This window comes from Mesorhizobium sp. M0664, from assembly GCF_040320565.1.
Taxonomy (GTDB): Bacteria; Pseudomonadota; Alphaproteobacteria; order Rhizobiales; family Rhizobiaceae; genus Mesorhizobium.
This window is the reverse complement of the sequence record NZ_JAMYPW010000004.1, coordinates 53555-111225: the sequence shown is the minus strand read 5'-3', so window position 1 is coordinate 111225 and position 57671 is coordinate 53555. Positions and strand designations below refer to the sequence as shown.

The 57671-nt window shown below is 63.5% G+C and carries 50 protein-coding genes, 1 pseudogene and 1 riboswitch (2 of these 52 running past the window's edge); of the genes and pseudogenes, 16 read left to right on the top strand and 35 right to left on the bottom strand.

Annotation, left to right across the window (positions count from 1 at the left end):
• Together NKI39_RS08225 and NKI39_RS08220 are read left to right on the top strand one after the other, a co-directional pair.
• On the top strand, positions 1 to 331 hold the end of the coding sequence (locus tag NKI39_RS08225; RefSeq protein ID WP_352831363.1) for an MFS transporter. 851 nt of this gene lie to the left of the window's left edge; 331 of the gene's 1182 nt are visible here — the last part of the coding sequence; its start codon lies off the left edge, out of view; it ends in the stop codon at positions 329 to 331.
• Between the two features lie 54 nt (positions 332 to 385).
• Positions 386 to 1297, top strand: a complete 912-nt coding sequence (locus tag NKI39_RS08220) for an SDR family oxidoreductase (RefSeq protein WP_352817712.1) — start codon at positions 386 to 388, stop codon at positions 1295 to 1297.
• A 66-nt stretch (positions 1298 to 1363) separates the two neighbouring features.
• Here NKI39_RS08220 and NKI39_RS08215 read toward each other — a convergent pair whose 3' ends face one another.
• The 7 genes from NKI39_RS08215 to NKI39_RS08185 all read right to left on the bottom strand — a co-directional run bounded on the left by NKI39_RS08215 (position 1364) and on the right by NKI39_RS08185 (position 9522).
• The gene (locus NKI39_RS08215) at positions 1364 to 1522 is read right to left on the bottom strand and encodes a DUF3309 family protein (RefSeq protein WP_023678456.1); all 159 of its coding nucleotides are present in this window, start codon (positions 1520 to 1522) and stop codon (positions 1364 to 1366) included.
• 98 nt (positions 1523 to 1620) lie between these two features.
• The gene (locus tag NKI39_RS08210) at positions 1621 to 4797 is read right to left on the bottom strand and encodes an efflux RND transporter permease subunit (RefSeq protein WP_352831361.1); all 3177 of its coding nucleotides are present in this window, start codon (positions 4795 to 4797) and stop codon (positions 1621 to 1623) included.
• Positions 4798 to 4799: 2 nt separating this feature from the next.
• Positions 4800 to 6011 carry an efflux RND transporter periplasmic adaptor subunit gene (locus NKI39_RS08205; protein ID WP_352817707.1) on the bottom strand — a complete coding sequence of 404 codons (1212 nt, stop codon included), beginning with the start codon at positions 6009 to 6011 and terminating at the stop codon, positions 4800 to 4802.
• 122 nt (positions 6012 to 6133) lie between these two features.
• Complete coding sequence (locus tag NKI39_RS08200; protein ID WP_352452504.1) at positions 6134 to 6277, bottom strand: hypothetical protein; 144 nt, start codon at positions 6275 to 6277, stop codon at positions 6134 to 6136.
• Positions 6278 to 6314: 37 nt separating this feature from the next.
• Positions 6315 to 7424: a patatin-like phospholipase family protein gene (locus tag NKI39_RS08195; RefSeq protein ID WP_352817817.1), complete on the bottom strand. Its 1110-nt coding sequence runs from the start codon at positions 7422 to 7424 to the stop codon at positions 6315 to 6317.
• A gap of 29 nt (positions 7425 to 7453) precedes the next feature.
• The gene (locus NKI39_RS08190) at positions 7454 to 8233 is read right to left on the bottom strand and encodes a 3-hydroxybutyrate dehydrogenase (RefSeq protein ID WP_352831359.1); all 780 of its coding nucleotides are present in this window, start codon (positions 8231 to 8233) and stop codon (positions 7454 to 7456) included.
• A 200-nt stretch (positions 8234 to 8433) separates the two neighbouring features.
• Entirely contained in the window at positions 8434 to 9522 is a 1089-nt protein-coding gene (locus NKI39_RS08185; protein WP_352831357.1) for a citrate synthase/methylcitrate synthase, read from the bottom strand.
• Positions 9523 to 9614: 92 nt separating this feature from the next.
• On the opposite strand from NKI39_RS08185, the pseudogene NKI39_RS08180 reads away from it, so the two are divergent.
• Positions 9615 to 10762: pseudogene (locus NKI39_RS08180) on the top strand (citrate synthase).
• A gap of 73 nt (positions 10763 to 10835) precedes the next feature.
• Here NKI39_RS08180 and phaR read toward each other — a convergent pair.
• Positions 10836 to 11444: a polyhydroxyalkanoate synthesis repressor PhaR gene (gene phaR, locus NKI39_RS08175; protein WP_023678449.1), complete on the bottom strand. Its 609-nt coding sequence runs from the start codon at positions 11442 to 11444 to the stop codon at positions 10836 to 10838.
• Positions 11445 to 11722: 278 nt separating this feature from the next.
• On the opposite strand from phaR, the gene NKI39_RS08170 reads away from it, so the two are divergent.
• The 6 genes from NKI39_RS08170 (at position 11723) to NKI39_RS08145 (ending at position 19712) form a co-directional block, all read left to right on the top strand.
• Entirely contained in the window at positions 11723 to 12907 is a 1185-nt protein-coding gene (locus NKI39_RS08170) for an acetyl-CoA C-acetyltransferase (RefSeq protein ID WP_352452508.1), read from the top strand.
• Positions 12908 to 13011: 104 nt separating this feature from the next.
• Positions 13012 to 13737: an acetoacetyl-CoA reductase gene (phbB, locus tag NKI39_RS08165; protein ID WP_352767641.1), complete on the top strand. Its 726-nt coding sequence runs from the start codon at positions 13012 to 13014 to the stop codon at positions 13735 to 13737.
• A gap of 731 nt (positions 13738 to 14468) precedes the next feature.
• Positions 14469 to 17876 carry a helicase-related protein gene (locus NKI39_RS08160; protein WP_352831355.1) on the top strand — a complete coding sequence of 1136 codons (3408 nt, stop codon included), beginning with the start codon at positions 14469 to 14471 and terminating at the stop codon, positions 17874 to 17876.
• Positions 17877 to 17888: 12 nt separating this feature from the next.
• Positions 17889 to 18275 carry an RNA-binding S4 domain-containing protein gene (locus NKI39_RS08155; protein WP_352831353.1) on the top strand — a complete coding sequence of 129 codons (387 nt, stop codon included), beginning with the start codon at positions 17889 to 17891 and terminating at the stop codon, positions 18273 to 18275.
• Between the two features lie 148 nt (positions 18276 to 18423).
• On the top strand, positions 18424 to 18762 hold the full coding sequence (fdxA, locus tag NKI39_RS08150) for a ferredoxin FdxA (RefSeq protein WP_352452512.1): 339 nt from the start codon (positions 18424 to 18426) through the stop codon (positions 18760 to 18762).
• Between the two features lie 368 nt (positions 18763 to 19130).
• Complete coding sequence (locus tag NKI39_RS08145) at positions 19131 to 19712, top strand: CarD family transcriptional regulator (protein WP_006327799.1); 582 nt, start codon at positions 19131 to 19133, stop codon at positions 19710 to 19712.
• A gap of 77 nt (positions 19713 to 19789) precedes the next feature.
• On the opposite strand, the gene NKI39_RS08140 is transcribed toward NKI39_RS08145, so the two are convergent.
• The 3 genes from NKI39_RS08140 to NKI39_RS08130 all read right to left on the bottom strand — a co-directional run bounded on the left by NKI39_RS08140 (position 19790) and on the right by NKI39_RS08130 (position 22133).
• Entirely contained in the window at positions 19790 to 20560 is a 771-nt protein-coding gene (locus NKI39_RS08140; RefSeq protein ID WP_352452513.1) for an amino acid ABC transporter ATP-binding protein, read from the bottom strand.
• Positions 20557 to 21237, bottom strand: a complete 681-nt coding sequence (locus tag NKI39_RS08135; protein ID WP_352471183.1) for an ABC transporter permease subunit — start codon at positions 21235 to 21237, stop codon at positions 20557 to 20559. The genes NKI39_RS08140 and NKI39_RS08135 overlap by 4 nt, the downstream gene beginning before the upstream one ends.
• Before the next feature lie 122 nt (positions 21238 to 21359).
• The gene (locus tag NKI39_RS08130; protein WP_352454874.1) at positions 21360 to 22133 is read right to left on the bottom strand and encodes an amino acid ABC transporter substrate-binding protein; all 774 of its coding nucleotides are present in this window, start codon (positions 22131 to 22133) and stop codon (positions 21360 to 21362) included.
• Positions 22134 to 22456: 323 nt separating this feature from the next.
• Between NKI39_RS08130 and NKI39_RS08125 the strand changes: the two genes are divergently transcribed.
• Positions 22457 to 23314, top strand: coding sequence for an RNA polymerase factor sigma-32 (locus NKI39_RS08125; RefSeq protein ID WP_254816490.1), 858 nt, complete (start codon positions 22457 to 22459; stop codon positions 23312 to 23314).
• Between the two features lie 13 nt (positions 23315 to 23327).
• On the opposite strand, the gene NKI39_RS08120 is transcribed toward NKI39_RS08125, so the two are convergent.
• From NKI39_RS08120 to thiB, 4 genes are all read right to left on the bottom strand, one after another.
• Positions 23328 to 24797, bottom strand: coding sequence for a M48 family metalloprotease (locus tag NKI39_RS08120; protein ID WP_352831352.1), 1470 nt, complete (start codon positions 24795 to 24797; stop codon positions 23328 to 23330).
• A gap of 254 nt (positions 24798 to 25051) precedes the next feature.
• Complete coding sequence (thiQ, locus tag NKI39_RS08115; protein WP_352831350.1) at positions 25052 to 25843, bottom strand: thiamine ABC transporter ATP-binding protein; 792 nt, start codon at positions 25841 to 25843, stop codon at positions 25052 to 25054.
• Complete coding sequence (gene thiP / locus NKI39_RS08110) at positions 25840 to 27459, bottom strand: thiamine/thiamine pyrophosphate ABC transporter permease (protein WP_352831348.1); 1620 nt, start codon at positions 27457 to 27459, stop codon at positions 25840 to 25842. The genes thiQ and thiP overlap by 4 nt, the downstream gene beginning before the upstream one ends.
• A 488-nt stretch (positions 27460 to 27947) precedes the next feature.
• The gene (gene thiB, locus NKI39_RS08105) at positions 27948 to 28961 is read right to left on the bottom strand and encodes a thiamine ABC transporter substrate binding subunit (protein WP_352817678.1); all 1014 of its coding nucleotides are present in this window, start codon (positions 28959 to 28961) and stop codon (positions 27948 to 27950) included.
• Between the two features lie 43 nt (positions 28962 to 29004).
• Positions 29005 to 29119, bottom strand: a riboswitch (TPP riboswitch).
• A 127-nt stretch (positions 29120 to 29246) separates the two neighbouring features.
• Between thiB and NKI39_RS08100 the strand changes: the two genes are divergently transcribed.
• The 4 genes from NKI39_RS08100 to NKI39_RS08085 all read left to right on the top strand — a co-directional run bounded on the left by NKI39_RS08100 (position 29247) and on the right by NKI39_RS08085 (position 32345).
• Complete coding sequence (locus NKI39_RS08100; RefSeq protein WP_352831346.1) at positions 29247 to 29891, top strand: thiamine diphosphokinase; 645 nt, start codon at positions 29247 to 29249, stop codon at positions 29889 to 29891.
• Positions 29892 to 29906: 15 nt separating this feature from the next.
• Positions 29907 to 31727 carry an ABC-F family ATP-binding cassette domain-containing protein gene (locus NKI39_RS08095; protein WP_352831344.1) on the top strand — a complete coding sequence of 607 codons (1821 nt, stop codon included), beginning with the start codon at positions 29907 to 29909 and terminating at the stop codon, positions 31725 to 31727.
• 76 nt (positions 31728 to 31803) lie between these two features.
• Entirely contained in the window at positions 31804 to 32046 is a 243-nt protein-coding gene (locus tag NKI39_RS08090) for a type II toxin-antitoxin system CcdA family antitoxin (protein ID WP_254816484.1), read from the top strand.
• Positions 32046 to 32345 carry a CcdB family protein gene (locus tag NKI39_RS08085; protein WP_352450813.1) on the top strand — a complete coding sequence of 100 codons (300 nt, stop codon included), beginning with the start codon at positions 32046 to 32048 and terminating at the stop codon, positions 32343 to 32345. Before NKI39_RS08090 ends, NKI39_RS08085 begins: the two co-directional genes overlap by 1 nt.
• A gap of 33 nt (positions 32346 to 32378) precedes the next feature.
• On the opposite strand, the gene NKI39_RS08080 is transcribed toward NKI39_RS08085, so the two are convergent.
• Both NKI39_RS08080 and NKI39_RS08075 read right to left on the bottom strand, forming a co-directional pair.
• A complete protein-coding gene (locus NKI39_RS08080; RefSeq protein ID WP_352831342.1) occupies positions 32379 to 34064 on the bottom strand; it encodes a hypothetical protein in 1686 nt (561 codons plus the stop codon).
• 73 nt (positions 34065 to 34137) lie between these two features.
• Complete coding sequence (locus NKI39_RS08075; protein ID WP_352831340.1) at positions 34138 to 35436, bottom strand: adenylosuccinate synthase; 1299 nt, start codon at positions 35434 to 35436, stop codon at positions 34138 to 34140.
• Positions 35437 to 35757: 321 nt separating this feature from the next.
• On the opposite strand from NKI39_RS08075, the gene NKI39_RS08070 reads away from it, so the two are divergent.
• Entirely contained in the window at positions 35758 to 36660 is a 903-nt protein-coding gene (locus NKI39_RS08070) for a DMT family transporter (protein WP_352454884.1), read from the top strand.
• 59 nt (positions 36661 to 36719) lie between these two features.
• On the opposite strand, the gene serA is transcribed toward NKI39_RS08070, so the two are convergent.
• From serA to glmM, 5 genes are all read right to left on the bottom strand, one after another.
• Positions 36720 to 38318, bottom strand: a complete 1599-nt coding sequence (gene serA / locus NKI39_RS08065) for a phosphoglycerate dehydrogenase (RefSeq protein ID WP_352814911.1) — start codon at positions 38316 to 38318, stop codon at positions 36720 to 36722.
• Positions 38319 to 38501: 183 nt separating this feature from the next.
• Positions 38502 to 39677, bottom strand: a complete 1176-nt coding sequence (locus NKI39_RS08060) for a phosphoserine transaminase (protein WP_352814910.1) — start codon at positions 39675 to 39677, stop codon at positions 38502 to 38504.
• Between the two features lie 182 nt (positions 39678 to 39859).
• Positions 39860 to 40609, bottom strand: a complete 750-nt coding sequence (locus NKI39_RS08055; protein WP_352613401.1) for an outer membrane protein — start codon at positions 40607 to 40609, stop codon at positions 39860 to 39862.
• A gap of 234 nt (positions 40610 to 40843) precedes the next feature.
• Complete coding sequence (locus tag NKI39_RS08050) at positions 40844 to 41683, bottom strand: outer membrane protein (protein WP_352814908.1); 840 nt, start codon at positions 41681 to 41683, stop codon at positions 40844 to 40846.
• A gap of 226 nt (positions 41684 to 41909) precedes the next feature.
• Positions 41910 to 43262 carry a phosphoglucosamine mutase gene (gene glmM / locus NKI39_RS08045; RefSeq protein ID WP_352471193.1) on the bottom strand — a complete coding sequence of 451 codons (1353 nt, stop codon included), beginning with the start codon at positions 43260 to 43262 and terminating at the stop codon, positions 41910 to 41912.
• 873 nt (positions 43263 to 44135) lie between these two features.
• On the opposite strand from glmM, the gene NKI39_RS08040 reads away from it, so the two are divergent.
• On the top strand, positions 44136 to 44798 hold the full coding sequence (locus tag NKI39_RS08040) for a hypothetical protein (protein ID WP_502893708.1): 663 nt from the start codon (positions 44136 to 44138) through the stop codon (positions 44796 to 44798).
• A 529-nt stretch (positions 44799 to 45327) separates the two neighbouring features.
• Here the strand turns inward: NKI39_RS08040 and ftsH are convergent.
• From ftsH to NKI39_RS07975, 13 genes are all read right to left on the bottom strand, one after another.
• On the bottom strand, positions 45328 to 47253 hold the full coding sequence (ftsH, locus tag NKI39_RS08035; protein WP_023677989.1) for an ATP-dependent zinc metalloprotease FtsH: 1926 nt from the start codon (positions 47251 to 47253) through the stop codon (positions 45328 to 45330).
• A 106-nt stretch (positions 47254 to 47359) separates the two neighbouring features.
• Positions 47360 to 48796 (bottom strand): tRNA lysidine(34) synthetase TilS, encoded by a 1437-nt coding sequence (gene tilS / locus NKI39_RS08030; RefSeq protein ID WP_352471195.1) that lies wholly within the window; start codon positions 48794 to 48796, stop codon positions 47360 to 47362.
• A gap of 54 nt (positions 48797 to 48850) precedes the next feature.
• Positions 48851 to 49960 (bottom strand): tol-pal system protein YbgF, encoded by a 1110-nt coding sequence (ybgF, locus tag NKI39_RS08025; protein ID WP_352831338.1) that lies wholly within the window; start codon positions 49958 to 49960, stop codon positions 48851 to 48853.
• Between the two features lie 175 nt (positions 49961 to 50135).
• A complete protein-coding gene (pal, locus tag NKI39_RS08020) occupies positions 50136 to 50642 on the bottom strand; it encodes a peptidoglycan-associated lipoprotein Pal (RefSeq protein WP_023677992.1) in 507 nt (168 codons plus the stop codon).
• A 238-nt stretch (positions 50643 to 50880) separates the two neighbouring features.
• Positions 50881 to 51237, bottom strand: a complete 357-nt coding sequence (locus NKI39_RS08015; protein ID WP_352831455.1) for a four helix bundle protein — start codon at positions 51235 to 51237, stop codon at positions 50881 to 50883.
• An 81-nt stretch (positions 51238 to 51318) separates the two neighbouring features.
• Entirely contained in the window at positions 51319 to 52590 is a 1272-nt protein-coding gene (gene tolB / locus NKI39_RS08010; protein WP_245274748.1) for a Tol-Pal system beta propeller repeat protein TolB, read from the bottom strand.
• Between the two features lie 78 nt (positions 52591 to 52668).
• Entirely contained in the window at positions 52669 to 53826 is a 1158-nt protein-coding gene (gene tolA / locus NKI39_RS08005) for a cell envelope integrity protein TolA (protein ID WP_352768348.1), read from the bottom strand.
• Between the two features lie 7 nt (positions 53827 to 53833).
• Positions 53834 to 54292, bottom strand: a complete 459-nt coding sequence (tolR, locus tag NKI39_RS08000) for a protein TolR (RefSeq protein ID WP_352831336.1) — start codon at positions 54290 to 54292, stop codon at positions 53834 to 53836.
• Positions 54293 to 54301: 9 nt separating this feature from the next.
• Complete coding sequence (tolQ, locus tag NKI39_RS07995) at positions 54302 to 55012, bottom strand: protein TolQ (protein ID WP_023677997.1); 711 nt, start codon at positions 55010 to 55012, stop codon at positions 54302 to 54304.
• A gap of 295 nt (positions 55013 to 55307) precedes the next feature.
• A complete protein-coding gene (ybgC, locus tag NKI39_RS07990; RefSeq protein ID WP_352471199.1) occupies positions 55308 to 55778 on the bottom strand; it encodes a tol-pal system-associated acyl-CoA thioesterase in 471 nt (156 codons plus the stop codon).
• A gap of 127 nt (positions 55779 to 55905) precedes the next feature.
• A complete protein-coding gene (gene ruvB / locus NKI39_RS07985) occupies positions 55906 to 56946 on the bottom strand; it encodes a Holliday junction branch migration DNA helicase RuvB (RefSeq protein WP_352454896.1) in 1041 nt (346 codons plus the stop codon).
• A 43-nt stretch (positions 56947 to 56989) separates the two neighbouring features.
• Positions 56990 to 57610, bottom strand: a complete 621-nt coding sequence (ruvA, locus tag NKI39_RS07980) for a Holliday junction branch migration protein RuvA (protein ID WP_352471200.1) — start codon at positions 57608 to 57610, stop codon at positions 56990 to 56992.
• A gap of 13 nt (positions 57611 to 57623) precedes the next feature.
• A protein-coding gene (locus NKI39_RS07975) for a type II toxin-antitoxin system VapC family toxin (RefSeq protein ID WP_352831333.1) crosses the window boundary here: on the bottom strand, positions 57624 to 57671 show its end. It continues 375 nt past the right edge of the window; the window shows 48 of its 423 coding nt (coding positions 376-423); the start codon falls outside the window, past its right edge; the stop codon is at positions 57624 to 57626.

The window sequence follows — 57671 nt, the reverse complement described above, 5'->3', positions numbered from 1 at the left end:
CGGCATGCTGGTGGCCGGGCTGGCTCCCTCGCCTTGGCTGGCCATTGCCGCCTTTGCCTTTTGCGGCCTCGGCATTGCCAACATGGTGCCGATCATCTTTTCGGCCGGCGGCAACCAGGAGGGCATGGCGTCCGGCACCGGCATGAGCGTCGTCACCACAATGGGTTACTCAGGCATTCTGGTGGCGCCGTCGGCGATCGGCTTCATCGCCGAGCACTCGAGCTTCGGCCCGATCTTCGTCGCTCTGTCCGGGCTGCTGGTCGTCGTGCTGGTGATGGCCGGCCTCGCTCACCGTGCCGAATTCGCTGCCGAGCCTGCACCGGCTGAATAGCGCTTGAACTCTTCGTAGAGGAAATCCGCCGCCAATGGCCGCCTCGGCCGCACGGTGGCCAAGGCCTTCATCGATGCCGGCTACGATGTCCGTGCCATCACCCGCAGCGGCAAGGTGCCGGCCGAGCTCAAAGGCGCCACGGCGATCGCCGGCGACGCGCTCGACCGTGCTGCGCTGATCCGCGCGACCGAAGGCGTCGATATCATTTTCAACGGCCTCAACCCGCTCTACACCGACTGGAGCAAATGCCTGCCGATGGCCGAGAATGTGATGGCTGCCTGCCGGGCGAACGGCGCGCTGCATCTCTTCCCGGGCACCGTCTACTATTACGGCTCGCAGATGCCGGCGGTGATCGCCGAAGACACGCCGTTTCGCCCGACGACGGAAAAGGGCCGTATCCGCGTCGCCATGGAAGATCTGTTTCGCCGCGAGGCTGATGCAGGTCTGGTGCGCACGATCCTGCTGCGCGCTGGTGATTTCTTCGGCGGCACCGGCAGCGGATCGTGGTTCGATCTGGTTGTTGCCGCCAAGATGACCAAGGGCGTCTATACCGCCCCAGGGCCGGTCGATCTCGTGCATGAATGGGCCTATCTGCCCGACCTGGCCAAGGCCTTCGTCGGGCTGGCTGACAATCTCGACAAACTCGGCTTCTACGAGGCGCTGAACTTTCCCGGCCATGCGGTGACCGACCTGCAGATCAAGGCGGCCGCGGAGAAGGCGCTCGGGCGCTCGCTGAAACTGACGTCGATGCCGTGGTGGGTGCTGCGTGCCGGCGGCCCGTTCGTGGCGATGTGGCGCGAGATCGTTTCGATGTCCTATCTCCGCTTCGAGCCGCACCGGCTGGTTTCAGGCAGGCTGGAAAGCGTTATCGGTACGATCCCGCACACGCCGCTGGAAAATGCAGTGTCGAAAGCGCTCGAGGATATCGGCATCGCCACGATCAAAACGACGCAAAAAGTTGCCTGACAACAAACCAAAAAAAGGCGGATGGCCTCACGGTCATCCGCCGCTGGTCGGGGAGGAAGGTTGCGCTCAGATCCGGCCCATCAACAGCAGCACCAGGACAACGATCAGGATGACGCCGACGATGCCTGATGGTCCGTAACCCCAGGACCGCGAATGCGGCCACGCCGGAACCGCGCCGATCAGAATAAGAATAAGGATAATGATGAGAATGGTGCTGATCGTCATCAGAAAATCCTCGCTTTGAGGTTGCAATGACGGAACAATGCAGAAGGCCGCCCATTGTTCCCGGGCGGCCTTGCTTGATCAGGACCGCGATCCGGACTCTATTCGGCGGCCTTCGGGAAGGCGATCGCCGGTTCGGCGCCCAGATCGGCGTCCAGGCCTTTCGACGGGGTTTCGGCCTTGCGACGCCCGAACAGGCGGCTGAACCAGCCCCGACGCGCACCGGGTTTGACCTTGGCGCGAGTGAACACCATCAGCATCGACGGCGTCACCACCAGCGTCAGCACGGTGGCGAAGGACAGCCCGAAGACGATCGCCGAGGACAGCGAAATCCACCATTGCGTCGACGGCGCGTTGATCGTCGTCTCGTGATGAAAGATTTCGAGGCCGAGGCCGAAGGCGATCGGCAGCACGCCGAGGATCGCCGACACCGCCGTCAGCACCACCGGGCGGGCACGCTCGCGGCAGGTCTGCAGAACGGCCTCGTATTTGTCCCAGCCCTCTTCGCGCAACCGGTCATAGGTGTCGATCAGCACGATGTTGTTGTTCACCACCACCCCGGCCAGCGCGATGACACCGATGCCCGACATGACGATGCCGAATGCCTCTCCCGTCAGCAGCAGCCCGAGGAACACGCCGATCGTCGCCATGACCACGCAGGACAGCACCAGCCAGACGCTGGTGAACTTGTTGAACTGCGCCAGAAGCACGATGAAGATCAGGAAGATCGCCGCACCGAAGGCTTTGCTGAGGAAGGCACCAGCCTCCGCGCTGTCCTCATTCGAACCGGCAAGCTTCCAGCGAATGCCGCTGCCGAGGTTCATGTCGGCGACAGCTTTGGTGACCTCCTGCTGGACGGCAGCCACCTGGGCGCCGGCGGCGACGTTGGCCTGGACGACGACCGTTCGCGCACCGTCGATGCGGTTGAGGATACCGACCGTCGGCTCCGGCTTGCGCACGACGAAGTTCGAGATCGGCACCGAGCCTTGCGCGGTCTGCACCCTGAGTTCGTCGAGCGTCGACAGCGTGCGCCGATCCTCGGGCAGGCGCAGCCTGATGTCGACTGCATCGTCGGCGCCGGCGGGCCGGTACTCGCTGAGCTTCAGCCCGTTGGTCACCAATTGCACGACCGTCCCGACCGCGGTTGGGCTGATGCCGTACTGCGCCGCCTTGGCGCGATCGACCTCGAGCGCCCAGTCGACGCCGGGCGGCGCCAGGCCGTCGGAAATATCGATGACGCCGGGCACCTTGGCTATGCGCGCGGCGACGGCGCGGGCCTTGTCGTCAAGGCCCTTCGGATCGACGGCCGAAAGCCTGATCTGGATCGGCTTGCCGGTAGGCGGGCCGGCTTCCGGCACGCGAACCTCGACGTCAACACCGGGAATGCCGGCCATAACGCCGCGCAGTTCGTCCAGGATTGAGTTCGCCGATTTACGCTCGCGCCAGTCGACGAATTCGTACTGGATCACGCCAACCACGTCTTCCGGAACATCCTGGCCGCCGCCCTGCGTCTTGCCGACGCGGGTATAGACAGACTTCACGCCCGGCCAACCGAGCAGGCGATTTTCCGCGGTCTTGGTGGCCGAGTCCATTTCGGCAAGCGAAAGATTGCCGCGGGCGTGGACGTAGAGCAGGCCGTAGTCAGGCTCGACATTCGGGAAGAATTCGACGCCGGCGCCGAATTTCGAATAGGCGTAGCCGACGCCGAACAACAGCGCCACAGTGAGGACAAGCACGGTGATGGGATAATGCACCGCCTGCTTGACCACGGCCATGTACCAGCCGTCGCGATTGTCGTCGGGGTGATGGGCCGGCGCCTTGGCAAATATCGCGCCCAGCGTCGGCGCGAAGACCAGCGCATAGAGCATCGAGGCCGAGAGCGTCACGATCAGCGTGATCGGCATGTACTTCATGAAGTCGCCGATAATGCCCGGCCAGAACAACAGCGGCGAGAAGGCGGCAATGCGCGTCATCGTCGCCGCGATGACCGGGCCGGCCATGCGCTTGGCGGCAAGCGCGAACGCTTGCTCCTTCGGCATGCCCTCGCTCATGCGTCGCTCGGCGAATTCGGTGACGATGATGGCGTCGTCGACCAGCATGCCGACCGCCAGGATGAGGCTGAACAGCACGATCATGTTGATCGTGTAGCCCATCATTGCCAGCAACAGGATGCCGATCAGGAAGGATGATGGGATGGCCAATCCGATCAGCAGCGAGGCACGGCCAGACAGCGCGTAGAGAATGACGATGAACACCAGGATGACGGCGATCATCACGTGGTTCTGCAGGTCGCCGAGCAACTGGTTCACGAAGACCGACTTGTCTTGCGTGTAGGTGACGTGCATGCCCTCCGGCATCGTCTTGATGAAGGCGTCGGACACCTCCCTGACCTTGCCAATCGTATCGATCAGGTTGGAGCCGATGCGCTTCTTCACCTCGATGGCGATCGCCGGCTTGCCGTCGAGGCGGGTGACCGTCTCGGCGTCCTTGAATGTGGAGCGGATGGTGGCAATGTCCTTGGCCTGCACCACCGCATTGGGGCCGGCGACGACCGGAAGCGCCGCCACATCCTCTGGTGTCTCGATAAGCGAGGGCACCTTGACCGCGTATTTGCCCTCGGATCCTTCGATGTTGCCGGCGGCGACAAGACTGTTGGAAGCGCCGACCGCACCGATCAACTGGTCGAGCTGCAGCCCGTAGGAAGACAGCTTCATCGGATCGATGACCACTTCGACGAGGTCGTCGCGCGCACCCTGCAGCGAGCCCTCGAGCACGCCAGGCACTTCCTCGATGCGGTCGCGCAGCTCGCGCGCCGCCGCCGTCAGCACACGCTCAGGCACCTCGCCCGACAGCGTCACGACCAGGACGGGGAACTCGGAGATGTTGACCTCGGAGACCACGGGCTCCTCAGCCGCTTGCGGCAGGTCGGCCTTGCCGTCCTGCACCTTGCTGCGCGTGTCCTGCAGCGCCGTGGCGAGATCCGTCTGTGGCTGGAATTCAACGAGCACATAACCGCCGCCCTGGAAGGCGGCCGAGCGCATCTCCTTGAGGCCTTTCAGGCTCTTCAGCTTGGCTTCCATCGGCCGCAGCAGGAGGCGCTCGGAGTCTTCCGGCGAGATGCCCTGGTAGATCAGACTGACATACATCATCGGAATCGGAACGTCGGGTTCCGCTTCCTTCGGCGTCGACTGGTAAGCGACCGCACCAGCAAGGATGAGAAAGACCAGGACCGAAATGGTCAGCCGGGCATTGCTGATTGCAAGTTTGACGATGTCCATGATTACTGCGTCCCGGTCGTCGCTTCGCCCAACAGCTTTTGGATGGTCGCCTGGTCGGCTTCGACCGGCTTGACCACTTCGCCTTCCTTCACCAGTTCCTGGCCGGCGACGATGATGCGGGCGTCGGCCGGAATGCCGCCGAGCACCAGGCCGGTCGGCGTGTCGTCGACCAGGTCGATCGGGAAGAACACGACCTTGTCGTCCTTGTCGACGGCGCGAATGCCGAGATCGCCCTTGTCGCCGAGCGTCACCACCGAGCGCGGCAGCATGACGGCGTCGGTCGGCTGGGCGCTGAGCGCAATTTCTGCCGTCATGCCGGCCGGTACGGAACCATCGGCGTTGGGGATGGCGACTTCGACGCGGAAGGTACGGGTTGCCGAAGATGCATCGCGGCTGATGTAGCGCACCGTGCCCTCGACATTCTGGCCGCTGACCAGACGCACATCGGCCTTGTCGCCGATCTTCAGATAGCCGAGATCGCGTTCGCTGACTTCGCCGCGGGCGATCACCGGATCGAGCTTCAGAATGGTCGCCACCTCGCCGCCCTGCATCACGGAACTGCCAAGCTCCACCGGTACCCGGTCGATAACGCCGTCGAAGGGCGCCTTCACCTCGTTGCGGTCGAGTTCGGCTTGCGCTGCGTCCAGTAGCGACTTGGCCAGCGTCAGGTTGGAGCGGGCTGTGTCGAGCTGCAACTTGGGCAGATTGCCGGTTTTCATCAGCCCCAGGGCCGCAGCCAGCTCTGCCTCACGTTGCACGACAAGCTGCTTGGCATTGTCGACCGCCGAGATTTTTTCCTCGGCGGCAAGCATCAGGATCAGGTCGCCGGTCTTGACGTGCTGGCCCTGCTTGACCGGCAGCTTGTCGATGACGCCGGCGACGCGTGTCGCCAGGACGGCGCGCTTGTCGGCTTCGGTCAGTCCGGAAATGCGGATAGCGCGTGCATAGGTGCGCCGCGGCGGGGCTATGACCGCGACCGTGCGCAACGGCGCCTTGGGCTGTTCCGCCTCGGCGGTCCCCGGCTTGGCAGCCCCCTGTTTACCAGTTTGGGGCTTGCCTGCGTCGGCTGCCTTGGGCTGCTCGACCTCTCCTGCCTTGGGCTTGTTGTCGGCGGACGCGCTGCCGACGGACGAGAACTCGCCTGTCGCCATCCAGCCGGCGAACCCGATGAGCACAACAATGGCTGCAAGCTTGTGAAACCTGAATTTCGGCATCGTCATTTTTTCCAGTGCGCGGGGTTCGGCCAGGCCGCATCTTCTACTTGGGGCGCGTCGCCGATATGGGTGCGCGCGAGGCCGTATTCAAATTGCCGTGATCGGCGAAGCGCGCTTCTACCTCAAAGTTGCATCGCAATATAGTCAGAAAAGTTGATGGATTGTTGCTTTGTCCGCAAAGATGCGGCCGCAGCATCGGCTGTTGATTGCCAAAACAGCGGCATGGCAGCAAGTGTCAGGATGATTGGACAGATTGCGAATGCCATCTGCTTTGCGAAGCAGCTAGGCCGGACGGCGGGCGGCCTAGGGCTGCTTGCGCGCCGCAAGAAACTCCTTGACCCGCCGACCCGGCGCCGGCCCGCGCAAAGGCTTCAAGCCGTCGTCGAGTTCGCCGGACAGATCGATCGTCGGCCGCTTGCCGACGGCGTCATAATTTTCTTCCAGCCAATCACTGGCTGCGGTGCGGCCGAGGTCGCGCAGATAGGCAAGGAACGCCCATTCGGCATTGACCTTGGACGATGCCGACAGATCCTTGAACGCTTCGTCGGCATCGATGCGGTGCATGCGGATGTCGCGATATTCGCCGTGCGGCAATCGGCCGGCGGCGATCAGTTCCTTGACGAAGGCGATCGAGCGGAATTCGCGCAACAGCCCGGCGTTGAAGGTGATCTCGTCGATGCGGTTCTGGATCTCATTGGCGCTCTTCGGCGTTCCCTCGCGGACCACCGGATTGATCTGCACCAAAAGCACGTCCTCGGTGGCCGCCGTCTTGAAGAACGGGAACAGTGCCGGGTTGCCGCCATAACCGCCATCCCAATAGGGCACGCCCTTGATCTCGACGGCACGGAACAATTGCGGCAAGCAGGCCGACGCCATCACTGTGTCGAGGTCGATCTCGCCGTCCGAGAAGACCCGCAACTGGCCGGTCTCGACATTGGTAGCGGAAATGAACAGTTCCATCGACTTGCAGGCGCGCACATTGTCGAAATCGATCTCACGTTCGACCACGTCGCGCAGCGGATTGATGGCGAGCGGATTGGCGACATAGGGCGAAAATACCCGAGACATCGTATCGAACAGGAAATAGCCGGGCGTGTTCTCGATCGACCAATTGCCCCAGGCGACGTCCCAGGGCATGCGCTGTACCGGGCTGAAGCGGCCCTTTGCCGCCACCGCACGCCAGAAATCGTCGAGCTTCCGCCGCGCGCCCTCGACACCGCCGCGGACAAAGCCGTCGGCCAGCGCCACGGCATTCATGGCGCCGGCGCTGGTGCCCGAAACCGCCGTTATGTCGAGGCGCCCGTCCTCGAGCAGCCGATCGAGCACGCCCCAGGAAAACGCCCCGTGCGAGCCGCCGCCTTGCAGCGCGACATTGATCTTCTTTGGCTCTTCCGCCTTGCCGTTTTTCGGCATGGCGTGGCCCTTGACCGCTGGAAGCCTCACTAAGCGGTCCAGCCGCCGTCGACAGAGATGTGCGTGCCGTTGATCTGCGCCGCCGCATCCGAGCATAGGAACACCGCGGCCGCCGCAACCTGCTCGACGGTGACGAACTCCTTGGTAGGCTGCCTGTCGAGCATGACCTCACGGACCACCGTCTCGCGGTCCATCTTGTTGGCCTTCATCTGGTCGGGGATCTGCGCCTCGACCAGCGGCGTCAGCACATAGCCCGGACAAATGGCATTACAGGTGATCTTGTCGCGCGCCAGCTCCAGGGCGACAGTCTTGGTCAAGCCCATAATGCCATGCTTGGCCGAGACATAGGCCGACTTGAACGGCGAAGCGACAAGGCCGTGGGCCGAGGCGACGTTGACGATCCGGCCGCCACCGGCCTGTTTCATCAACGGGATGGCGGCTGCGATGGTGTGGAAGGCCGATGACAGGTTGATGGCGATGATCGCATCCCATTTCTCGATCGGGAAGCTTTCGACCGGCGCGACATGCTGGATGCCGGCGTTGTTGACCAGGATGTCGACCGAGCCGAATGCCTCGGCTGCCTTCGCCACCAAAGCCCGGCACTCGGCCGGCTTCGACATGTCGGCCTTGACGTAGACGGTCTTCACCACGTGGTGCTTCGCGATCGCGTCGGCGATGGCGTGATCGTCGGCGGTGTCGGAAAAGGAATTGACGACGACGTTGCAGCCTTCGGCCGCGAGCGCGTGGGCAATGGCCAGGCCGATGCCCGAGGTGGAACCGGTGACGATGGCGGTTTTTCTGGCGGTCAAGGCGGCTTTATTCCTTTCGAGGCGGGCTCCCGTGAACCATGCTGCACTGCAACATATAGGCTCTCTGTCACCCAAGAACAGCGGATGTGTGGAGCAATGACATGAAATTTTTGTCATGTAGACCTCTCTCGTCCCGACGAGAGAGGTGTTCGGCACCGGCTGTTGCGACCGGTTTTCGCAAGTATGCGAGGGAAAAATCCTCAGGCGACGAGGTCCGGCACCGGCCCGATATAGCGCGACTGCGGCCGGATCAGCCGTCCGCTCGTCTGCTGCTCGCGCGCATGGGCAATCCAGCCGGCGACGCGCCCGGCAGCAAAGACGTTGGTGAACGCCTCTTTCGGAAAGCCCGCCGCTTCCAGCAGGAGCGCTGTGAAGAACTCGACATTGGTCTGGAGCGAGCGCGACGGCTTGGCGATGCGGAGCACTTCGAGCGCCGCCTGCTCCACGCTTTCGGCAAAGGCCAGCCGGTGGCCGCTTTCGCCCCTGGCGCCGAGCTGGCGCACCACCGCTTTCAGCACGTCGGCACGCGGATCGCGCACGCGATAGATGCGATGCCCGAAGCCCATGATGCGGCGGCCACGCGCGATCTGGCTACGCAGCCAGCCGGCGGCGTCGCCATGCGCCTCGATCGCATCCAGCATCTCGATCACCGGACCTGGCGCGCCGCCATGCAGCGGCCCCTTGAGCGCTCCGAGCCCGGCCAGCACCGCCGAAGTAAGCCCGGCCTGCGTTGAAGAGACCACGCGCGCGGCGAAGGTCGATGCGTTGAGGCCATGGTCGCAAACCGTCACGAAATAGGCATCGAGCGCCTTCGCCAATTTAGGCGAGGCCGCAATGCCGGTCAGCATCCGCAGCATGTCGGCGGCATGATCGGCCTTGCTATCGGGCGCAATCGGGCGTTCGCCGCGCTGCAAGCGCAGCAAGGCCGGCGTCAGCACGGCAGGTGCCGCAACCAGCCGCAGCGCGTCCGACAATTTGTCACCATCCGGCAGCAGGGCAATACCGGCGCGCATCGCGCTGTAGATATCGACGGATGTGAGAAACGGCAGCAAGGGTTTGATCTGCTCGAACACTTCGCTGCGCGCCCGACCGATCGCGTTCGCCAGCTCCCTGCCGTCGGGAAGATCGTCGAAAAAGCCGTCGAACAGCAGATGAACCACCTCGGCGTATTTCCAGCGACCTGCCAGTTCGGGCAACGAATGGCCCCGGATGGTCAGGCGGCCACCAAGACCGTCGACATCGGAGAGCACCGTTTCCGCCGCCACAACATCATCGAGCCCATTCGCCATCGGTTTTCTCCTTGACCCTTTCCGGGTGGTAGATAAGGGTTGGTGACTGGACCATCAATCTTGATCAATGGAATCAACATGACAAGGCTGACATGACGGAGTGGCTGACGCGGGACGAAGCCCTGAAGCGTCTCAAGGTGCGAGCCCAGACCCTCTATGCCTATGTCAGCCGCGGGCGCATCGGCGTGCGGCCGGACCGGGCGGATCCACGCCGCAGCCAGTATCGCGCCGACGACATCGCGGCGCTGGCGAGTCGCCGGGCTCGTGCCGAAATCCGCAGGCAATCGCCGAAAGTGCAATTGCCTGGGGTGAGCCGGCGATCGCCACCACGATCTCGACCGTTTTGCATGGCCGCCTTGTCTATCGCGGCCAGGATGCGGTTGCTCTCTGCGAGGCTGCCACGCTGGAGCAGACGGCAAACCTGCTTTGGGCATCTGACGCACCGGTGTCGTTCGTCTCGGCGAGCCGCCATGGCAACGGCGCAACTGGCCGGCCGGCTGCCTTCGCGGAATTGGCCGCGTTGGCGGCCAACGGCCGGCCTTCGCTCGGCCGAAGATCGGCTTCGCTCAACCACGATGCGGCCGGCGCCATCGCCGCTTTGGCCCAGGCGCTCGGCGCGATTCCCGGAACTGGTGCCGTGCACGAAAGGCTGGCGCGGGGATGGTCGCTCGATGCGGCCGGCGCAGACTTGATCCGCCGCTCACTGGTACTGTTGGCCGATCACGAATTGAACGCATCGACCTTCGCCGCACGGGTCGCCGCGTCCACCGGCGCACCTGTTTCGGCCTGCCTGCTTGCCGGCCTCGCCACGCTCTCCGGGCCGCGTCATGGCGGCGCCGCGGAGGCGGTCATGATGCTGGCGGAAGATGCGCAGAGATTGGGGCCGGACGCGGCTGTCGGACGCTGGCTCGGTCACGACAGGCCGCTGCCCGGATTTGGCCATCCGCTTTATCCCGACGGCGATCCGCGTGCGGAACCGTTGCTGGCCGCGATAGATGTCGATGATGGGCTGTTACGGCTTTGCGATGCGGCCTTTGCGGCAACGGGCATGCGCCCGAACGTCGATTTCGCTTTGGCCGCGCTGACGCGCGGTCTCCGTTTGCCGTCCGATACGCCGTTCCGCCTGTTCGCGCTCGGCCGCAGCGTCGGCTGGGCCGCGCATGCCGTGGAGCAGGTGACGAGCAACGGCCTGATCCGGCCACGCGCCCGCTACCAGGGACCGCTGCCGGAGCAGCTCTAGTCTAGCCGCGCTGCTTGCGAAGTCTCAGCAGCACCTGAAGGAAGGTCCGACGCTGCACTTCGCCAGCCGGCAGTCAGGACATCGTGTCGAGCTTGCGCTGCATCGCGGCGATCTGCTCCTTCAGCTCCTGAAGGTCGTCGGGTTTTTCCGGCGTTTCCTTCCTGGCCGGTTCGGCCGGCGCTGCTGCCGGCGCCGAGCCCGCGGGCGGGAACGGCGTGAACAGCCGCATGGCGTTCTGGAACATTTCCATGTTGCGCCGCGTCTGCTCCTCCAGCACCTTGATCGGCGTAGCGATCTTCATCATGTCCATCGGCGACTTGCCGAGCGCATCTTTCATCTGCTCGCGAAAGCGCTCCTGCTCCTTCGAGAAGGCCAGCATCGACTGTTCGAGAAAGCTCGGCACGATCATCTGCATCTGGTCGCCGTAATAGGCGATGAGCTGACGCAGGAACGGGATCGGCAGCATGTTCTGCCCGTCCTTGTTCTCCAGCTCGAAGATGATCTGGGTCAGTACCGGATGCGTGATGTCGTCACCGGTCTTGGCGTCCTGGACAGTAAAGTCCTCGCCTCTTTTGACCATTTCAGCGAGATCCTCGAGCGTCACATAGGTGCTGGTGCCCGTATTGTAGAGACGGCGATTGGCATATTTCTTGATAACAATAGGTTCGTCTTTTGCGGCCATCTGCATCCTCCCCGGACACCGGGCAGCTTAAGTAAGCCGCCGGTAACGATTGCGCCTTTTTAAAGGATATGCGCAAAAGCGTCATGAATCCAAGCAGTTTGTGCAGTGCGGGAACATTTTATGCTGCGCAGCACGGACGGGCCGCCGTTGCAGCGACGGGCGGCATACTTGCGGGAGTGGGACGCCATGCCCATTTCGGGTTTGACTCGGGTTGTGGAAAGGGCAAGAAAAGTCCCCGACGGCACCCGAAATCATTCCCCGAAAGCCTGGAGAAGAACATGTCCGCTTCCAACGCCATCGTTGTCGCCAGTGCAGCGCGCACGCCCGTCGGCTCCTTCAACGGCGCCTTCGCCAACACCCCAGCCCATGAATTGGGTGCCGTCGCCGTCAGGGAAGCGCTGGTCCGTGCCGGCGTCGACGGCAAGGAGGTGGACGAGGTCATTCTCGGCCAGATTCTGACCGCGGCTCAAGGGCAGAACCCGGCGCGGCAGGCGGCAATGGCTGCCGGCGTACCGCAGGAGGCGACCTCCTGGGGCCTGAACCAGCTCTGCGGCTCGGGCTTGCGCGCTATCGCGCTCGGCATGCAGCAGATCGCCCAGGGCGATGCAAAAATCATCGTTGCCGGCGGCCAGGAATCGATGTCGATGGCTCCGCATGCGCAACATCTGCGCGGTGGCGTCAAGATGGGCGACTTCAAGCTGATCGACACCATGATCAAGGACGGCCTGACCGATGCCTTCTACGGCTATCATATGGGCAACACCGCTGAGAACGTCGCCCGCCAGTTTCAGATCACCCGCGACGACCAGGACCAGTTCGCACTGGCTTCCCAGAACAAGGCCGAGGCCGCGCAGAAAGCCGGGAAATTCAAGGACGAGATCGTTGCCTTTACAGTCAAGGGCAGGAAGGGCGACACCGTAGTCGACCAGGATGAATACATCCGCCACGGCGCGACAATCGATGCCATGACCAAGCTCAAGCCCGCCTTCGACAAGGAAGGCACGGTGACGGCTGCCAATGCTTCCGGCATCAACGACGGCGCCGCCGCCGTGGTGCTGATGACCGAAGCGGAAGCCGCAAGGCGCGGCATCACACCGCTGGTGCGTATCGTTTCCTGGGCGACCGCCGGTGTCGACCCGCAGATCATGGGGACGGGACCGATCCCCTCCTCGCGCAAGGCGCTGGCCAAGGCCGGCTGGTCGGTTGGCGACCTCGATCTGGTCGAAGCCAACGAGGCCTTTGCCGCGCAGGCCTGCGCCGTCAACAAGGACATGGGCTGGGATCCGGCCATCGTCAACGTCAATGGCGGCGCCATCGCCATCGGCCATCCGGTCGGCGCCTCGGGCGCCCGCATCTTCAACACGCTGGTCTACGAGATGCGCCGCAGAAGTGCCAAGAAAGGCCTTGCCACGCTGTGCATCGGCGGCGGCATGGGTGTTGCCATGTGCGTGGAAGCATTGTGATGAGATAAGCGATACGAATAGGATGCTGGCGCAAAGCGAGTAGGGAATAGGGGGCAAACCCCACCGCTTCAACGCTCAGTCATCTGCATTTCCCGGGAGGACATATGACAAAGGTTGCAATCGTCACAGGCGGGTCGCGCGGCATCGGCGCGGCGATATCGGTCGCCTTGAAAAGCGCCGGCTATTCGGTCGCCGCAAACTACGCCGGCAATGAAGAAGCGGCGGCAAAGTTCAAGGCCGCGACCGGCATCCCGGTCTATAAATGGTCGGTCGCCGACTACGAGGCCTGCGCCGCCGGCATCAAACAGATCGAAGCCGATCTCGGTCCCGTCTCGGTGCTGGTCAACAATGCCGGCATCACTCGCGACGCGATGTTCCACAAGATGACCCGCGAGCAATGGAAAGAGGTCCTCGACACCAACCTTTCCGGCGTCTTCAACATGACGCATCCATTGTGGGGCGGCATGCGCGACCGCAAGTTCGGTCGCATCATCACCATCTCCTCGATCAACGGCCAGAAAGGCCAGGTCGGCCAGGTCAATTATTCGGCCTCGAAGGCCGGCGATATCGGCTTCACCAAGGCACTGGCCCAGGAAGGCGCGCGCGCCGGCATCACCGTCAACGTCATTTGCCCCGGCTACATCGCCACCGAGATGGTCAAGGCAATGGACGAGAAGGTCCTCAACGAGCGCGTCATCCCGCACATCCCGGTCGGTCGTCTCGGCGAGCCGGAGGAGATCGCGCGCTGCGTCGTCTTCCTCGCTTCCGACGATGCCGGTTTCATCACCGGCTCGACCATATCAGCCAATGGCGGCCAGTACGTCGCCTGATCGTTTGTCTTTACGTTGAGACAGATCCGCGCTTGGACGAACGGGCCTGCAAAACGGCCCGTTTCTATAGCGGTCTTCCCGTTGCAAGATCTCGATGCAGCACGCTGCCCCAATCCGGCACGCAAAGGTTAACGGCAAACTCGCAGCTTGTGCAAAAGCCGCCCGGCAGCCTGTGGATTCTCGGTGGAAAAGCTGTCCACAACACAACATGTTGCGGTGAACAAACCAAGAAACTTCGGCTATCTCTGATTCGTCGCCGATTCGTTCCGGCTTTGAGCGGAACGTTAACGGCGAGAGCTGAAAACACCCTCGAAATGATTAAAGCGCGTTAGGAAACATCAATAATTTCATAACGTTGTGCGAAGCAGATTGGCCGGCCACGACCATTCGCCGGCAAAGGTTAACCGCAGTGCTCGCTTGGATGCCGCCTGCATAAATCGGGCCAGTTTCCGTGATTCAGCATGTGGTGAGGTACGCCGACAGAAAACCCAGATGTAGCCGTGAACAAACCCTGAATCAGCGCGAGTCAGTGATTCGTCGCTGATTCGTTCCAGACTCGTTCCAACTGTTAATCGGGAACAGATTTTCTGGCTTCGAACCAACCAATCGGCCTGCCCTCGGCATATTCCGCTTTCGCTTCGCGCCCGAAATCCCTATGTGTCGCCTGTCATACGCGGCCAATATGGGCGCGCTCCCGACAATGCGAGGCAGAGAGCCTTATTTCCAGGCCGATGAACATCCATCCGAAACACACTGAACCGCTGATCCTGTCGGGTCGAGACGTGACGGCCGTGCTCGGCCCGACCAACACCGGCAAGACCCACCTCGCCATCGAACGCATGGTGGCGCATGAAAGCGGCGTCATCGGCCTGCCGCTCAGGCTGCTTGCCCGCGAGGTCTATACGCGCGTCTGCGAGAAGGTCGGCGCCCATAAGGTGGCGCTCATCACCGGCGAGGAAAAGATCCAGCCGGCGGGCGCGAAATACTCGGTCTGCACCGTGGAAGCGATGCCGCGCGAGACCGACGCCGCCTTCGTTGCCATCGACGAGGTCCAGCTCGCCGGCGATCTCGAACGCGGCCACATCTTCACCGATCGCATCCTGCATCTGCGCGGCCGCCAGGAGACTCTGCTGCTGGGCGCGGCCACCATGCACGGCATTCTGCAGCGCCTGCTGCGGGGCGTGTCGGTGGTGACGCGACCACGCCTCTCGCATCTTGCCTATGTCGGTTCGAAGAAGCTGACCCGCCTGCCGCGGCGCACGGCGATCGTCGCCTTCTCGGCCGACGAGGTCTATGCCATCGCCGAGCTGATCCGCCGCCAGCAGGGCGGTGCCGCCGTCGTGCTCGGCGCACTCAGCCCGCGCACCCGCAACGCCCAGGTGGCGCTGTTCCAGTCGGGCGACGTCGACTACCTCGTCGCCACCGACGCCATCGGCATGGGCCTCAACCTCGACCTCGACCACGTCGCCTTCGCCCAGAACCGCAAATTCGACGGCTACCAGTACCGCAACCTGACGGCGGCCGAGCTCGGCCAGATTGCCGGCCGCGCCGGCCGGCATCTGCGCGACGGCACCTTCGGCGTCACCGGCCAGGTCGATCCGCTGGATGATGAACTGGTCAACAAAATCGAGGCGCATGATTTCGACCCGGTGAAAGTACTGCAGTGGCGCACCGCGCATTTCGATTTCGCCAACCTTGATGCGCTGAAGCGCTCGATTGAGACCAACGCTCCGGTCGAAGGCCTGACGCGCGCGCTGCCGGCCGTGGACGCGCAGGCGCTCGAGCATCTGTCGCGCGACGAGGACGTCCGGGCACTCACCACCGATGCCAGGCGCGTGGCGCTGCTGTGGGAAGCCTGCGCGCTGCCCGACTACAGGAAGATCGCGCCGGCCCAGCACGCCGACTTGATTGCCTCCATTTACATGGACCTTGCCAGGCATGGCCATGTCGACGAGAACTACATGGCCGAGCAGGTGCGCCGTGCCGACACAACCGAAGGCGACATCGACACGCTGTCGCACAGGATTGCCCAGATCCGCACATGGACCTTCGTTTCCAACCGGCCCGGCTGGCTGGCCGATCGGGCACACTGGCAGGAAAAGACGCGCGAAATCGAAGACAGATTGTCGGATGCGCTGCATGAGCGGTTGACGAAACGTTTTGTAGACCGCAGGACTTCCGTCCTCATGCGGCGCCTTAGAGAAAACACGATGCCTGAAGCCGAAATCAGCCCAACCGGAACCGTCCTCGTCGAAGGCCATCACGTCGGCGAGTTGCAAGGTTTCCGCTTCACCGCCGACCAGAGCGCCGGCGGCGAAGACGCCAAGGCGGTGCGGGCGGCGGCGCAGAAGGCGCTTGCCGCCGAGTTCGAGGCGCGGGCCGAGCGCTTCGGCGCCTCGGCCAATGGCGACATCGCGCTGGGTTCGGATGGCACGCTGCGCTGGATCGGCGCGCCGATCGGCACGCTGGTCGCCGGCGAAGACGCTTTGAAGCCGCGTCTGGTTCTGCTGGCCGACGAGCAACTCACCGGCCCGGCCCGCGACAAGGTTGCGGCGCGCGCCGAGCGCTTCGTCAACTTCCAGATCGAATCCCTGCTGAAGCCGCTGGTCGATCTCAAGAATGCCGAGCAGATCACCGGCATCGGCCGCGGCATCGCTTTCCAGCTTGTCGAGCATTTCGGCCTCATCAACCGTCGCGACATCGCCGACGAGATGAAGTCGCTCGACCAGGAAGGCCGCGCGGCGCTTCGCCGTCTCGGAGTGCGCTTCGGCGCCTACCATGTCTTCGTGCCGGCGCTGATCAAACCGGCGCCGGCCGGGCTGATAACGCTGCTGTGGGCGCTGAGAAACGACGGCAAGGACAAGCCCGGCTTCGGCGATGTCGTTCACGCACTGGCCTCCGGCCGCACCTCGGTGGTCATCGATCCGACCTTCGACAAGACCTTCTACAAGCTTGCCGGCTACCGCAATCTTGGCCGGCGTGCTGTACGCGTCGATATTCTCGAACGGCTGGCCGACCTGATCCGGCCGGCGACCAACTGGAAGCCGGGCCTCGGCCCTCGCCCCGACGGCGCCTATGACGGCCAGTCCTTCATGGTGACGCCGCCGATGATGTCGATTCTCGGCGCCACCGCCGACGACATGGAAGAAATCCTGAAGGGACTCGGCTATCGCGCCGATGCCAAACCGGCGGCCGAGGTCAAGGCGCGGATCGAAGCACAGGACAATGCCGCGCGTGAAGCTGCCGCTGCAAAGCAGGCGGCGGAAGAGACTGCGCGCGTCGAGCAGGCGAGGATGGCGGAAGCATCTGCCGCGGCAGAGCCGCCGGCGGAGGCTTCGGAACCTGTGTCGGATGCGGCTCCTGTTGCGGAGGCGGCGGCCGAAGCTGTGACCGAAGCGACGGCAGAGCCTGTCGCGGAAGCTCCAGCCCCTGAAGCTGCGGCAGAAGTCACGCAAGAGACCCGGCCCGCCGCGGAGGCGACTGCTGAAGCGCCTGCGGAACCAGCGGCCGAGCCAAGGGCGGAACTTGGGGCGGAAACTGAGGCTGCGGCACCGGCAGAGCCGCCGGTTTCCGACACTACGGAAGCATCGCCGGCCGAACCTGCAGCGACGGCAGGAGCCATCGCCGGCGAAGCTGCTCCAGAAGCCGAGGAGCCAAAACCCATCCTGTTGTGGCGGCAGGGTCGTTTCGACCAGCGCCCGCGTCATCGCCAGCATGACAACCGCCCCCGGGACAATCATCGGGACAATCGCGCGCGCAGTGGTCAAGCTGCGCCGGACAGCCGCAGCGATGCGCCGACAGATGCCGGCGGGCAAGCGACGCCGGGCGACCGGCCCGCCCGTCAGGGGCGCCACGACCAGCGCGACGGCGCCGGCAAGCCACGCTTCGATCGCAGCAAGTTCAAGCCCAGGCCGCAAGGCGACGCGGCAGATCAGCGCGCCGGCAAGCCGCAAGGTGAACGCCCGGACCGGCGCGAAAACCGGCCCGACTGGAAGGCTGGCCGGCAGGACGGCAAAGGCGGCGCCCAAGGCGCAAAGCCGGCGTTCCAGCCAAAGCCGCGTGAGGAACGCCCGGTCCGCTTCGATCCGGACTCGCCCTTCGCCAAGCTCGCCGCGTTGCGCGACCAGCTGAAGAAGTAAGCTGCTCGTCCAATGGTCACTGATGCCCGCCAGCGCATCGACAAGTGGCTGTTCTTCTCGCGCGCGGTAAAATCGCGCACGCTGGCAGCCAAGCTGGTCGTCGCCGGACGCGTCCGCATCAATCGCGACAAAGCAGCGCAGGCCTCCGATACGGTCCGGCCGGGCGACGTTTTGACCATCACGCTGGAGCGGCGGATCTTCGTCTGGAAAGTCCTTGGCACCGGCGTACGGCGTGGCCCGGCCGAAGAGGCCCCCCTGCTCTACGAGGACATGTCGCCGCCCCCCGCGCCCAAGGGCGAGGCGCTTCCGGATGCGGTGCCGCCGTTGCGCGAGGCCGGCAGCGGTCGCCCGACGAAGAAGGAACGCCGCCAGACCGACCACCTGCTCGGCGACGATTGAGCAAGGTCGAACGCCCGCTTTGCCGGCCTTCCGGAATTCCATTCCGGAAACCGCGGCACCGCTGGCAGGGGCCGCCCTTGCCACCGGCGGACAAAGGCGTTACCTCACCAAAAAAGCCCAACAAAATGGGACGTCCCGGAGCCGACCAATGACCTACGTCGTGACCGACAATTGCATAAAATGCAAATACATGGACTGCATCGAGGTCTGTCCGGTCGACTGCTTCTACGAAGGTGAGAACATGCTCGTCATCCACCCGGACGAGTGCATCGATTGCGGTGTCTGCGAACCGGAATGCCCGGCCGACGCGATCAAGCCCGACACCGAGTCGGGCCTCGACAAATGGCTGCAGATCAACACCGAATATGCCGACAAATGGCCCAACATCACCGCCAAGAAGGAGCCGCCGGCCGACGCTAAGAATTTCGATGGCGAAACTGGCAAGTTCGAGAAATATTTCTCCCCCGAGCCCGGCGAAGGCGACTGACGAGCCTGCCGGCTGCGGCGGCCTGACGCCGCGTAACAGCCGTGATACATTAACCGCCTTGACAGGCGGCGACGGCGCGTGGCCTTCGCGCGTGCAGCAAAACCTTGATTCTTCCGACTTTTTGTGTTATATCAACCAAACATGCCGGTGACACAACGTCGATTTATGGCGCAAACGCCCCAAATCACTGAAAGGTGAATTTCTCAATCCGGACCAGAGCGATCTGGGGCAGGCGGTCGCAATGTTGCGATTTGCCGGTCCTGGCCTTTCCGGTGAGTTCATCGTTGTGTGGCTGAGGACCGGTCACCCCGGTCGCACGAGTTCGGGCCGGCACGATGCCGGTACCACAACAAGGAGTTCAGGGCGTAATGGCAACGATCACCCCGCAGAAGAAGTCCACCGCAGCGCGCCACGGTTTCAAGACCGGCGAGTACATCGTTTATCCGGCGCATGGTGTCGGCCAGATCGTCTCGATCGACGAGCAGGAAGTCGCGGGCCACAAGCTGGAGCTGTTCGTCATCGACTTCCAGAAGGACAAGATGCGCCTCAAGGTGCCGGTCGCCAAGGCGACCTCGATCGGCATGCGCAAGCTGTCGGAAGAGGATTATGTCGAGCGCGCGCTGAAGGTCGTGCAGGGCCGCGCCCGCGTCAAGCGCACCATGTGGTCACGCCGTGCCCAGGAATATGATGCCAAGATCAACTCCGGCGATCTGATCTCGATCTCGGAAGTGGTGCGCGACCTTTACCGCGCCGATAACCAGCCGGAGCAGTCCTATTCCGAGCGCCAGCTCTACGAGGCGGCCCTCGACCGCATGGCCCGCGAGATCGCGGCCGTCAACCGCATGTCGGAGACCGAAGCGGTCCGCCTCATCGAGGTGAACCTCAACAAGGGCCCGAAGCGCGGCGCCAAGGCCGACAACGAGGAAGCCGAGCAGGAAGAAGCTGCCTGAGCCTTTTCGCCCAGGAAACATGGAAAACCCGGCCTCGCGCCGGGTTTTTTGTCTTAGCTGACCGGCGACGCGCATATCTAACCTTCGCCGCCCTCCCTTTCCGCCTCGTGCTTCAGCGTGGCGATGAACCGCTTGGTCCGCTGGCGTTCCGGGTTGCTGAACAGCACCGCGGCCGGGCCTTGTTCGACGATGTTGCCGGCATCGAGGAACACCACTTCCCGCGCGATCTTGGAGGCGAGCCGCAGGTCATGCGTCGCCATCACCATGGTCGTGCCCTCGCTGGCGAGCTTGCCGAGCACGTCAACCACCTCCTGCGCCAGTTCCGGATCGAGTGCCGAGGTCGGCTCATCGCAGAGCAGGACCTTCGGCGAAGGCGCCAGCGCCCGGGCAATCGCCACGCGCTGCTGCTGGCCGCCCGACAGGGTCGCCGGCCAGGCATCGGCCTTGTGCGCCATGCCGACTTTTTCGAGCAGGGCCAGCGCCCGTTCGCGCGCCCTCTCCTTGGGCCATTTCAGCACCGTCACCAGCCCCTCCATGATGTTCTCGATCGCAGTACGATGCGGAAACAGCTGGAAATTCTGGAACACCATGCCGGTCTGCAGCCGCAGCCGCTGGATATCCCTGGTCGAGACCCTGCCGCCGGGATGGAATTCGAGTGCATCGTCGCCGATCCGTACCGTGCCTGAAGTCGGCAGCTCGAGCAGGTTGATGCAGCGCAAAAGCGTGCTCTTCCCTCCGCCCGACGGCCCGACAAGCGCCGTAACGCTGCCTTCCTCGATCGTGACGGTGACGCCCTTCAGCACCAAATTGTCGCCGAAACGCTTTTCGATGTTGGTGAGGCCGATCATGCGCGCGCCTCCAGGAAGCCGCCATAACGGTTGAGCCGCGTTTCCAGCCGCGCCTGCAAGGCCGACAGCACGGAGCTCATGATCAGATAGAGGGCCGCTGCCTCGACATAGAGGATCAGCGGCTCATAGGTGGTGGCGACGATGCGCTGCGCTGCCTGGAACATCTCCGGCACGGTGATGGCGGCGGCGAGCGAAGTGTCCTTGACCAGCGAGATGAAGGTGTTGGACAGCGGCGGCACGGCGACGCGCCCCGCCTGTGGAAGAATGGTGCGCCGCATTGCCTGGGCCCAGGTCATGCCGATCGAATAGGCCGCTTCCCACTGACCCTTCGGCACCGAACCGATGACGGCGCGGATGATTTCCGACGAATAAGCACCGATGTTCAAGGTGAAGCCGATCAGTGCTGCCGGAAAGGCGTCGAGCAGGATGCCGACCGATGGCAGGCCGTAGAAGATAAGGAACAGTTGCACGAGAAGCGGCGTGCCGCGGAATATCCAGACGTAGAAGCGGACCACGGCGACCAGCGGTTTGGGACCGAACAGCCGGACAAGCGCCACAACCAAGCCTAGGACAAGACCGAATGCAAACGACAGCAGCGTCAGCGGCACGGTGAAGATCAGTGCAGCCCATAGCAGCGTAGGCAGGGATTCCAGCATCAATTGCAGCCAGTGCGGCACGAAGGCTCCTCCTTGCCAGATTGCCGTCGCTCATATCACGCGAAAGCGGCGGGCCGTCAAAAGACAGCTCGCCGCGATATGAACGACGCGGGCCGGCGTTCGGCCCACACGAGAAAGCCGTTTTACTTCGAAACGTCCTGGCCGAAATAGGTGTCGGCGATTTTCTTGTAGGTGCCGTCGGCCTTGATGTCGGCCAGCGCCTTATTGATGGCGGCCACCAGTTCCGGATCGCCCTTGCGCACGATGACGCCGGAATAGTCGGCGTTTTCTTCCTGGGCGGCAATCTTCACATTGGCGTCGGGCTTGTGCTTCTTGAAGTCGAGGAAGGACAGGCTGTCGTTGATGGTGGCGTCGGCGCGGCCCGTAAGAAGCAACTGGATCGACTGGTCGAAGCCGTCGGTGCCGACGAGTTCGGCGCCGTTGGTTTCAGCCAGCTTGCCGAAGTTCGAAGTCAGCGATTGCGCCGCCTTCTTGCCCTTGAGATCGGCGAAGCTCTTGATATCGGTGTTGTCGCCGCGCACGATCAGCACCGCCTTGGAGGCGATGTAGGGATCCGAAAAGTCATATTTGGCCTTGCGCGCCTCGGTGATGCCGACCTCGTTGATGACGGCATCGTAGCGGTTGGCATCGAGACCGGCGATCAGCCCGTCCCATTTGCCTTCGAGGAACTGGGCTTTGACGCCGAGGCGCTCGGCGATGGCCCGCGCGATCTCGACGTCGAAGCCGACCAGCGCGCCGGAAGCATCATGATAGGTGAAGGGCGCATAGGTTCCTTCTGTGCCGACCTTGAAGACGCCGGACTGCTTGATCTGGTCGAGATTGGCGCCGGCGTGACCGGCGGCGATGGCCAGAACCTGCAGCGTTCCGGCGATGATGAGCGATTTGAGCCATTTCATTTTTCTGTGATCCGTCCTTGGCCGTATCCGGCGTCATTGCGAGTGCCGGAAAATGACAGATGCGCGATGCCAGAATAAGAAACTGAATTTCAAAAATCTCCCGCCCTTGAAATCCAATTCTCAACCAGCATCTCCCGGCGCCATCCGGCTGAGTCAAGGCCGGCGGCGAATCGCCTGGAACAGCGCAATCGACATGACAGTCCGGGGGAACATTCCCCCGCATGGCACGTTCTTCGCTGTTGTAGGGCGCGGCGCCGCCATTTCAACCATCGGCGCCAACTCACGATTCGATCGCACCGCAACGCCTGGAGCAGGAGCGCGGCATGATGGAAGACAGTGCAGGACGGACCATGGTTCGCGCGGCGATGAAAGCCCCTTATCTGGAACGTGACGAAGAGCATCTCCTGGCGCTGCGCTGGAAGGAAAACAATGACCAGCACGCGCTGCACCGCATCACCGTCGCGCATATGCGGCTGGTCATTTCCATGGCGTCGCGGTTTCGCCACTACGGCCTTCCGCTGGGCGACCTGATCCAGGAAGGCCATGTCGGGCTGCTGGAGGCCGCGGCCCGTTTCGAGCCCGAGCGCGAGGTGCGGTTCTCGACCTACGCGACTTGGTGGATTCGCGCCTCGATGCAGGACTATATCCTGCGCAACTGGTCGATCGTGCGCGGCGGCACCAGCTCGGCGCAAAAGGCGCTGTTCTTCAACCTGCGGCGTCTGCGCGCCCGCCTGGCAAACGGCGCCGAGCAGACGTCGAATGCCACGCTCTACCGCGAAGTGTCGGCGGCTCTCGGGGTATCGGAGGCCGATGTGGCGATGATGGATTCCCGCCTTTCGGCGCCGGACAGCTCGCTCAACACACCGCTAGCCGACGATGCGGGCGCAACCGAGCGGATGGAGTTCCTGGTTTCGGATGACCCGCTGCCCGATGAGGTCGTCGGCGATACGATCGACGTCGAACGCCGCTCGGTGTGGCTGAAGACGGCACTCGGCGCTCTCAATGCGCGCGAGCTCAGGATTATCGAGGAACGCCGGCTGAGCGACGAGGGCGCGACGCTCGAAGCGCTCGGCGAGACGCTCGGCATCTCCAAGGAACGTGTCCGGCAGATCGAGGCGCGCGCCATGGAAAAGCTCAAGGCGGCGCTGGTAAAGCAGAATCCGGAATTTCTCGCAGCCTGAATCGCGTCGCCTGCTATTTGTCGGTGACGATCTTGACCTTGTCGCCGGCCGAAACCGCGGCACCCGGCGACAGCGCGTTGAGCACCCTGAACAAATCCAGCTTGCGGTCGACGCCGACCATCTGCGCGGCCAGGGAGCCCATTGTCTGGCCGGGCTGCACCGTGACGATGCGGATACGCAGCGGCTTCAACGCCGCCTTCTCGGCAGCACTCAGGATGCGGAACGAGCCGCTGACCGAGCGCGCCACCGTGCTCAGCGAGGTGCTGGCCGACGGTGCAGCAGTCAGCAAGCGGTAGACCTGGCCGCCGGCGCGGATCACCGCAATGTCGAATTGCCAGCCATCGGCGCCGGCATGCGCGGTTGCCGCTTCGTTGCCGTTGATCGTCTCCTGGCGCACGCTGCTGTCGTCGAGGCCGGCAACCCAACCGCTGCGGATGTAGTCGGTCAGCGAGCGGTTCTTGTCGATCGAAACGCCGTCGAAGCGGATCGCCATGTCGCCCGGGCCGGTCGCCGTCACCGCCGCCGCCGAATTGTCGATGACGAAACCGTTGGGCACCGAGAACGACACGCCGAGGCCAGGGTGCAGGAAGGTTTCGCCGCGCACGTAGCCTTCCTCCGGCGTGTCGCCGTAAAGCAGCCCGTCTACGCCGGCAAGAAATGAATCGCGGTCGCGCGACCCGACACCGGGCGCGCCGAACTGGCGGGCGTGGCGCTGCGCGAGATCGATTCGCTGCGGCGTGTTGGGGTGCGTCGCCAGGAAGTCGAGGCTGGCGTCGGTGGCGCCGCTGATCGAGCGGAAATCGGTATAGGCCGACATCGACTGCAGGAAGCGGCCGGCGGCGTAGGGATCGAAACCGGCTTCGCCGATCGACTTGATGCCGATGGCGTCCGCCTCCAGCTCCTGATTGCGCGAGAACTGGGCCAGCCTCAGCTTGCCGCGGATCAGCGCCGCCTTGGCCGTCGGGTTGTCGCCGAGCACGTCCGAAACGACCTTGGTCGCCAACCCCTCTTCGGCTTCCAGCTGCTGGCGCTGCAGGCCGTGGTTGGCGGTAACGTGGCCCATCTCATGCGCGATGACGGCGGCAAGCTCGGCGGAATCGTTGGCCAACGCAAGCAGGCCGCGGGTGATGTAGAGATAGCCGCCCGGCAGCGCGAAGGCATTGACGTTGGGCGAGTTGAGGATGGTGATGCGGTAGGTCTGGGTTGGGTTGGCCGACACCACGGTCAGTCTGCCGACGACCTTGGCCACCATGCGCTCGAGCTTGGGGTCGGAATACTCGCCGCCATAGGTGGCGAGGATGCGCGGGTGCTGCGCCTTCGCCAGTTGGGCGAGCTTGCTGTTGGCGGCGACATTGTCGACCGTGATCGGCTTGTCGGAGGGCTGGAAGCCCGATTCCTGCACGTCGGGAGGCGTGAACATCTGGCAGCTTGCCAGCGCCACGGCAAGACCGGCCAGCGCCAGAAAGCGCGCCAGCGGTTTCACCCTCCGATTGTCGATGCCGGTCGGCAGATCGGCTTCCTTTCAAGTCCTGGCACGTGACCGCGAAAATCGGGCGCGATTTCCGAAAAGCATCACGCGCAAAGTCAAGTGCTATGGCGTCCTTCGTGCGTCCGACGGATACGAGACAGCAACGGCAAATCACGCTCTAGGCCGGACCAGCTCCTGGCGGACCTAGCCACACTACCTCGATCATGGCAAGCAAGCGCCGCTTCGCCTTCCGCCGGTTTGACCATAAATTATGTCCGCTTCCGGGCAACATCTCGTGATCCAGCCGCAAACGGACCCGAGCCGATATAGCGTCGGAATGCCTCCGGTCCAGCCCCGACGAAAAAATCGGCGGCGGTGCCGGTCGCGGCAACCGTGCCACCATCCAGGAAAACCATGTTTTGGCCGATACGGCGCGCATCGTCCGGCTGGTGCGTGACGAATAGTACCGTCATGCGCTGCTCCGAATGAACGTCGGCTACCAGATCGAGCATGTCATCGCGCAGTGCCGGTCCGAGCGAAGCGAACGGCTCGTCGAGCAACAGCACCGGCCGGTCGCGCACCAGGACCCGGGCGAGCGCGACGCGCTGCCGCTCGCCGCCGGAGAGTTCGCGCGGCAGCCGGCTTTCCTTGCCGGCAAGACCGACGCGCCTCAGCGCTGCGGCGATTGCGGCGCGGTCAGCCTCGCTCAGCCTGAGCGAAGGCGAGCGGCCGAGCCCGACATTCTGCTCGACCGACAGATGGGCAAACAGGTTGTTTTCCTGGAACACCATCGATACCGGCCGCGCTGATGGCGGCGCAGTGCTGACGTCGGCGCCGCCGATCAGCACGCGGCCCGACCGCGGCGTCTCGAAACCGGCCACCAGATTGAGCAGCGTCGACTTTCCCGAACCGCTCGGCCCCATGATGGCGGTGATTTCCGACACCGGGAAATCGACATCGAATATAAGCGGCGTTTCACCATAGCTGAACGAGACATTATCGAGCCGCACGGCCGCGCCTTTTTCCACCGAAATGGACCGTTCCGGGCTTATCGGCATCATGATTTCTCCCTCCTTCCCAGCCAGTCCGCGGCCAACACCAGCGCCAGGCAGACAAGGCCGAGCAGCAGCGCCAGGCCGGCGGCATCCTCGGTGCGGTAACTGCCCATGCGCGCCAGCAACAGATAGGGCAAGGTCTGCACGGAATCGCTGCCGAACAGCGCAATGACGCCGAGATCGCCGAGCGACAGCGCCATGGCGAACGCGAAGCCGGTGGCGAGCGGCCGCCGCAGCGACGGCCAATCGACCAGCCGCAACCGGTTCCAGCCCGAGATGCCAAGCTGTGCGCAGAGCCGTTCGTGGCGTTCGCTCGCCGCGTCATAGGCAGGGCGGATGGCGCGGATGGCGAACGGCATCGCCATCACCGCATTGACCGCAACGACGATGACAGGGGCGATCGCAAAGACATCGCCGACGGTGCGCAGGAGCAAGAACCAGCCGGCACCGATGACGATGGGCGGCACCACCAGGACGAACCCCGCACCGGTGTCGGCCAGGTGTTCGAGCAGCGTCCTCCTGCCGCTCCGCCGGGTGAGCGCCAGCGCCCGGCGCGCCATCACCAGCGACAGCGACAACGCCACAGAGAGCAGCGCCGACAGGAGGGAGAGCACGGCACTGGTCGCCGTCGCTTGCCGCACCGCGCTCTCGCCGGCCAGGCGGCCGAGATCGGCGCCAAGCCCGGCTGCCAGCGTGGCCGCCATCGGCCCGGCGACAAACAGCAGTGCGAGCCCGATCGCCAGCGCGTTCAGCACGGTCTCGGCCGCACCGGCTGAAAAATACCGGCGCGGCGCCACCGGCAGATTGGCGTCGCCGGTCATATTGGCGCCAAGCCGCGTCAGTGCCAGCACGACGACGAAGGTCAGGGCAATCTGCAGCAGGGTCAGCGTCACAGCCCGCGCCGGGTCGAAGTCGAAACGCAGCGCCTGGTAGATGGCAACCTCGAGCGTCGTCGCGCGCGGCCCGCCGCCGAGCGTAAGCACGATGGTGAAGGAGGTGATGCACAGCATGAAAACGAGCCCGGCAACGCCCGGCAAGGCCGCACGCAGCGGCGGCCATTCGATCAGCCGGAAGGCCGGCGCAGCACCCATGCCAAGCTGGCTCGCCAGCCGCCATTGGTTAGCCGGCACGGTCTGCAACGCCTCCAGGAACAGCCGCGTCGCCAGCGGCAGGTTGAAGAAGACATGCGCAACGAGTATGCCCGACAGGCCATAGATGCCGGGCCAGCTCTGGCCGCCTAGCGCGCCCAGCGTGCCGGCAAAATAGCCGGCGCGGCCATAGAGCGCCAAGACACCGAGTGCGGCAACAATGGCCGGCAGCGCCAGTGGCACGGCGAAAAGCTGGAGGATGAAGCCTCGCCCGAAAAAACGCGGATGCCGCGACAGGGCGCGCGCGACGAACAGCGCCGGTGCAACGGAGAGCAGGGTCGACAGCAGACCCTGCCAGAGCGTGAAACGGACGACGCGCAAGAGATAGGAATCGAAAGCGGAGGCGGCGCCGGACAGGTCGCGTGTGGCTTCGACGACGAGCCCGGCGAATGCACCGCCGATCAGCAGCGCGATGGCGGCGAGCGCGACGATGCCGGCAGTGACGCGGGGATCGGCCGGATGACGCGTAGGCATGTCGCGCTACCCGACACTACGACAGGCGTAGATCGAAGGAAATACCTGGCAAAGGCCGAGCCCACCCCTCTCTGGCCTGCCGGCCATCTCCCCCTCAAGGGGGGAGATTGCGCACTCAGCCGCCTTCGCCAATCTCACAAGTGGCAGGACGAGGAGAGGCGACAAAGCTGCCGATCTCCCCCTTGAGGGCAGGGCTATCGCATTTGGATTCTTACGAAGTTGGACCCCCACCCTAACCCTCCCCACAAGGGGGAGGGAACGCTGCCGCATGCCCTTACTTCCCCTTTTGGCGCCGAAAGGCAGACAATTTGCCGAGGTCAGTGCCAACGGAAGTCTCCCTCCCCCTTGTGGGGAGGGGTTAGGGGTGGGGGTACGTCGTAGAGCGAAAGCCTCGGCGTTCCATCTGCGATAGCCGTGCCCTTGAGGGGGAGATGGCCGGCAGGCCGGAGGGGGGTGGCTTGGCGCAAACATCCGACGAGGCTTGAGCCCTACCTGCTCATCGCCGCAAGCCACTCATCGACCCAGGCCTTGCGGTTGGCCGCGACGTCTTCCGGGCTGAACAGCAAGGTCTTGGTCGGCTTGACCAGCTTGTCGAACGCCGGGTTGAGCGGCTTGTCGGTTTTGCCGGCCGGGAACATCCAGTTGGTTTCGGGAATGACATCCTGGAATTTCGGTCCGGTCATGAAGGCAATGAACTTTTCCGCCAGCGGGTTCTTCGCGCCCTTGGTGGTGATCCCCGCAACCTCGATCTGCAGATATTCGCCCTCCTCGAAGGACGCCGCCTGGTAGCGCTCGGTGTTTTCGGCGACCATGTGGTAGGCCGGCGAGGTCGTGTAGGACAGCACCATCGGCGCCTCGCCCTTGGTGAACAGGCCGTAGGCCTCGCTCCAGCCCGGCGTTACCGTCAGCACCTTCGCCTTGAGTTTGGCCCAGGCTTCCGGCGCCTTGTCGCCATAGACCGACTTGACCCACAGCAGCAGGCCAAGGCCCGGCGTCGAGGTGCGCGGATCCTGGATGACGATCTTCTCTCCGGCATCGCCCTCGACCAATTCCCTGAGGCTCTTCGGCGGGCTCTTCAGTTTTTCGGTGTCGTAGACGACGGCGAAATAGCCATAGTCGAACGGCACGAAAATATCGTCGCTCCAGCCGCCCGGTACATTGACGCCCGAGACGGCGCCGTGCGGCGAAAACAGGCCGGTTGCCTTGGCGTCGGCGGTTAAGTTGGTATCGAGGCCAAGTACGATATCGGCCTTGGTCGCGGCGCCTTCCAGCTTCACACGGTTGAGCAGCGCCACGCCGTCGGCGACCGAGACGAATTCGACGACGCAGCTGCATTCGACCTCGAAGGCCTTCTTCACCGCCGGTCCCGGACCCCAATCGGCGGTGAAGCTTTCATAGGTATAGACCGTCAGTCTATCCTGTGCCGATGCCTGCCCCGGCAGGGCGACCGCGGATGCCGCAAGCAGGACAATTGAGACAAGAGAGTGGAAAAAACTGCGCATCGGCGCCTCCTTCGTTCGCGTTGAAAGGAATTGAGGCGTCGGGCTGTCCGAAACGTCTAATCCCTCCGCCGGTACAAACCGGATCAGGTTCAGCGGGTTGGCAGTCTTGCCTCTCAGCCGGTCCGCGAAAATCGCGTCCGGCACCCCGTTAGAGCGTTGCGACACATAGGCCCGGCCGAAGTGCTGCGCAAGCGGAAGTTTGCCGGGCATCCAAAGCCCAGCCTTCCGTTTCGTCTGCCGTTTCATCTTCCGTTTCCGGGGCAGGGCTGGTAAGGGCCACGAGATATGAGCACATTCACCATCCTGCTTGGCGGCGATCTCATCCGCACACCGCTGCTCGACCGCCAGGTCGAAGGCTCGCGCGTCATCGCCGCCGACGCCGGCATCGGTCATGCCCGCATGCTGGGCCTGAGGCCGGAACTCTGGGTCGGCGATTTCGATTCCGTGCCTGCCGAGTTGCCGGAGGATCTGGCCGCCGTGCCACGGCAGGTATTTCCTGCCGAAAAAGACAAGACCGACGGTGAACTCGCTATCGCCGCCGCGCTCGAACGCGGTGCGACAAGCCTTGTGCTCGCAGGCGCCTTCGGCGGCAAACGTACCGACCACATCTTCCTGCATCTGGCGCTGAGCGTCCGGCTGGCGGAAGGCGGAACGGAAGTGCTTTTGACCAGCGGCGCACAGGAAGGCATTCCTTTGCTGCCTGGAAAGACTGGCTTCGACTATGCCGACGGCACGCTGTTTTCGGTGCTCGGCTTCTCCGATCTCGCCGGCCTGACAGTCACCGGCGCCAAATGGCCGCTCGACCATGTCGAGGTTGCGTTCGGCTCGTCGCTGACCATTTCCAACGAGGTCAGGGGCCGGCTGGAAATCGCGCTGGCCAGCGGCCGGGCGCTGCTGCTCGCGCATCCCTACCCTCTTCCGGAAAGCTGAGCCCAGAAAGCTGATATGGCGCCGCCGCTTCTCAATCTCGACGGGATAAAGCTGACCTTTGGCGGCACGCCGTTGCTCGACGGTGCCGCCCTGACGGCCTCGGCTGGCGACAAGATCGCCCTGGTCGGCCGCAACGGCTCTGGTAAGTCGACGCTCCTCAAGATCGCCGCCGGGCTGATCGAACCGCAGGATGGCGAAGTCTTCCGCCAGCCCTCGGCAACCGTGCGCTACTTGCCGCAAATGCCCGACATGGACGGTTTTGCGACCGTCCGCGCCTATGTCGAGGCGGGGCTCGGGCCCGCCGACGATCCCTACCGCGCCACCTATCTGATGGAGCATCTCGGCCTGACCGGCGAGGAACGGCCGAACGACCTTTCCGGCGGCGAGGCGCGGCGCGCCGCCCTCGCCCGCGTCATGGCGCCGGAGCCCGACATTCTCCTCCTCGATGAGCCGACCAATCATCTTGACCTTTCGGTCATCGAATGGCTGGAGGAGGAGCTTGCCCGCACCTCCTCGGCACTGGTCGTCATCTCGCATGACCGCCGTTTTCTCGAGCGCGTGTCACGCGCCACAATCTGGCTCGACCGCGGCCAGACCCGCCGTCTCGACAAGGGCTTTGGCTATTTCGAGGAATGGCGCGACACGGTGCTGGAGGAGGAAGAGCGCGAGCAGCACAAGCTCGGTCGCCAGATCGTGCGCGAGGAGCACTGGCTGCGCTATGGCGTGACAGCGCGGCGCAAGCGCAACATGCGCCGGCTCGGTGAGTTGCAGACCATGCGCCAGCGCTTTCGTGGTCATCGCGGCGCCGAGGGTGCGGCGACGATGACAGCCAGCGACGCCGCCGAATCCGGCAAGCTGGTGATCGAAGCCAAGAACATCGAGAAGACCTTTGGCGATCTGACCGTGGTCAAGGGATTCTCGACCCGAATCCAGCGCGGCGATCGCGTCGGTCTGGTCGGGCCGAACGGCGCCGGCAAGACGACGCTGTTGAAGATGCTGACCGGCGAATTGAAGCCGGACGCGGGCACGGTGCGGCTCGGCACAAATCTGGAGATCGCCACGCTCGACCAGAAGCGCGAAGCCGTCGACCCGCAGGAGACATTGGCGCAGTATCTCACCGACGGGCGCGGCGAGAACCTCGTCATCAATGGCGAGCAGCGCCACGTCGTCTCTTACATGAAAGACTTCCTGTTCAAGCCGGAACAGGCGCGCACGCCGGTGCGCGAGCTTTCGGGCGGCGAGCGGGCGCGGCTGATCCTCGCCCGCGTTTTGGCGCGGCCGGCAAACCTGCTTGTGCTCGACGAGCCGACCAACGACCTCGACATGGAGACGCTGGAGCTGCTGCAGGAATTGGTCGCCGGCTTTGCCGGCACGGTGATCCTGGTCAGCCACGATCGCGATTTCCTCGACCGCACCGTGACCAGCATCATCGCGCCGGATGGTGACGGCCGCTGGATCGAATATGCCGGCGGCTATTCCGACATGCTGGCGCAGCGCGGCGGCACCAGACTGGACGACCGCAAGGCGCGACCAAAGGCCGAGACGGGCGACGCGACGGCGGCAAGCAGGAACGAAGCGGCCGCACCGAAGGGCCCGGCCAAGAAACTGTCGTTCAAGCAGAAATTCGCGCTGGAATCGCTGCCCAAGAAGATCGAGGCGGTGTCGGCCTCGATCTCGCGGCTGGAGAACAACATCGCCGATCCGGCCTATTACGAGCGCGATCCGGCCTCGTTCCAGAAGACGATTGCCGCGCTCGACAAGGAGCGCGTCACACTGGCAGCGCTCGAGGAGGAATGGCTGGAACTGGAAATGCTGCGCGAGGAGATGGAGGGGTAATTCACGAGTTCAAGCATCTTGTCATTGCGACTAGAGAGGAATGCGCATATATTATGCGCATACTGCGGAGGTGATCATGCGCAAGATAGCTGTGAATGCGGTTCGCCAGCCGGCAAATCTGTCGATCGACTCAAAGCTCATGAAGGAAGCCAAGGGGCTCGATGTGAATGTCTCGCGCGCCGCTGAAGCCGGCATCGCCGAGGCCGTGGCCGCCGAAAAGACGCGGCTGTGGAAGCTTGAGAACCGCGCGACGATAGATGCCTGGAACGAATATGTCGAAAAACACGGTATTCCGCTGGCAGAACATCGGCAATTCTGATGGCGCGCTACGACGTCTTCGCGGGTAGCATCGAAGGCGGCTATCTCCTCGACGTCCAGGCCGATCTGCTAGACCATTTCAAGACCCGGGTGGTCGTCCCGCTTCTGCCGGCTGCGATGGCGCCATCACCAATGCGAAAGCTCCATCCGATTTTCGAGATCAATGGTCGGAAATTGGTCATGGCCACCCATTTGATCGCCACGGTTGCGGCGACGGAACTGGGCGAGAGCCGACTGAATCTGACGAGGCATCACGACGAGATCGTGGCCGCGCTCGATATGCTGTTCCAGGGCTTCTGAACTGCTGGGGAGCTTCGGGGTGGCGGACCGTCTTCACCCCGCCGTCTTAGTCTGCCAGGCCTTAAGCGCCTCGTCGAACACCTTCTCGCCTGGAATGCCCTTTTCCATGGTGAGCAGCGCCCGCCGCCCGGTCTTGTAGACGACCGGCACGTCGATCCAGTCCTGACCTCTGAGCAAGGTCAGATTGGCGTCTTCATCCGCCTTGGTATCGTTGAGCGCAACCAGGAAGAAACCGTCGGCGATCTTGGCCGGGATGCCGATCAGCGGGCTTCCGGCATCCTGCTCGGAGCCCTTCATGGCGACACGCAGGATGTTGTCGACGCCGCCGCCCTCGAAGCCGTCAGGCGTCAGGAAGATCATCTCGATAATATGGCTGGCCGGCAGCGTCTGGTCGGTGTTGCGACGGATCGTCATGCGCAACTGGATATCCTTGCCTGGAATGGTCGCCTCGGCGCGGATCGCCGGCTCGGGCGGCAGGTCGCCGCCGGGCGATTCCTGCACCAGCGACCAGACGATGTTGCCGGGCTCGGCCGAGCCTTGAGCGGTGCTGGTGCGCTCCTCGTAGAAGATCGCCTTCTGGCCGACGGCCAACGTGGCTTGCGGCGGAACTGCCGTTGGTGCCGCTGCCGGTGCTGGCGGCGGGGCGGCCGCTGCAGGCGCTGCTGCCCCGTTGGCGGGCGGCGTTGCGGGAGTTGGTGCAGCGGACCCATCGACTGCTGGAGCATTGGCCGTGGCTTGCGTGTCGGCGGGTGCGGCCGGAGCCGGCGCGGCCGGTGCCGGGGTGGTCGGCGCTTGTGCGGCCGATGGCGGCGTGGTCAGTGCGGCGACGGATTCGCCTTCGCCGATGCCCGCCTGCCCGGCCGCGGGGCCGGGATCGACTTCGTGCCCCTCGGGCGTCAGGCGCTGCGTGAACTTCGCGCCCTCGCCGGCATCCGTCGGAGGCGCGGCGGCCGGTACGGCCGCATCGGCCACCGGCTTGGCCGGGGCTGGTTTTACCAGCGGTTCGGTGGCGACGGCTGTGGTCGAGTCGAGGCCGAGCATGCTGCCGAACGCATCCTTGTTCAGCCAGATGCCATAGCCACCACCGGCAATGACGAGCAAGGCAATGGCGGCGGCGATCACACCGCCATAGCTGCGCCTGCGCTCCGCAGGATAGAGCCGCTGGAACCTGTCCTCCGCGGGGCCGCCGTCGTTGGAAAAGTCGTCGCCCGGAAAAACGCCGTCTTGGCCGTCAGCCGTCGGAAGTTCCATATCGGACGGCGGCGGACCAGCGCGCTCCTGAGAAAGAGCGACGGGCTGCGGCTTTTGCCAGTTCGGCGCCGCCTTAGCGGGCGTGGGCTGCCAGGCCGGCCCAGTCTTTGCTGGCTCCGTCTTTGCCGGCTCGGTCTTGGCCGGCTGCCATGCCGGCTCCGTCTTTGCCGGCTGTCGGATATGGCTGGACTGGTTCTTGTTGCGGTCGATGGAGGAGAAGATGTCCTCCAGTTCCGCCAGCGGGTCGGGTGGCGGCGCAGGCTTGGCATAGTCCCGCTCGACTTTGGCGATGGCGTCTTCCAGTGCACGCATCTGCCGGTCGACATCGGAAGGCGTCATCGTGGCCTTCTCTGCGAGTTGTTTCGCGATTGACGAACGGGCCCTGTCATAGACCCTGGCGCGCACTTCCGCCGACGGCTCACCGAGTTTATCGAGCGCCTTTTTCAGAATAGGAACAAAATCTACCATACGTCAGTCGACCTGCATTTGTTTCTGGGCCGGCCCCCGCAAATCAGCCGCAATGCCCGGAAAGGCTGAGAAACTAGTCTTGAAACGGATCGGTCACAAGTATCGTGTCGTCCCGCTCAGGGCTGGTGGAAAGGAGTGCGACCGGCGCGCCGATCAGCTCCTCGATGTAGCGGACGTACTTCACCGCCTTGGCCGGCAGGTCGTTCCAGCTGCGCGCGCCGGCAGTGGTGCCTTTCCACCCCTCCAGCGTCTCGTAGACCGGTTCGACGCGGGCCTGCGCACCCTGGCTGGCCGGCAGGTAATCGATCGCCTCGCCGTCGAGTCGGTAGCCGGTACAGACCTTGATCTCGTCCAGCCCATCGAGCACATCGAGCTTGGTCAGCGCAATGCCCTTGATGCCGTTGACGGCGACGGCCTGGCGGACCAGCACGGCATCGAACCAGCCGCAGCGGCGCTTGCGGCCGGTGACGACGCCGAATTCATGGCCGCGCGTGCCCAGGAACTCGCCGATCTCGTTCTTCTGTTCGGTTGGAAACGGGCCTTCGCCGACGCGCGTCGTATAGGCCTTGGTGATGCCGAGTACATAACCGATGGCGCCCGGCCCGACACCCGACCCGGCGGCGGCCTGGCCGGCAACCGTATTGGACGAGGTGACGAACGGATAGGTGCCGTGGTCGATGTCGAGCAACGTCCCTTGCGCGCCCTCGAACAGGATGCGCTCGCCGGCGCGGCGCTTGTCGTCGAGGATTTTCCAGACGCGGTCCATATAGGGCAGGATCTCGTCGGCCACCGAGATCAGCTCGCTCATGATCGCCTCGTGCGTGACCTCGGCATGGCCGAGCCCGCGCCGCAGCGCATTGTGGTGCGTCAGCAGCCTGTCGACCTTCAAGGGCAGCGTTTCCAAATCCGCCAAATCCATCACCCTGACCGCGCGCCGGCCCACCTTGTCTTCATAGGCGGGACCGATGCCGCGACGGGTCGTGCCGATCTTCGTTCCGGAATTGGAAGCGGCGTCCTCGCGAAATCCATCCAGCTCCCGGTGCAAGGACAGGATAAGCGCGGTGTTTTCGGCTATTTTCAGGCGGTCTGGCGTCACCTCGACGCCCTGCGCCTTCAATTTCGCAACCTCCGCGACGAAAGCGTGCGGATCGAAGACGACGCCATTGCCGATGATGGACAGCTTGCCTTGCCGCACCACGCCGGACGGCAGCAGCGACAGCTTGTAGACCTTGCCGTCGACGACCAGCGTATGGCCGGCATTGTGGCCGCCCTGGAAGCGCACGACAACATCGGCGCGCTCCGACAGCCAGTCTACGATCTTGCCTTTGCCCTCATCGCCCCATTGCGAGCCGACGACCACCACATTGGCCATATTTCTTTTCCCTTGAGACGCCGCACGAGCAGCTTGAAACAGTTCGAAACGACAGGCCTCTATCGCATCGGCCCCCAAAATCGGAATCGATTTTCGGAAAGCACGACGCGAGGATTAAAGCCTTCCGACGCGTACTTTGTAGCGTCCAATTGCACGCACGTCGTTCTATAGCGTCAAGACCCGGCGAGCGCGACCACTCTTTGCCGCCCAAAACGCTCCGAGGCACAACAATTTTCGCCTTTGACATCATTTACTTGGGCTGGCGGTCGCAATAGGCCCACACCGACCGTCAAATTCCCTCTGCCTGGCCGGGAGTTCACGATGCATCGAGCCGCCTATCTGTTCCTGCTGTTCACCACCTTGCTGTGGGGCGGCAACTCTGTGGCGGGAAAGCTGGCGGTCGGTCATATCTCGCCGATGACGCTGGTCTTCCTGCGTTGGCTGCTGGCGGTTCTGATTCTGCTGCCGATCGGCTGGGGAACGCTACGCCAAGACTGGCCGGTGGTGCGCAGGCATTGGTTGCTGCTTGGCGGGCTCGGCGCTTGCGGCTTCGCCTTTTTCAATGCGATCTTCTACACGGCGCTCAACTACACCACGGCGATCAACGTCTCGATCGAGCAGGCGGCGATACCGATCGTGATCATCATCGCCAATTTCGTGCTGTTTCGCCTGCGGGTGAACCGGGTGCAGATCGCTGGCGTCGTGCTGACCATCATTGGCGTCGCGGTGACGGCGAGCCATGGCGACCTGCGCCAGCTTCTCAAGCTGGATCTCAACTTTGGCGACGCGATCATGCTGGTCGCCGTGCTTTGCTACTCCTTCTATTCGGTGGGGTTGCGGCTGAAGCCGGTCATCCGCTGGCAGAGCCTGATGCTGGCGCTGTCGGTTGCCGCACTCGTCACATCGCTGCCTTTCTTCCTGTGGGAGATTGCCGCCGGCAAAGTCATCGTCCCCGATGCCCGCGGCTGGGCGGTCGCGTTCTATACCGCCATCGGTGCTTCGGTCATCTCGCAGATCTTCTATATCAGGGGCAATGAGCTGATCGGCGCCAACCGCGCCGGCCTGTTCATCAATCTGGTGCCGATCTTCGGCACGCTGCTATCGGTGCTGATTGTCGGCGAGACATTCCAGCTCTATCAGGCGCTGGCTCTCGCGCTGGTGCTCGGTGGCATCAGCCTCGCCGAATACAGCGGACGGAAGATGGCGGCATCCGCTGCTGAATGAAGTCGCTTGCCGCGACGTTCCACCGCCCCGCGTGCTGCTGCACACGGGGCGACCGAATTTCAGGCTATCCCAACATCGAAATGCAGCCGCTTGGCAGAGTCGATCGACTTGTGCGAGCGCACCTGCGCCAACACGTTTTCCGGGAATGGCGCATCGAGATAGAGCAATGCGATGGCATCACCGCCCGGCCGGTTGCGGCCGAGCTGGAAATTGGCGATGTTGACGCCGTTCTCGCCGCACACCGTGCCGAGCAGACCGATGATGCCGGGCGCGTCGGCATTGGTCGTGTAGAGCATGTGCTGGCCAACCTCGGCGTCGAGATTGATGCCCTTGATCTGGATGAAGCGCGGCTTGCCGTCCGAAAAACACGTGCCGGCGATCGAGCGCGTCCTGTGCTCGGTCTTGACCGTCAGCTTGATATAGCCGTCGAACACGCCCGACTTGTCGCGCTTGACCTCGGCGACGATGATGCCGCGCTCCTTCACCATGATCGGCGCCGACACCATGTTGACGTCGGCGACCTGCGGCCGGATCAGCCCGGCAAGAGTGGCGCTGATCAGCGCCCGCGTGTTCATCGTCGCGGTCGAGCCGTCGAACAGGATCTCGACCTCCTTGATCGGATCCTCGGTGACCTGGCCAACAAAGGCGCCGAGCACTTCAGCGAGCTTGACGAAAGGTTTCAGCCGCGGCGCTTCCTCGGCGGTGATCGATGGCATGTTGATGGCATTGGAAACGGCGCCCTTGATCAGATAGTCCGACATCTGCTCGGCGACCTGCAGCGCGACATTCTCCTGCGCCTCCATCGTCGAGGCCCCCAGATGCGGCGTTGCCACCACGTTCTCCATGCCGAACAGTGCGTTGCTCTCCGCCGGTTCGACCTCGAACACGTCGATGCCGGCGCCGGCCACCTTGCCGCTCTTCAGCGCCGCGATCAGGTCGGCCTCGACGATCAGCCCGCCACGGGCGCAGTTGATGATACGCACGCCGGTCTTCATCTTGGCGATCGCCGCGGCGTCGATGATGTTGCGCGTCTTGTCCGTCAGCGGCGTATGCAGCGTGATGAAGTCGGCGCGGGCGAACAGCTCGTCGAGCTCGACCTTTTCGACGCCGAGCTCCTCGGCGCGGCTGTCCGACAGGAATGGATCGAAGGCGATGACATGCATCTTCAGGCCGACGCCGCGCGTAGCGACGATCGAACCGATATTGCCGCAGCCGATGATGCCCAGCGTCTTGCCGGTGATCTCGACACCCATGAAGCGGTTCTTTTCCCATTTGCCGGCATGCGTCGAGGCGTTGGCCTCCGGTATCTGGCGGGCCAGCGCGAAGATCATGGCGACGGCATGCTCGGCGGTGGTGATCGAATTGCCGAAGGGCGTGTTCATCACGATGATGCCCTTGCGGCTCGCCGCCGGTATGTCGACATTGTCGACGCCGATGCCGGCGCGGCCCACGACCTTCAGCCTGGTCGCAGCATTGATCAGCTTCTCCGTGACCTTTGTCGCCGAGCGGATGGCCAGCCCATCATACTGGCCGATCACTTCGAGCAGTTTTTCCTTGTCCTTGCCGAGATCCGGCAAATAGTCGACCTCGATGCCGCGATCCCTGAAGATCTGCACGGCGGTGGTGGAAAGTTTGTCTGAGACGAGAACGCGGGGCATTGGCTTGGTCCTTTGCGATTGGCGTCCCTCCCCCTTGAGGGGAGGGTCGGCGCGAAGCGCCGGGGTGGGGTCGTTGCGGCCGGATGCGGCCAAATCTTTTTCTTTCTGGATGGCGGATCGTTGAACGGGTGGAGGCGACCCCACCCGGCCCTTCGGGCCACCCTCCCCTCGAGGGGGAGGGAGTCAGGCCGCCGCTTTGAGCGACGCCTTTTGCGCCGCAAAGGCCCAGTCGAGCCAGGGCAGCAACGCTTCGAGATCGGAGGTCTCGACTGTCGCGCCGCACCAGATGCGCAGGCCGGGCGGTGCATCGCGGTAGGCACCAATGTCGTAGGCGACGCCTTCCTTGTCGAGCGCCGAGACAATTGCCTTGGCGAACGCAGCCTGTCCATCGGCGTCGAGTGCAGCGACTTGCCGGTCGGTGAAGGAAAGGCAGACCGACGTGTTCGAACGCGTCGCCGGGTCTACGGCAAGATGGCCGAGCCAGGAAGATTTTCTGACAAAGCGATCGAGAACAGCGGCATTGGCATCCGCTCTGGTGACCAGCGCGTCGAGGCCGCCGATCGACTTCGCCCAACGCAGCGCGTCGAGATAGTCCTCGACGCACAGCATCGACGGCGTGTTGATAGTCTCGCCCTTGAAGATGCCTTCGATCAGCTTGCCGCCCGAGGTGAGGCGGAAGATTTTCGGCAACGGCCAGGCCGGCTTGTAGCTTTCCAGGCGTTCGACGGCGCGCGGGCTGAGGATCAGCATTCCGTGCGCGCCCTCACCGCCCAGCACCTTCTGCCAGGAGAAGGTGACGACGTCGAGCTTCCTGAAATCGAGCTGTTGCGCAAAGGCCGCCGAAGTCGCGTCGCAGATGGTCAGGCCCTTGCGGGTGGCCGGGATGAAATCGCCGTTCGGCACGCGCACACCCGACGTCGTGCCGTTCCAGGTGAAGACCACGTCGCGGTCGAAGTCGATTCTGGTCAGGTCCGGCAGTGCGCCGTAGTCCGCCTCTAACCTGCGAACATCGGCGAGCCTCAGCTGCTTGACCACATCGGTGACCCAGCCGGAGCCGAAGCTCTCCCAGGCGACCATGTCGACGCCGCGTTCGCCGAGCAGCGACCACAGCGCCATTTCGACCGCGCCGGTATCCGAGGCCGGCACGATGCCGATGCGGTAATCCGCCGGAACCTGGAGGATTTCCCGGGTCAGCTCGATCGCTTGTTCGAGCTTGGTCTTGCCGATCTTGGCGCGGTGCGAGCGCCCGAGCGCGGCATTTTTGAGCGCCTCGACCGACCAGCCGGGGCGTTTTGCACAGGGACCTGAGGAAAAATTGGGATTTGCCGGACGGAATCCGGGCTTCGCATGCGTGGTCATCGTGGTCTATCCTTCCAGATAGTGGCCCCTCGTTGGGGAGGGGTGGCCCACGGATGGCGATATGCGTTCAGACTTTCGGCGTCAAGGGGAAAGTTTTTGTCGCTGTCAGGATATTGCCGGGGGCGAAACGCAAACGGCGGGCCTGCGACCCGCCATTGTCAACGCCTCGGCTTCGATCGAGCCTACCAGAGATCGTAGCGTAGTCCGACTTTGACTTGATGATTGTTGATCCCTTTGCGGATCGGAAAAGAAGTCAGACTCTCGGCAGTCACATATTCGGCGTCTGGCGCGGAAAAATACTGATAGCCCAGATCGACCGAGACGTTCTTGGACACTTGGTACGCAAGCCCGGCATTCAGCGTGTAGGCGAAGGAGTACTGGGTCTTGTTGTCACGCCGGACGAAATCGTCGGTGGGGTCGGCGTTGTCGGTGAAGTAGCTCGCCGACAGGCGACGCTTGCTCTGCACGACACCGACACCGGCGCCGAGATAAGGTGTGATTCCGACATAGGTGCCAAGGTCGACATAGCCGTTGAGTATGCCTGAGAAGGCATAGTTCTTCAGGGTCGCCGATGCCACGGTCGTTCCGTCGTTATAGCCGACGTCGATCTTGTTGCCGGGAAGATAGCCGACATTGAGATCGGCGCGCAGATAGTCGTTGAAATGGTAGCCGAAGCCGATGCTGGCGAAGATGGGATCTTCCTTTTCGTCGAAGCTCGCGGGTGTAAAGGCGAAATGCTCATCCTTGAAGCTCTTCTGCACCAGATAGGAGACATCGCCGCGCAGATACCATCCCGAGCCAACCTCGACCGGTACATAGTCGGGCGCCTGGTCGACATAGACCGGCGGTTCGTAATCGGCGCCAAGCGCCGGCGTCAGCGGCACCAGGACGACTGCTGCAAGCGCCAGTGCTATAGGCGATTTGAATGTCATGGTCCTCGGCTCCCGAACTTGGCGCATTCGCGATCGCGCGCGCCGTTTCAGACAGCATTGTTAACCATAGTGGTTAAGTGCGGGTTAAGGATAACAAGGCGTTAGCAATTGATTTGATCCGTTTTCGCTCCTCGAGCCGGACGGTGTTACAGGGCAACGCAGCATCTTTAGGCAGCCAAACGAAACCGCCCGGCATCAGCCGGGCGGTCGACGAATTCCTCGATTTCGAAGCGACTACTTCGTGTAGACGGGCTCGGGTTCCGGGACGTAAGGCTCCGGCGGCGCACAGTCCGACCTGCCGAACTGGTAGCGCAGGCCGCCGCGCACTTCGTGAACGTTGATACCTTTGTCATAGCCGGGGCCGACATTGGGGAGGGAGGCATAGTCGAACATCTTACCGCCGTTGATGTGGCTGAAGCGGTAGCCGACATCTAGTTTGACGCGGTCAGTCAGGCAGTAGGATGCGCCCGCCATGGCAGCATAGGCAAACCGCCAGCCCTTGCCACCGGCATGATCAAATGAACCGTCGCTGTCCACGTTGTGCAGTTCATCCCACTTGACCCAGGCACCGCCGATGCCGGCGCCGACGTAAGGCGTGATCCCATGCCAGGTGCCGATATCGACATAGGCGTTGGCCAAGAGCAGCAGCGCCGAATAGGACGAGGTATCGACGGACGTGCAAGGCGTTTGCTGTGGGCCGCAGAAGCCGTTGGTCGAGCCGCGGAATTTGGACTTGCTCATCCAGTCCAGGGTGAGATCGGTGCGGAAATGCTCGTCGATCTGGTAACCAACACCGCCGCCGGCCGAGAAGGCGCCATCCAGCTTGCCTGTATCGAACTTGCCGGGATTCTGGGGCGCCACACCGTAGGTGATGTACTCGCCACCACGAAACTTCGACCAGTGATAGTCGATGTCGCCGCGGATATACCAGCCGCCGAATTCGGCCGGCTGCTCATAGGCAACCGGTGGCGGTGCCTCCTCGACGACGGGCGGCTCGACGAAATCGGCGGCGAATGCCGGTCCGACGCCGGCAAACAGCGCGGCCAGAAGAGCCATTCTAGCTGTGTTGAACATGCTTATCACCCCTGAGAACCCTCGAACGGCGAACGCGCCCGAAATGTGATTGACCTCAGTTGTGGATAATGAATCGGAAAGGTTAAAAGGCGTTTAACCGTATTGATTAACCACGAATCTCTAAAAGTGGAGCAATCTGGCGGCCGTTGCTGCAGGCGGAGCTGGCCGCGACCCAATAAAAAAGCCCGCCGGCAAGGCGGGCTTTTGAACCGATGTTGGAGGGAGATCAGGCGGCGCTACGCGTTTCCGAAATGACCTCGACGATGTCGTTGACCACGGACTCGACAAGCTGCGGGTCGTCGCCCTCCGCCATGACGCGGATGAGCGGCTCCGTGCCGGATGGCCGGATGACCAGGCGCCCGGCCTTGCCGAGGCGATTGCGCGCATCTTCGATCGCCGCCTTGACCGGCGCCTCCTCCAGCGGCTTGCCGCCGGAAATATGCACATTCTTCAAAAGCTGCGGCACCGGCTCGAATTTCTTCGACAGTTCGCTGACCGGTCGGTTATGCCGCTTGATGCAGGCGAGCACTTGGAGCGCCGAGACGAGGCCGTCGCCGGTGGTCGAGAAATCGGACAGCACGATGTGGCCCGACTGTTCGCCGCCGACATTGAGTCCATGGGCACGCATGTGCTCGACGACATAGCGGTCACCGACCTTGGTGCGATGCAACTGCAGGTTCATGTCGCCGAGGAAGCGTTCGAGGCCGAGATTGGACATCACCGTCGAGACGACGCCGCCGCCGGCCAGCCGTCCGCTCTGCTGCCAGGATTCGGCGATCAGCGCCATGATCTGGTCGCCATCGACGATCGCGCCGTTCTCGTCGACAATGACGACACGGTCGGCATCGCCGTCGAGAGCAATGCCGATATCGGCGCGCACCTCGTGCACCTTCTTTTGCAGACCGGCCGGATGAGTCGAGCCGCATTCCTTGTTGATGTTGAAGCCGTTGGGCTCGACATTGATGGCAACGACCTCGGCGCCGAGTTCCCACAGCGCGTCGGGCGCCACCTTGTAGGCGGCGCCATTGGCGCAATCGACGACGATGCGCAGGCCCGACAGCGACATCGAGCGCGGCAGCGTGCGCTTGGCGAATTCGATATAGCGGTCATGCACGCCGTCGACGCGTTTGGCGCGGCCGAGCCCATCGGAATCGGCGAGCGCCAGTTCGATATCCTTGTCGAGCATCCCCTCGATACGCTCCTCGATCTCATCGGACAGCTTGTAGCCATCGGGGCCGAACAGCTTGATGCCGTTGTCGTAATAGGGGTTGTGCGAGGCAGAGATCATCACGCCGATATCGGCGCGCAGCGAGCGCACCAGCATGGCAACAGCCGGCGTCGGGATCGGGCCGAGCAGGAAGACATCCATGCCGGCGGCGCACAGGCCCGACACCATGGCGTTCTCGATCATGTAGCCGGAAAGCCTGGTATCCTTGCCGAGCACGACGCGGTGGCGGTGGCTGCCGCGCTGGAACGAGAGGCCGGCGGCCATGCCGACCCGCATGGCGACCTCCGCCGTCATTGGAAACTTGTTGGCGCGCCCACGAATGCCGTCCGTACCGAAATAATGTCCTGCCATGTTCGCCAGCTTCCCGATGGTTCTTTCCGAGCATCTCATGCCATAAAATGGCCCAAGCCCCGTCATCACATTGTATGATTATGGACGACCAATCCTTAGAAAATTGTTGTTTTGTGTGTTTTACGTCACGCTAGTGTGTTGATTTTCAAGTTCCGAGCCCTTGTTGCGGTAGCAGCATCAGAAACGTCAACTCAAACCTCATCTGGTTCCTTTGGGCTGTGGCAGTGTGGCCTTGAACCCGAATCCGCATCGTGCTGCTCCAGACAGCGGTGGCTCAGGTCCGCCGCAGCCGCCGATTTGACTGGCTGTCATTCGACGCAGTGTCCTCGCTGGGAACCAGCCATAGGCGCGCGCTCCGTGCAATGCACCCGGACGAACTTGGCGGGGAGACGGTCCCGGCAACGAATTCATCACCTTAAAGAAAAGAATGCACTTCTAAATTTGTCTCTACGCTACTTAGCATCTGGCGCAACCAGCCGTTGAGCGCTATTGCTGCACTGGGACATATCATGAACCGCCGCAGGGAGAAAACGCATGCTCATCCACCGACTTGCCACTTTGACGGGTCTTGCCGTCGCGACCTTATTCCTGGCGGCGCCTGCCAGCGCGCTGACCATGGCCGAGTGCAGCACCAAGTATAACACGGCCAAGGACGCGGGAACGCTTGGCGGGCAGAACTGGAACCAGTTCCGCAAGGCCCAATGCGGCACCGATGCTTCCGCCGCTACAACCGAACCCGCGCCAGCCAAAGCCACGGCCAAGGCTGCCGACACGACCAAGGCAGCCGCCGCCGACGATGCGGCGCCGGGCCTGACGGCGAAGGAGTGCAGCACCAAATACCAGGCCGCCAAGGCTGCCGGCACGCTCAACGGCATGAAGTGGAACGATTTCCGCAAGACCCAGTGCGCCGCCGGCGCGACGGCAGCCGCACAACCCGCCGCCAAGACCAAAGCAGCGGCGGCCAGCAGCGATGACGCAGCGCCTGGGCTGACGGCCAAGGAATGCAGCACCAAATACCAGGCCGCCAAGGCTGCCGGCACGCTCAACGGCATGAAGTGGAACGACTTCCGCAAGAGTGAATGCGCCGCCGGCGCAAGTGCAGCCGCACAACCCGCCGCGGCACCTGCCAAGGCGACGACAGCCGCCGCGACCGATACCGGCAAAGGCGTCAGCATGGCGGATTGCAGCGCCAAATATCAGGCTGCCAAGGCCGGCAACACGCTGAACGGCATGAAGTGGAACGACTTCCGCAAGAGCCAATGCGGCGCCGGCGCAGCCGACGACGACACCCTGCCGGCTCCCGATGCCAAATACACCGGCGATCCGCAACCGCCGACCATCACCGCCCCCCAGGGCGTGAAATTCCCGACGGCGATCTCCAAGAAGTATGCAACCGAGACCCCGGCCAAGGGCCGCATGCACACCTGTCTCGACCTCTACTACGCCAACAAGGACGCCAACACGCTGGGCGGCCTCAGGTGGATCCAGAAGGGCGGCGGCTTCTACAGCCTCTGCAACGCCAAGCTGAAGAGCTGACCGGCGCCACCATCCGACGACATGAGCCCGCGAGCCGCAAGGTTCGCGGGCTTTTTGTTGCTGCCGAACAAGTGAGAGGGCCTTCCGAGGTCGAACCAACTGTCAGATCGTGTTTCTTGGCTCTGTCCGGCCGACATCGATCTCGGCACCACCGGAACTCTCATAGCCAGAAGCAGAAAACCCGCCTCGGCGGGCGGGTCATTCAGCGCCAATTGGCACCACACCCAAATTGATAGCATAGCTGCCGGCACAAAGCAAGAACAAAATGTGGCGCCGCCGGCAAAAAATGCGAGCTTCATTCTCCGGCGCGCCTTGTCGATCTTCCCGAAGTCGTCAACGAGGCCGATAGAAGGCTCCATTCCTTCGCGCCTCTCTCTGTCCTGCCGGACATCCCCCCGCGAGGCGGGAGATTGGCCGTCATCGTCACTTTCGCCAATTTCCTGCGATGCAGGAAGGGTCGCATTCCCCAAGAGAAAACGCCGCGGTTAGAGCCGCGGCGTTTCGAAGTCGATCTGTGCCGGGCCGGAGCCTAGCTTGACGGCTGAGGTTCCATGCCGCCTTCGGGCTCGGGGCCTTTCTTGCGGCGGCCGGACTTCGGCACGGCCGAGCCGCGGCTCGGCGGCGTGTCGTCGCCAAGGTCGCGCGCGGGCTTATTGCCGGCGATCAGCTGCTTGATCTCCTCGCCGGACAGCGTCTCGTATTCGAGCAGGCCCTGCGCCAGCGCGATCCATTCCTTCTTTTTCTTGGTCAGGATAGACCTTGCCGTCGAATAGGCCTCGTCGATCAGCCGGCGCACTTCGGCGTCGATGATTTGCGCCGTCTCTTCCGAGATGTTCTGCGTGCGCGCCACCGAATGGCCGAGGAACACCTCCTCCTGGTTGTCGCCATAGGCGACATGGCCGAGCTTGTCGGAGAAGCCCCAGCGCGTCACCATGGCACGCGCCAGCTTGGTCGCCTGCTCGATATCGGAGGAGGCGCCGGAGGTGATGTTCTCCTTGCCGAACTTGAACTCCTCGGCGACACGGCCGCCCATCATGATGGCGAGGCGCGAGATCATGTATTTGTAGCTCATCGAATAGCGGTCGCCTTCCGGCAGCTGCATGACCATGCCGAGTGCCCGGCCGCGCGGAATGATGGTCGCCTTGTGCAGCGGATCGGCCGACGGCACGTTGAGCGCCAGGATGGCATGACCAGCCTCGTGATAGGCGGTCAGCTCCTTCTCGGCCTGTGTCATCGCCGACGAGCGGCGCTCGGCGCCCATCATGATCTTGTCCTTGGCGTCCTCGAATTCGGCCATGGTGACGAGGCGCTTGTTGCGCCGCGCCGCCATCAGGGCGGACTCGTTGACCAGGTTCATCAGATCGGCGCCGGAAAAGCCCGGCGTGCCGCGCGCGATCACCTTGAGGTCGACATTGGGCGCCAGCGGCACGTTGCGCACATGCACCTTCAGGATCTTCTCGCGGCCGACGATGTCGGGGTTCGGCACCACCACCTGGCGGTCGAAGCGGCCCGGCCTCAGCAGCGCCGGATCGAGCACGTCTGGCCGGTTGGTGGCGGCGATCAGGATGATGCTTTCGTTGGATTCGAAGCCATCCATCTCGACCAGCAGCTGGTTCAGCGTCTGCTCGCGTTCATCATTGCCGCCGCCCAGGCCGGCGCCGCGATGGCGGCCGACCGCGTCGATTTCGTCGATGAAGATGATGCAAGGCGCGTTCTTCTTGGCCTGGTCGAACATGTCGCGAACGCGGCTTGCGCCGACGCCGACGAACATCTCGACGAAGTCCGAGCCCGAAATGGTGAAGAACGGCACGTTGGCTTCACCCGCGACCGAGCGGGCGAGCAGCGTCTTGCCGGTTCCAGGAGGACCGACGAGCAGCACACCGCGCGGGATCTTGCCGCCGAGCCGCTGGAATTTCTGCGGGTCGCGCAGGAACTCGACGATCTCTTCCAGATCTTCCTTGGCTTCGTCGACGCCGGCGACGTCCTGGAAGGTGACGCGGCCATGTGCTTCGGTCAAAAGCTTGGCCTTCGACTTGCCGAAGCCCATGGCGCGGCCGGAACCGGACTGCATCTGGCGCATGAAGAATATCCAGACGCCGAGGATGAGGATCATCGGCAGCCAGGAGATCAGGGTGCCGAACAGCGAATTGGAGCCGTCGGATTCAGGACGCGCGTTGATGGTGACGTTCTTGTCCTGCAGCCGCGAAACCAGTGACGGGTCCCCAGGCGAATAGGTCTGGAAGCCGTTGGAACTGTCCGTGTAATTGCCGGAGATACGGGCGCCGGCGATGGTCACCGACTTGATCCGTCCCGCCGCGACTTCCTGCAGGAACTGCGAATAGGGAACATCGCTCGAGGCTCCACGCGTCTGCGGCGTCTGGAAAAGATTGAAGAGAGCGATGAGCAGGACCGCTATGATCGCCCAGAGCGCGAGGTTGCGATAATTCGGATTCATCAATTGTCCCGTTGGCGCCCGCTGGGCGGACACGCGTCGTGAGAGGAAACTTGGCCCTAACATAGGGAGAGCGTCTCCCATTGCCAAGCATAACAGCAGGTCTCGGTTAAGCTTTCGCCCGTGGTAGGCCGGCATTGTGGCCGCCGAACGGCACGGCTGGAACGGGCGCCGCGCCAAGCAACGCGGCGACGGCATCGGCCGGCGCCAGATCGAAGGACGGCAGGAAACGGGCGAAGGGCGCGACTGCCGGATATGCGGCGACAGCCGCCGGCATCGGGCCTTCCCCGGGCAAACCCGGGCCTTCCCCCAGCAAACCAAGGCATTCGCCATCCCGCCAGAGCGCCGGCTCGGCGGCCAAGGCGGCACGCACAAGGCTTGCCGGCGTGCCATGCCCGGCAATTGCCCGCTTTGCGGCAAGAGCCGCCCCGAGCGGTGCTATCAACAGCGGCGCGATCATCAACAATGCACCTGGACTGTCGCCCAATGTGATCCGTCTGCGGCCGTCCCACAGGGCATTGCCGGAAACCGCAACAGCGGGCGGCAGATCGCGCAATTCGCGGTGCAGAAAGATGCCGGTACGCCGGGCATCGATCACGGTCCGCGACAATGTGGCACAAAGCGGCCCGGTGCGGAACCGGCCGAAAAGGGCTTCGCTGCGGGCCTGGTCGGGAAGAAAGGCGGTGCCGCCGGTCGCCGCCAGCAGGATGCGCAGCGCATAAATGGCCGACCGGCTGTCGGCGGCCGTCGCAAAATCCCGATCGAGCCGGACGAGGCCGGCGGCCGGCCTGGAGGCCAAGCTGTGGATCAGCATGGCCGCGCGATGTCCCAGCTGCTCACGCTCGACCGCCGCCTTGCTGGCCAGCGCTATCGCTTCAGCCACGCTAGGCGTACCATCGCCTTCGGCAAGTGCTGCGCGGACGCGCGGCCGCTCGAAAGCGGTGTCGGCATTGGTCGGATCTTCGATCCAGGCAACCTGTTCACGCCGCAGGAATTCGCGCAGCTCAGCACGCCGCACGCGGAGCAGCGGCCGCACGATCCAGTGCCGCCACTCGTAGAGGGTTGCCGGCGCCATGCCGGCAAGGCCCCGCGCTTCGTCGCGCGGCCTCTCCTCACCTGGCCCGTCGTCACGTGCTTGCCGCATCAGCACGGTCTCGGCCTGGTCGTCGGCGGTGTGGCCGGTCAGGATCAGGCCGATGCCTGCCGCTTCGGCGGCCTCGGCGAGCAGCCGGTAGCGGGCTTCGCGCGCGGCGGCGGGCAGGCCGGTCGATGGTTTGTGCCCCGACCAGGCGAGGATGCGATGGGCAATGCCGCGCGCCGCGCACAGCCTGGCCACGGCTTGCGCTTCCGCTGCCGCTTGCGGCCGCAATTGATGATCGATCGTTACCGCCAGCAATTTCGTTGCCGGGGCGTTACGATCGAGATGGGCTTTGAGGAGGAGGAGAAGGGCGGTCGAGTCGCTGCCGCCGGACACGGCCGCAACAGCGCCGTTGGAAAAGTCGATCCGCGAAAAATCCGAAAGGTCAGGCTCGCTGTCGAGCGTCATGCATGTCGCCCAAGCGTGGGCCCGGTTTTGCGGCAACGACACGCAACGGAAAAACTAGCACGCCGCGAGTGCCCTTTCCTGCTTGACCCGCTCCTTGAGCGCGCCGGAAATATCGGGGTAGCGCTTGCCGATCTCGCTGAAAGTGGCACAGGCCACGTCGCGCTGCTTCAGCCCGACCAGTGAAACGCCGAGCTTCAGCAGCATGTCGGGCGCCTTCTTGGCCTTGGGATAGTCCTTGCTGGCTGCGAGGAAAATCTCGGCCGCATCGCGGTATTTCTGCTGGCCGAGCAGCGATTCACCGAGCCAGTAATGCGCGTCCGCTGCTTTGGCGTCCTTGGGAAAACGGGCGATATGGTCGCGGAAGCCCTGTTCGGCGGTGCTGTAGTCGCCCGACAGGATGAACTGGTAAGAGTTGCGGTAAAGCTCCTCCGGATCGTTGGTCGACGGGAGTGCCGCAACCACCGTATCGTCGGATTTACCGGCCTTGTTGCCGGCTGCGCTGGCGCCGTTGGCTGGGGCCGTATTCTGCTGCGGCGCATTCGCTTGCGCATTGCCATCGGCTTCGACGACATTGCCGTTTTTGTCGACGGTGATGGTGCCGAACGTCTTGGGCGGCGCGCCGGGGATCAGCTTGCCGGGATCGCCGTTGGGCGATTCGACGATGACGTCCTCGACGCTCTTGTCGCCGTCTGCCGCCTTGCCCGCATCGGCCGGAGCCGGCGTCCCCGGCGCCTCCGCCACGTTACTGTCGCCGTTGGGGCTGTCGCTGCTGGGCGCGGCCTCGGACTTCTTCTGCTCGGCCGGCTGCTGCGCGCCTTGCGGACCGCCTTCCAGCTGCTGGAAGCGGAATTCGTTGTCTTCCTGCTGCTTGCGGATCTGCTCCTGCATCTGCAGGACCTGGAAATTGAGTTCCTCGATCTTGCCATTCATCTGCCGGAGCTGTTCCTCCAGCGCCGGAGTGCCGGTACCATCCTGCTGCGCGAATTGAACCTGATCCGGCTTTTTCTTTTCGCCGAAAATGCCGGGCAGTTTGATCGTCGGCAGGTGGAAGGAAAAACCGCTTTCCGATGACTGCCCGGTGCCGTTTGCCCCGTCAGCAAGTGCCGCGATACTTGATACGAGCAGCAGCGCAAGCGTGCCGCTCAAGACCGATCTGAAATGCATGTGCCTCTCGCCGTGAAACCGTTAGCCTGTTGCGCGCCCTTGCCAACCGAAGTGGCCAGGCGCCCTCGGCTCTTAACAGGACGTGAGACTTCGGCCAAATTTTGTTTGGAGCGGGCAGATATGAAAAAGGCGGCCTTTTGGCCGCCTTTCGCACCAAGTGTTGCATTTATGCCGATCAAGAACCGGCGCCGCCCAGCGTGGTTACGGCGCGGCGGTTCTGCGACCAGCAGGAGATGTCGTCGCAAACCGCGACCGGACGCTCCTTGCCGTAGGAAATGGTCTTCAGGCGCTGCGCCGAAACGCCTTTGGCGACCAGGAAGTCGCGTGTGGCGGCAGCACGGCGGGCGCCGAGCGCCAGATTGTATTCGCGCGTGCCGCGCTCGTCGGCATGGCCTTCGATGACGATGGCATACTGCTTGTACTGGTTCAGCCACTGCGCCTGGCGCGACAGCGTCGTCTGCGCATCGGCGCGGATCGAGGACGAATCGGTGTCGAAGAAGATGCGGTCGCCGATGTTGACGGTAAAGTCCTGGGCCGATCCGGGCGTTGCCGCGCCGGCGCCGTTGAGGCCGAGATCGGCGGCGCTGTTCGGCGTCTTCTTCGAGGCGCAACCGGTGATCGCGAGCATCGCGACCAGCGCGATCATGACCGGGTTTGTGGTAAGTGCTGCGATACGGCCCATGCCGCCTCTCCTTCGCAATTCGAGTGATTTCATTGATCGTCCAGTAACCACGTTTGGGTTAACCGGCGCTCAAGAAACACGGTTAAAATTTGGTTTTCGGCTGCCGTCCGCAACCGTTCTGCCGAGGGGCGACAATGAGCGCGGACCGTAGGCGGAAATGCGGCTAAAACATGAAAAAGAGGGAATTGAGGAACTGAAGAACCGAGGAATTGAGGAATCGAGGAATTGAGCAAAGAGATCACCTCAGCTTCTCTCTGAGATTGACCAGCACTCCGTAGATACGGGCATAGGATTGCAACCAATGGTCGCGTTGCGCCTGTGTGATGTACTCGAGGTCGAACGCATACGAACTCCAGGTCTCCACCTCACTGCATGATCCTATGGCCATTGAAATGAAGCGTGCGAATTCGGGCTTGGAGTGAGCCTGTTTGGCAAAGCCTTCGGCCAAATTGGCGCAGATCGCCTTGCTGGAACGACGTAGTTGATCGGCGAGCGCGTATTGCTCCATTTTCGGAAAAGCAAGCGTGGCTCTGTGTACCCCAAGGGAAACCGCACAGGCACGCTTATAGACTTCTAAATCCCTCGCGTGCTCGATGTAGACCCCTCTGCCTTCTCCATTCTTCAGTTCTTCAACTCTTCAACTCCTCAGTTCTTCAACTCCTCAGTTCTTCTTCCATCACTCCAGCAGCGGCGACCAGGCCGGATCCGAGGCGAAGTTCGCCGTGGGGATCGACTGTTCGTTGCGGCCGGTGAGATCGACCGAAACAAGTTTTGGTCCACCATTGGAATCGCGGAAGAACATCAGCACCCGGCCGTTGGGCGCCCAGGTCGGCCCTTCCTGCTGAAAGCCGGTGGACAGGATGCGCTCACCCGAACCGTCGGTGCGCATGACGCCGATCTGGAATTCGCCGCCGGTCTGCTTGGTGAAGGCGATGAGATCGCCGCGCGGCGACCACACCGGCGTCGAATAGACGCCGTCGCCAAACGAGATGCGGGTCTGGCCCGAGCCGTCGGCGCCCATCACATAGATCTGCGCGCGGCCGCCGCGATCCGAGGTGAACACCACCTTGCTGCCGTCAGGCGAGTAGGACGGTGAGGTGTCGATGGCGGTCGAATTGGTGAGCCTGGTCGTCGAGCGGCTTCTCAGATCCATGGCGAAGATGTTGGAATTGCCGTCATCGCGCAGCAGGCTCATGATCACCTTCTGGCCGTCCGGCGAAAAGCGCGGCGCAAACGTCATGCCGGGGAAATTGCCGACCAGCTCGCGCTGCCCCGTCTCGATCTGCAGCAGGTACACCCGCGGCTGACCGCTTTCATAGGACATGTAGGTGATTTCCTGCCGGTTCGGCGAGAAGCGCGGCGTCAGCACGATCGATTTGCCGTTCGAGAGATAGCGGACGTTGGCGCCGTCCTGGTCCATGATGGCTAGCCGCTTCTTGCGCGCATTCTTGGCACCGGACTCGTCGATGAAGACGACGCGCGTGTCGAAATAGCCCTTCTCGCCGGTCAGCCGCTCGTAGATCGCATCGGCGATGATATGGGCGACGCGCCTGGTATTGGCGTCGTTGGCGAAGAACTGCTCGCCCGACATCTGCTGGCCGGCAAACGTGTCCCACAACCGATACTGGGCGCGAATGCGGCCGTCAGCCTCCTTGCCGACACTGCCGGTGACCAGCGCCTGCGCATTGATCACCTTCCAGTCTTCGAAGCGCGGCGTGGCATCCGGGTTCGAGATCTTTTCGATGAAAGCGCTTTTGTCGATCGGCGCGAACAGGCCGGAGCGTTTCAGGTCGGCACTGACGATGCCAGAAATCTCGGCGCCGAGCGCATCGCCGCCCTGGAAGTCCGTGATGGCGATCGGCAACGGCTCGACATTGCCCTTATTGACGTTGAGCTCAACGAGCGCCCGCGCCGGCAGGGTGACAGCAACGGTCATACCCAGCGCCATCGCTGCGATCGTCAGGAGCGGCTTGAGGATGGATTTCATGTCTTCTCGCTTCTTTCGCTGATTCTGTGAGCGCCAGGCCTAAAGACCGAGCATCTCCCTGGGGTCAAAAGTGACCCGAACGTCGGACCAGATGTCTTGCTTGCCCGCCGGAACCTGCAAGCCGGCCACATCGCATTTCTGAACCGCGCGCACTGCACTTTCGTCAAACGGGCGGTTTCCGCTCGACTTTTCAACGCTCGGCCGGCCATCCAGCTTGCCGGAGGCGTCCAGATTAAACCGGACCACGACGACGAAATTCTCCGAACCCTCGAGCCCTGCCGGAAGCGTCCAGCAACCACCAAGCTGGGCCTCCAATGCCCCCTGCTCCGATTTCGAAAGCTTCTGGCCCTGATCCTTCTCGCCGCCGAGCGATGCCTGCTGGGTCGAGCGCTTGGCGCCGCCGCCGGACGGCTTCCGCTTGTCAAGCAGAGCCGAAATCTCGTCGGCGTTGAATTGCTTGTCGTCCGATTTCGGCCTGGATGAGGCTTCCTTGACCGGCTTGTCGGCGTCCTTGCGCTCCGGTGCCTTCGCGCTCTCGGCCTGGGCCGGCTGCGGCTTTGGCCGAGCCTCGGGTGCCGGCGCCGAGTCGGGAAGCTGCGCCTCCTCGGTTGGCGGTTGCTTGGCAATCGCCTCGGCGACGGCATCCGGCTTGACCTCGGGCTGCGGATCGATCGCGGCAGTCTTGTCCTGCGGCGGCGTGGGCGTCGGCTCCTTGGCCGGCGTCGGCTTGGGCTCGGTCTGCTTGACAGGTTCGGGCTTGACCTCTTCCTTCGGCTGCGGCACCGGCGCCACCTCCGTAGCAGGAATAGGCTTCGGCTCTTCCTTCGGCTTCGGCACGTCCTCGGGCTTGGGCTTTTCGACCGGCGTCGGCGCGGGTGGCGGAGCCGCCGTCATGTCGACTGGCTGGGGCTTGGGCTCAGGTGTCGGCGGCTTGTCGGTGTCGACGCTGTTATCGCCGACTTTCTGGGCATCGGGAACGATGTCGGGACGCTGCGTCGGTACCGGCGCCGGCTTGTCGTGCATTACAGCTTTCTTGTCGCCTTGCAGGACCTGTGCCGTCGCTTCCATCGGCACGATCTCGACCGACACCGATTCCGCATCGGACGCAGGCATCGCAGGCGGCGAGGACAACGTGAACAGCCCGAAGGCGATCGCCACCGTATGCAAGATCACCGATGTGGTGAGGCCGGTCCTCATCTTGCGTCTACTGATCCTGTTCCTGCAGTGAAACCAGGCCGATATTCTTGTAGCCAGCAGCCGAGATGCGGGCCATCACCTTCATGGCAGTGCCATAGTCGGTGGACTTGTCACCCCTGATGAAAATGCGCTCGTCATAGCCGGTCTTCGAGATCGCCTGCAGCTTTGCCACCAGCTCCTCGATCGGGATCTCGGTTTCCTGGAGGTAGATCTGACCGGCCGAGTTGATGGACACGGTTATAGGCTGCGTATCGGCGTTCATCGCTTTGGCCTGGGTATCCGGCAGGTCGATCGGCACGCCGACCGTCAGCAACGGCGCCGCGACCATGAAGATGATCAGCAGCACCAGCATCACGTCGACCATCGGCGTGACGTTGATCTCCGATATCAAGGCGTGATGGCGGCCGCGCCGCCTGTGGCCTCGACCACCGCGTCCTCCGCCACCCGCGCCTACAGACATTCCCATGATCGTTCCTCAGGCCTTCTGCGCGACTTTTTCATCGATTTGGCGCGAGAGTATGGCGGAGAACTCATCCGCGAACCCTTCCATGCGGACGGCGATCTTGCTCGCGTCGGACGACAGCTTGTTGTAGGCGATGACGGCGGGGATGGCGGCGAGCAGGCCGATGGCCGTCGCCAGCAGCGCTTCGGCGATACCGGGCGCGACCACCGACAGGCTGGTGTTCTTCGAAGCGGCGATCGCCTGGAACGAGGTCATGATGCCGATCACGGTGCCGAACAGGCCGATGAAGGGCGCCGCCGAGCCGGTGGTGGCGAGGAAGCCGAGCCGCCCTTCCAGCTTTTCCATCTCGCGGGTCAGCGCCAGATCCATAGCCTTGTCGATGCGGGTCTGCAGGCCGAGCGGCGATTTTGCGCCCTTCTCGAAGCTCTTCTTCCATTCGCGCATGGCGGCGACGAAGATCGCGCTCATGCCGGTCGTCTTGCGGTCGGCGAGCGTGCGGTAAAGCTCTTCCAGCGACTGCCCCGACCAGAACACCTGTTCGAAGCGGTTGAGCGCCAGCCGCATGCGGGCATAGGCGACGAGCTTGTCGACGATGATCGCCCAGGTCCAGATCGAGGCACCAAGCAGCCCGATCATGACCAGCTTGACCACCCAACCGGCCTGCATGAACAAGGCCCAAATCGATAAATGCGCGCCCGGTTCGGCGAGAGCGATGTTTTCCATGTTACGTCCTTAAAGATTTTCCGGGCGTGGCTGGCGGCTGGCCCATGGGCATCCCTTGTGGTCCGTTCGCGTTAAGCTTGCGGAATAACCCCAAATGCACCGTTGGCGGCCTTTTCGGGGCAAATATTGGTGAAAGGAAGGCGCTTGGATTCTTCCAATCTTAACCAATCCCTTCATGGACCGTTATGGTTAAGGATGGGTTAGGACGTACAGCGCGGCGCATTGCCGCGCCCCGACGACCAGCCCGGCGATCCTCGCCTCGACCGGGAGCTCCGGATCTTCCGCCTCTGAACTCTTATTTGCGCGTTCCGGGCATGAAGGCTGCCACCCAATCCTTGGGAAAGCGCCGCGGCCGGCCGTTCTCGCCGACGATCGCCGCTTCGACCCGCGCCTCGACCAGCACTTCGCTGCCGCGTTTCAACTGCTGCGCCATGACGATGCGGGCGCCGGAAATGTCTTCGGTGCGCGTATCGATGGTCAGGATGTCATCCATGCGGGCCGAACCGCGGAAATCGATCTCCATGCGCCGCACCACCCAGACTATTTTCTCGCCATGCTTGCCGTCGGCAAGCTCGGTGTGGTGGACGCCGGCCAGCCGCAGATAGTCGGACCGGCCGCGCTCGAAGAATTCGAGATAGCGCGCGTGGTAGACGACGCCGGAAAAATCGGTGTCTGCATAATAGACCCGCGCCATCAATCGATGGCCGAATTCCGTGAGCGCGCCGGAAAGTCCGGCGGACAATGCCGATTCACCGTGATCGTCCATTGCGCTGTCCTTTTGGCCCGACAGGCCCTGTTTCAAGCAACACCTGTTTTGCGCATAGACCGGCGATGATCAAGACCTGGAGGGCTGGGCCGGGGACTGCCAGCACCGAAGCCATAAACAGCGGAACTTAGGGTTCTTCCTGGAACAGGCTGATCTGCTGCTGCGCCAGGTCCTTTGGCGCGTCGAGGCCGAGATGCCGCCAGGCATTGGCCGCCAGCACGCGGCCGCGCGGGGTACGCATGATGAAGCCTTGCTGGATCAGAAAGGGTTCGATGATGTCCTCGATGGCATCGCGTGGCTCGGAAAGCCCGGCGGCGATTGTCTCGATGCCGACCGGCCCGCCGCCGAAATTCCGGGCGATCATCGACAGATAACGGCGGTCGAGCGCGTCGAGGCCGAGCCCGTCGACCTCCAGCCGCGTCAGCGCCTCGTCGGCGATCTTGCGGTCGACATGGCCGTCGCCGGCAACGCTGGCGAAGTCGCGCACCCGGCGCAACAGCCGGCCGGCGATGCGCGGCGTGCCGCGCGCCCTCCGGGCGATCTCCAAAGCACCGTCGTCGCCGAGCGGCATGGCAAGGATGCGGGCGCCGCGCCGCACGATCTGCTCGAGTTCCTCGACCGAGTAGAAATTGAGCCGCACCGGAATGCCGAACCGGTCGCGCAGCGGGTTGGTCAACAGGCCGAGCCGGGTGGTGGCGGCGACAAGCGTGAAGCGGGCAAGGTCGATCTTGACCGAGCGCGCCGCCGGCCCCTCGCCGATGATCAGGTCGAGCTGGAAATCCTCCATCGCCGGATAGAGGATTTCCTCGACCGCCGGGTTGAGCCGGTGGATCTCGTCGATGAACAGCACGTCGCGGTCTTCGAGGTTGGTGAGCAGCGCCGCGAGATCGCCGGCCTTGGCGATGACCGGACCCGAGGTCGAGCGGAAATTGACGCCAAGCTCGCGCGCCATGATCTGCGCCAGCGTCGTCTTGCCGAGGCCGGGCGGGCCGACGAACAGCACATGGTCGAGCGCTTCGCTGCGCCCCTTGGCGGCCTCGATGAACACTTTGAGATTGGCCCGCACCGCCGCCTGGCCGACGAAGTCGCCAAGCGTCTGCGGCCGCAAGGTCTGCTCGGCGTCCTCGCCGCGTCTGTCGGGAGCAATGAGGCGTGGCGAAAGGCTCATGCCGCCTTCCTTGCATATGGCAAGGGACCGGACAAGCAACGTCTCACCGTGCCAGCTCCTTCAGCCCGAAGCGGATCAGCTTCGAGGCGTCCGCCTCCTCGCCTGCCGTCTTCAGCGCTGCCGCCACCGCATTGGCCGCGGTGTCGCGCGAATAGCCGAGATTGACCAGCGCCGAGACGGCGTCGGTGATCGGCGCCGAGGCGACGCCCTCGCCGAGCTCCTGCTTCAGGCCGATGGTGCCGGAGGCAGTGCCCGCATAGGCCGGCGCCTTGTTCCTCAATTCGGTGACGATGCGCTCGGCGACCTTCTTGCCGACGCCGGGAGCACGGCTGACCATGGCGATATCGCGCAGCGCAATCGCATTGGCGAGGTCGGCCGGCGCCAGCGTCGACAGGATGGCCAGCGCCACCTTGGCGCCGACGCCTTGCACATTGTTCATCAACAGCCGGAACCATTCGCGCTCCAGCACCGACTGGAACCCATAGAGCCGCAGCATGTCCTCGCGCACATAGGTCTCGATGAACAGCACCACCGCCTCGCCGGGCGGCGGCAATGCCGCCAGCGTGCGCGCCGAGCAATAGGCAACGTAGCCGACGCCATGTACGTCGATGATGCAGAAATCCTCGTCGATCTCGTCCAGCGTGCCTTTTAGCTTGCCGATCATTTGAGCGTGCCGATCATGCCGGGTGGGTTTCCGGAGAGATGATATCGAGGTCCGGGAAGTA

Bases quoted from the DNA above. Each gene is read 5' to 3' on its own strand.
- NKI39_RS08215 (WP_023678456.1), bottom strand. From the start codon at position 1,522: ATGACGATCAGCACCATTCTCATCATTATCCTTATTCTTATTCTGATC.
- NKI39_RS08210 (WP_352831361.1), bottom strand. From the start codon at position 4,797: ATGGACATCGTCAAACTTGCAATCAGCAATGCCCGGCTGACCATTTCG.
- NKI39_RS08205 (WP_352817707.1), bottom strand. From the start codon at position 6,011: ATGCCGAAATTCAGGTTTCACAAGCTTGCAGCCATTGTTGTGCTCATC.
- NKI39_RS08200 (WP_352452504.1), bottom strand. From the start codon at position 6,277: ATGGCATTCGCAATCTGTCCAATCATCCTGACACTTGCTGCCATGCCG.
- NKI39_RS08195 (WP_352817817.1), bottom strand. From the start codon at position 7,424: ATGCCGAAAAACGGCAAGGCGGAAGAGCCAAAGAAGATCAATGTCGCG.
- NKI39_RS08185 (WP_352831357.1), bottom strand. From the start codon at position 9,522: ATGGCGAATGGGCTCGATGATGTTGTGGCGGCGGAAACGGTGCTCTCC.
- phaR (WP_023678449.1), bottom strand. From the start codon at position 11,444: ATGGCCGCAAAAGACGAACCTATTGTTATCAAGAAATATGCCAATCGC.
- NKI39_RS08170 (WP_352452508.1), top strand. From the start codon at position 11,723: ATGTCCGCTTCCAACGCCATCGTTGTCGCCAGTGCAGCGCGCACGCCC.
- phbB (WP_352767641.1), top strand. From the start codon at position 13,012: ATGACAAAGGTTGCAATCGTCACAGGCGGGTCGCGCGGCATCGGCGCG.
- NKI39_RS08160 (WP_352831355.1), top strand. From the start codon at position 14,469: ATGAACATCCATCCGAAACACACTGAACCGCTGATCCTGTCGGGTCGA.
- NKI39_RS08155 (WP_352831353.1), top strand. From the start codon at position 17,889: ATGGTCACTGATGCCCGCCAGCGCATCGACAAGTGGCTGTTCTTCTCG.
- fdxA (WP_352452512.1), top strand. From the start codon at position 18,424: ATGACCTACGTCGTGACCGACAATTGCATAAAATGCAAATACATGGAC.
- NKI39_RS08145 (WP_006327799.1), top strand. From the start codon at position 19,131: ATGGCAACGATCACCCCGCAGAAGAAGTCCACCGCAGCGCGCCACGGT.
- NKI39_RS08140 (WP_352452513.1), bottom strand. From the start codon at position 20,560: ATGATCGGCCTCACCAACATCGAAAAGCGTTTCGGCGACAATTTGGTG.
- NKI39_RS08130 (WP_352454874.1), bottom strand. From the start codon at position 22,133: ATGAAATGGCTCAAATCGCTCATCATCGCCGGAACGCTGCAGGTTCTG.
- NKI39_RS08125 (WP_254816490.1), top strand. From the start codon at position 22,457: ATGATGGAAGACAGTGCAGGACGGACCATGGTTCGCGCGGCGATGAAA.
- thiQ (WP_352831350.1), bottom strand. From the start codon at position 25,843: ATGATGCCGATAAGCCCGGAACGGTCCATTTCGGTGGAAAAAGGCGCG.
- thiP (WP_352831348.1), bottom strand. From the start codon at position 27,459: ATGCCTACGCGTCATCCGGCCGATCCCCGCGTCACTGCCGGCATCGTC.
- thiB (WP_352817678.1), bottom strand. From the start codon at position 28,961: ATGCGCAGTTTTTTCCACTCTCTTGTCTCAATTGTCCTGCTTGCGGCA.
- NKI39_RS08100 (WP_352831346.1), top strand. From the start codon at position 29,247: ATGAGCACATTCACCATCCTGCTTGGCGGCGATCTCATCCGCACACCG.
- NKI39_RS08095 (WP_352831344.1), top strand. From the start codon at position 29,907: ATGGCGCCGCCGCTTCTCAATCTCGACGGGATAAAGCTGACCTTTGGC.
- NKI39_RS08090 (WP_254816484.1), top strand. From the start codon at position 31,804: ATGCGCAAGATAGCTGTGAATGCGGTTCGCCAGCCGGCAAATCTGTCG.
- NKI39_RS08085 (WP_352450813.1), top strand. From the start codon at position 32,046: ATGGCGCGCTACGACGTCTTCGCGGGTAGCATCGAAGGCGGCTATCTC.
- NKI39_RS08080 (WP_352831342.1), bottom strand. From the start codon at position 34,064: ATGGTAGATTTTGTTCCTATTCTGAAAAAGGCGCTCGATAAACTCGGT.
- NKI39_RS08075 (WP_352831340.1), bottom strand. From the start codon at position 35,436: ATGGCCAATGTGGTGGTCGTCGGCTCGCAATGGGGCGATGAGGGCAAA.
- NKI39_RS08070 (WP_352454884.1), top strand. From the start codon at position 35,758: ATGCATCGAGCCGCCTATCTGTTCCTGCTGTTCACCACCTTGCTGTGG.
- serA (WP_352814911.1), bottom strand. From the start codon at position 38,318: ATGCCCCGCGTTCTCGTCTCAGACAAACTTTCCACCACCGCCGTGCAG.
- NKI39_RS08060 (WP_352814910.1), bottom strand. From the start codon at position 39,677: ATGACCACGCATGCGAAGCCCGGATTCCGTCCGGCAAATCCCAATTTT.
- NKI39_RS08055 (WP_352613401.1), bottom strand. From the start codon at position 40,609: ATGACATTCAAATCGCCTATAGCACTGGCGCTTGCAGCAGTCGTCCTG.
- NKI39_RS08050 (WP_352814908.1), bottom strand. From the start codon at position 41,683: ATGTTCAACACAGCTAGAATGGCTCTTCTGGCCGCGCTGTTTGCCGGC.
- glmM (WP_352471193.1), bottom strand. From the start codon at position 43,262: ATGGCAGGACATTATTTCGGTACGGACGGCATTCGTGGGCGCGCCAAC.
- NKI39_RS08040 (WP_502893708.1), top strand. From the start codon at position 44,136: ATGAAGTGGAACGATTTCCGCAAGACCCAGTGCGCCGCCGGCGCGACG.
- ftsH (WP_023677989.1), bottom strand. From the start codon at position 47,253: ATGAATCCGAATTATCGCAACCTCGCGCTCTGGGCGATCATAGCGGTC.
- tilS (WP_352471195.1), bottom strand. From the start codon at position 48,796: ATGACGCTCGACAGCGAGCCTGACCTTTCGGATTTTTCGCGGATCGAC.
- ybgF (WP_352831338.1), bottom strand. From the start codon at position 49,960: ATGCATTTCAGATCGGTCTTGAGCGGCACGCTTGCGCTGCTGCTCGTA.
- pal (WP_023677992.1), bottom strand. From the start codon at position 50,642: ATGGGCCGTATCGCAGCACTTACCACAAACCCGGTCATGATCGCGCTG.
- tolB (WP_245274748.1), bottom strand. From the start codon at position 52,590: ATGGCGCTGGGTATGACCGTTGCTGTCACCCTGCCGGCGCGGGCGCTC.
- tolA (WP_352768348.1), bottom strand. From the start codon at position 53,826: ATGAGGACCGGCCTCACCACATCGGTGATCTTGCATACGGTGGCGATC.
- tolR (WP_352831336.1), bottom strand. From the start codon at position 54,292: ATGGGAATGTCTGTAGGCGCGGGTGGCGGAGGACGCGGTGGTCGAGGC.
- tolQ (WP_023677997.1), bottom strand. From the start codon at position 55,012: ATGGAAAACATCGCTCTCGCCGAACCGGGCGCGCATTTATCGATTTGG.
- ybgC (WP_352471199.1), bottom strand. From the start codon at position 55,778: ATGGACGATCACGGTGAATCGGCATTGTCCGCCGGACTTTCCGGCGCG.
- ruvB (WP_352454896.1), bottom strand. From the start codon at position 56,946: ATGAGCCTTTCGCCACGCCTCATTGCTCCCGACAGACGCGGCGAGGAC.
- ruvA (WP_352471200.1), bottom strand. From the start codon at position 57,610: ATGATCGGCAAGCTAAAAGGCACGCTGGACGAGATCGACGAGGATTTC.